The 57,671-nt window shown below is 53.4% G+C and carries 49 protein-coding genes and 3 tRNA genes (2 of these 52 cut by a window edge); 13 read left to right on the forward strand and 39 right to left on the reverse strand.

The features are described 5' to 3' along the window. The 4 genes in view from ACB496_RS13225 to ACB496_RS13240 are tightly spaced (at most 16 nt apart) and all read right to left on the reverse strand, a layout consistent with a single transcriptional unit that may run on beyond the window. Window positions 1-2,290: the 5' portion of a fimbria/pilus outer membrane usher protein gene (locus tag ACB496_RS13225; protein WP_102103999.1), read on the reverse strand. The gene continues 95 nt to the left of window position 1, outside the view; 2,290 of the gene's 2,385 nt are visible here — the first part of the coding sequence; its start codon is at window positions 2,288-2,290; its stop codon lies off the left edge, out of view. Continuing rightward, window positions 2,266-3,015 carry a molecular chaperone gene (locus ACB496_RS13230; RefSeq protein ID WP_107703348.1) on the reverse strand — a complete coding sequence of 250 codons (750 nt, stop codon included), beginning with the start codon at window positions 3,013-3,015 and terminating at the stop codon, window positions 2,266-2,268. Before ACB496_RS13230 ends, ACB496_RS13225 begins: the two co-directional genes overlap by 25 nt. A gap of 16 nt (window positions 3,016-3,031) precedes the next feature. Then, entirely contained in the window at window positions 3,032-3,580 is a 549-nt protein-coding gene (locus ACB496_RS13235; protein WP_371972825.1) for a spore coat U domain-containing protein, read from the reverse strand. A gap of 14 nt (window positions 3,581-3,594) precedes the next feature. Next, window positions 3,595-4,164, reverse strand: a complete 570-nt coding sequence (locus tag ACB496_RS13240; protein ID WP_100779749.1) for a spore coat U domain-containing protein — start codon at window positions 4,162-4,164, stop codon at window positions 3,595-3,597. 433 nt (window positions 4,165-4,597) lie between these two features. Between ACB496_RS13240 and ACB496_RS13245 the strand changes: the two genes are divergently transcribed. The 4 genes from ACB496_RS13245 to ACB496_RS13260 all read left to right on the forward strand — a co-directional run bounded on the left by ACB496_RS13245 (window position 4,598) and on the right by ACB496_RS13260 (window position 12,794). Continuing rightward, window positions 4,598-5,857: a dicarboxylate/amino acid:cation symporter gene (locus ACB496_RS13245; RefSeq protein ID WP_129036081.1), complete on the forward strand. Its 1,260-nt coding sequence runs from the start codon at window positions 4,598-4,600 to the stop codon at window positions 5,855-5,857. Window positions 5,858-6,218: 361 nt separating this feature from the next. Next, window positions 6,219-8,291: a type VI secretion system Vgr family protein gene (locus ACB496_RS13250; protein WP_371972826.1), complete on the forward strand. Its 2,073-nt coding sequence runs from the start codon at window positions 6,219-6,221 to the stop codon at window positions 8,289-8,291. 71 nt (window positions 8,292-8,362) lie between these two features. Beyond that, window positions 8,363-12,301: an RHS repeat-associated core domain-containing protein gene (locus tag ACB496_RS13255; RefSeq protein ID WP_371972827.1), complete on the forward strand. Its 3,939-nt coding sequence runs from the start codon at window positions 8,363-8,365 to the stop codon at window positions 12,299-12,301. Between the two features lie 16 nt (window positions 12,302-12,317). Continuing rightward, on the forward strand, window positions 12,318-12,794 hold the full coding sequence (locus tag ACB496_RS13260) for a hypothetical protein (RefSeq protein ID WP_371972828.1): 477 nt from the start codon (window positions 12,318-12,320) through the stop codon (window positions 12,792-12,794). Window positions 12,795-13,142: 348 nt separating this feature from the next. On the opposite strand, the gene cheW is transcribed toward ACB496_RS13260, so the two are convergent. The 6 genes from cheW to flhD all read right to left on the reverse strand — a co-directional run bounded on the left by cheW (window position 13,143) and on the right by flhD (window position 18,579). Next, entirely contained in the window at window positions 13,143-13,646 is a 504-nt protein-coding gene (cheW, locus tag ACB496_RS13265; protein ID WP_095282421.1) for a chemotaxis protein CheW, read from the reverse strand. A gap of 20 nt (window positions 13,647-13,666) precedes the next feature. Further along, window positions 13,667-15,706: a chemotaxis protein CheA gene (cheA, locus tag ACB496_RS13270; protein ID WP_248858669.1), complete on the reverse strand. Its 2,040-nt coding sequence runs from the start codon at window positions 15,704-15,706 to the stop codon at window positions 13,667-13,669. 4 nt (window positions 15,707-15,710) lie between these two features. Then, complete coding sequence (gene motB, locus ACB496_RS13275; protein ID WP_102104001.1) at window positions 15,711-16,640, reverse strand: flagellar motor protein MotB; 930 nt, start codon at window positions 16,638-16,640, stop codon at window positions 15,711-15,713. Next, a complete protein-coding gene (gene motA, locus ACB496_RS13280) occupies window positions 16,637-17,524 on the reverse strand; it encodes a flagellar motor stator protein MotA (protein ID WP_100779745.1) in 888 nt (295 codons plus the stop codon). The genes motB and motA overlap by 4 nt, the downstream gene beginning before the upstream one ends. A gap of 123 nt (window positions 17,525-17,647) precedes the next feature. Further along, the gene (gene flhC / locus ACB496_RS13285; protein WP_100780858.1) at window positions 17,648-18,226 is read right to left on the reverse strand and encodes a flagellar transcriptional regulator FlhC; all 579 of its coding nucleotides are present in this window, start codon (window positions 18,224-18,226) and stop codon (window positions 17,648-17,650) included. Between the two features lie 2 nt (window positions 18,227-18,228). Continuing rightward, complete coding sequence (gene flhD, locus ACB496_RS13290) at window positions 18,229-18,579, reverse strand: flagellar transcriptional regulator FlhD (protein ID WP_181826511.1); 351 nt, start codon at window positions 18,577-18,579, stop codon at window positions 18,229-18,231. A gap of 794 nt (window positions 18,580-19,373) precedes the next feature. Between flhD and uspC the strand changes: the two genes are divergently transcribed. Beyond that, complete coding sequence (uspC, locus tag ACB496_RS13295) at window positions 19,374-19,799, forward strand: universal stress protein UspC (RefSeq protein ID WP_100779743.1); 426 nt, start codon at window positions 19,374-19,376, stop codon at window positions 19,797-19,799. Window positions 19,800-19,818: 19 nt separating this feature from the next. Here uspC and otsA read toward each other — a convergent pair whose 3' ends face one another. From otsA to ACB496_RS13325, 6 genes are all read right to left on the reverse strand, one after another. After that, the gene (gene otsA / locus ACB496_RS13300; RefSeq protein ID WP_102104142.1) at window positions 19,819-21,243 is read right to left on the reverse strand and encodes an alpha,alpha-trehalose-phosphate synthase; all 1,425 of its coding nucleotides are present in this window, start codon (window positions 21,241-21,243) and stop codon (window positions 19,819-19,821) included. Then, complete coding sequence (otsB, locus tag ACB496_RS13305; RefSeq protein ID WP_102104002.1) at window positions 21,218-22,024, reverse strand: trehalose-phosphatase; 807 nt, start codon at window positions 22,022-22,024, stop codon at window positions 21,218-21,220. The genes otsA and otsB overlap by 26 nt, the downstream gene beginning before the upstream one ends. 164 nt (window positions 22,025-22,188) lie before the next feature. After that, window positions 22,189-23,172, reverse strand: coding sequence for an L-arabinose ABC transporter permease AraH (gene araH, locus ACB496_RS13310; RefSeq protein ID WP_181826512.1), 984 nt, complete (start codon window positions 23,170-23,172; stop codon window positions 22,189-22,191). An 11-nt stretch (window positions 23,173-23,183) separates the two neighbouring features. Then, entirely contained in the window at window positions 23,184-24,698 is a 1,515-nt protein-coding gene (gene araG, locus ACB496_RS13315) for an L-arabinose ABC transporter ATP-binding protein AraG (RefSeq protein WP_100779740.1), read from the reverse strand. A gap of 66 nt (window positions 24,699-24,764) precedes the next feature. Continuing rightward, window positions 24,765-25,754, reverse strand: a complete 990-nt coding sequence (araF, locus tag ACB496_RS13320; protein WP_371972829.1) for an arabinose ABC transporter substrate-binding protein AraF — start codon at window positions 25,752-25,754, stop codon at window positions 24,765-24,767. A 316-nt stretch (window positions 25,755-26,070) separates the two neighbouring features. Then, a complete protein-coding gene (locus ACB496_RS13325; protein ID WP_371972830.1) occupies window positions 26,071-26,628 on the reverse strand; it encodes a DJ-1 family glyoxalase III in 558 nt (185 codons plus the stop codon). A 213-nt stretch (window positions 26,629-26,841) separates the two neighbouring features. Here ACB496_RS13325 and ACB496_RS13330 point away from each other — a divergent pair, with 213 nt between their 5' ends. Next, entirely contained in the window at window positions 26,842-27,345 is a 504-nt protein-coding gene (locus tag ACB496_RS13330; RefSeq protein ID WP_371972831.1) for a non-heme ferritin-like protein, read from the forward strand. 148 nt (window positions 27,346-27,493) lie between these two features. Next, window positions 27,494-28,837, forward strand: a complete 1,344-nt coding sequence (locus ACB496_RS13335) for an anaerobic C4-dicarboxylate transporter (protein WP_102104005.1) — start codon at window positions 27,494-27,496, stop codon at window positions 28,835-28,837. A 71-nt stretch (window positions 28,838-28,908) separates the two neighbouring features. Here the strand turns inward: ACB496_RS13335 and ACB496_RS13340 are convergent, their stop codons facing one another. Both ACB496_RS13340 and azuC read right to left on the reverse strand, forming a co-directional pair. Continuing rightward, a complete protein-coding gene (locus ACB496_RS13340; RefSeq protein ID WP_015959482.1) occupies window positions 28,909-29,160 on the reverse strand; it encodes a DUF2766 family protein in 252 nt (83 codons plus the stop codon). A 108-nt stretch (window positions 29,161-29,268) separates the two neighbouring features. After that, on the reverse strand, window positions 29,269-29,352 hold the full coding sequence (azuC, locus tag ACB496_RS13345) for a stress response protein AzuC (RefSeq protein WP_014832437.1): 84 nt from the start codon (window positions 29,350-29,352) through the stop codon (window positions 29,269-29,271). A 213-nt stretch (window positions 29,353-29,565) separates the two neighbouring features. Here azuC and ACB496_RS13350 point away from each other — a divergent pair, with 213 nt between their 5' ends. After that, a complete protein-coding gene (locus ACB496_RS13350) occupies window positions 29,566-30,984 on the forward strand; it encodes an MFS transporter (protein ID WP_371975236.1) in 1,419 nt (472 codons plus the stop codon). A 39-nt stretch (window positions 30,985-31,023) separates the two neighbouring features. On the opposite strand, the gene ACB496_RS13355 is transcribed toward ACB496_RS13350, so the two are convergent. Beyond that, window positions 31,024-31,662 carry an RpiB/LacA/LacB family sugar-phosphate isomerase gene (locus tag ACB496_RS13355; RefSeq protein WP_100779736.1) on the reverse strand — a complete coding sequence of 213 codons (639 nt, stop codon included), beginning with the start codon at window positions 31,660-31,662 and terminating at the stop codon, window positions 31,024-31,026. A gap of 479 nt (window positions 31,663-32,141) precedes the next feature. Between ACB496_RS13355 and yecR the strand changes: the two genes are divergently transcribed. Further along, window positions 32,142-32,477, forward strand: a complete 336-nt coding sequence (gene yecR, locus ACB496_RS13360) for a YecR family lipoprotein (RefSeq protein WP_100779735.1) — start codon at window positions 32,142-32,144, stop codon at window positions 32,475-32,477. Between the two features lie 206 nt (window positions 32,478-32,683). Continuing rightward, window positions 32,684-33,181 carry a non-heme ferritin gene (ftnA, locus tag ACB496_RS13365; protein WP_100779734.1) on the forward strand — a complete coding sequence of 166 codons (498 nt, stop codon included), beginning with the start codon at window positions 32,684-32,686 and terminating at the stop codon, window positions 33,179-33,181. Window positions 33,182-33,211: 30 nt separating this feature from the next. On the opposite strand, the gene ACB496_RS13370 is transcribed toward ftnA, so the two are convergent. Next, entirely contained in the window at window positions 33,212-33,451 is a 240-nt protein-coding gene (locus ACB496_RS13370) for a YecH family metal-binding protein (RefSeq protein WP_371972832.1), read from the reverse strand. A 182-nt stretch (window positions 33,452-33,633) separates the two neighbouring features. On the opposite strand from ACB496_RS13370, the gene tyrP reads away from it, so the two are divergent. Then, a complete protein-coding gene (tyrP, locus tag ACB496_RS13375) occupies window positions 33,634-34,845 on the forward strand; it encodes a tyrosine transporter TyrP (protein WP_371972833.1) in 1,212 nt (403 codons plus the stop codon). A 58-nt stretch (window positions 34,846-34,903) separates the two neighbouring features. Here tyrP and ACB496_RS13380 read toward each other — a convergent pair whose 3' ends face one another. The 7 genes from ACB496_RS13380 to uvrY all read right to left on the reverse strand — a co-directional run bounded on the left by ACB496_RS13380 (window position 34,904) and on the right by uvrY (window position 39,705). Next, the gene (locus ACB496_RS13380; RefSeq protein WP_100779731.1) at window positions 34,904-35,572 is read right to left on the reverse strand and encodes a YecA family protein; all 669 of its coding nucleotides are present in this window, start codon (window positions 35,570-35,572) and stop codon (window positions 34,904-34,906) included. A 592-nt stretch (window positions 35,573-36,164) separates the two neighbouring features. Continuing rightward, window positions 36,165-36,251: transfer RNA gene (locus ACB496_RS13385), tRNA-Leu, on the reverse strand. Window positions 36,252-36,263: 12 nt separating this feature from the next. After that, window positions 36,264-36,337: transfer RNA gene (locus ACB496_RS13390), tRNA-Cys, on the reverse strand. Window positions 36,338-36,388: 51 nt separating this feature from the next. Further along, window positions 36,389-36,464, reverse strand: a tRNA-Gly gene (locus ACB496_RS13395). A gap of 150 nt (window positions 36,465-36,614) precedes the next feature. After that, complete coding sequence (pgsA, locus tag ACB496_RS13400) at window positions 36,615-37,163, reverse strand: CDP-diacylglycerol--glycerol-3-phosphate 3-phosphatidyltransferase (RefSeq protein WP_100779730.1); 549 nt, start codon at window positions 37,161-37,163, stop codon at window positions 36,615-36,617. A gap of 56 nt (window positions 37,164-37,219) precedes the next feature. Next, on the reverse strand, window positions 37,220-39,052 hold the full coding sequence (gene uvrC, locus ACB496_RS13405; RefSeq protein ID WP_100779729.1) for an excinuclease ABC subunit UvrC: 1,833 nt from the start codon (window positions 39,050-39,052) through the stop codon (window positions 37,220-37,222). After that, on the reverse strand, window positions 39,049-39,705 hold the full coding sequence (uvrY, locus tag ACB496_RS13410) for a UvrY/SirA/GacA family response regulator transcription factor (RefSeq protein WP_100779728.1): 657 nt from the start codon (window positions 39,703-39,705) through the stop codon (window positions 39,049-39,051). Before uvrY ends, uvrC begins: the two co-directional genes overlap by 4 nt. Window positions 39,706-40,173: 468 nt before the next feature. Between uvrY and ACB496_RS13415 the strand changes: the two genes are divergently transcribed. Then, window positions 40,174-40,398, forward strand: a complete 225-nt coding sequence (locus tag ACB496_RS13415; protein ID WP_100779727.1) for a DUF2594 family protein — start codon at window positions 40,174-40,176, stop codon at window positions 40,396-40,398. A 69-nt stretch (window positions 40,399-40,467) separates the two neighbouring features. On the opposite strand, the gene sdiA is transcribed toward ACB496_RS13415, so the two are convergent. The 8 genes from sdiA to ACB496_RS13455 all read right to left on the reverse strand — a co-directional run bounded on the left by sdiA (window position 40,468) and on the right by ACB496_RS13455 (window position 47,543). Further along, entirely contained in the window at window positions 40,468-41,190 is a 723-nt protein-coding gene (sdiA, locus tag ACB496_RS13420) for a transcriptional regulator SdiA (protein ID WP_100780854.1), read from the reverse strand. 224 nt (window positions 41,191-41,414) lie between these two features. Then, window positions 41,415-42,167, reverse strand: a complete 753-nt coding sequence (gene tcyN / locus ACB496_RS13425; RefSeq protein ID WP_371972834.1) for an L-cystine ABC transporter ATP-binding protein TcyN — start codon at window positions 42,165-42,167, stop codon at window positions 41,415-41,417. Beyond that, window positions 42,164-42,832, reverse strand: coding sequence for a cystine ABC transporter permease (gene tcyL / locus ACB496_RS13430; RefSeq protein ID WP_123427539.1), 669 nt, complete (start codon window positions 42,830-42,832; stop codon window positions 42,164-42,166). Before tcyL ends, tcyN begins: the two co-directional genes overlap by 4 nt. A 20-nt stretch (window positions 42,833-42,852) precedes the next feature. Beyond that, window positions 42,853-43,839, reverse strand: coding sequence for a D-cysteine desulfhydrase (gene dcyD / locus ACB496_RS13435; protein ID WP_371972835.1), 987 nt, complete (start codon window positions 43,837-43,839; stop codon window positions 42,853-42,855). Between the two features lie 105 nt (window positions 43,840-43,944). Continuing rightward, the gene (tcyJ, locus tag ACB496_RS13440; protein WP_100779723.1) at window positions 43,945-44,745 is read right to left on the reverse strand and encodes a cystine ABC transporter substrate-binding protein; all 801 of its coding nucleotides are present in this window, start codon (window positions 44,743-44,745) and stop codon (window positions 43,945-43,947) included. Window positions 44,746-44,830: 85 nt separating this feature from the next. Next, complete coding sequence (fliZ, locus tag ACB496_RS13445) at window positions 44,831-45,382, reverse strand: flagella biosynthesis regulatory protein FliZ (protein WP_100779722.1); 552 nt, start codon at window positions 45,380-45,382, stop codon at window positions 44,831-44,833. A 53-nt stretch (window positions 45,383-45,435) separates the two neighbouring features. After that, entirely contained in the window at window positions 45,436-46,155 is a 720-nt protein-coding gene (fliA, locus tag ACB496_RS13450) for an RNA polymerase sigma factor FliA (protein ID WP_100779721.1), read from the reverse strand. 212 nt (window positions 46,156-46,367) lie between these two features. Further along, window positions 46,368-47,543, reverse strand: coding sequence for a DegT/DnrJ/EryC1/StrS family aminotransferase (locus tag ACB496_RS13455; RefSeq protein WP_371972836.1), 1,176 nt, complete (start codon window positions 47,541-47,543; stop codon window positions 46,368-46,370). Between the two features lie 319 nt (window positions 47,544-47,862). Here ACB496_RS13455 and ACB496_RS13460 point away from each other — a divergent pair, with 319 nt between their 5' ends. Continuing rightward, window positions 47,863-51,417 carry a glycosyltransferase gene (locus ACB496_RS13460; protein WP_371972837.1) on the forward strand — a complete coding sequence of 1,185 codons (3,555 nt, stop codon included), beginning with the start codon at window positions 47,863-47,865 and terminating at the stop codon, window positions 51,415-51,417. A 38-nt stretch (window positions 51,418-51,455) separates the two neighbouring features. On the opposite strand, the gene ACB496_RS13465 is transcribed toward ACB496_RS13460, so the two are convergent. From ACB496_RS13465 to ACB496_RS13480, 4 genes are all read right to left on the reverse strand, one after another. Then, the gene (locus tag ACB496_RS13465; RefSeq protein ID WP_371972838.1) at window positions 51,456-55,097 is read right to left on the reverse strand and encodes a glycosyltransferase; all 3,642 of its coding nucleotides are present in this window, start codon (window positions 55,095-55,097) and stop codon (window positions 51,456-51,458) included. Between the two features lie 173 nt (window positions 55,098-55,270). Further along, window positions 55,271-56,173, reverse strand: a complete 903-nt coding sequence (locus tag ACB496_RS13470) for a flagellin (RefSeq protein WP_102104017.1) — start codon at window positions 56,171-56,173, stop codon at window positions 55,271-55,273. 183 nt (window positions 56,174-56,356) lie between these two features. Then, window positions 56,357-57,262 (reverse strand): flagellin, encoded by a 906-nt coding sequence (locus ACB496_RS13475; RefSeq protein WP_102104018.1) that lies wholly within the window; start codon window positions 57,260-57,262, stop codon window positions 56,357-56,359. A gap of 182 nt (window positions 57,263-57,444) precedes the next feature. Further along, window positions 57,445-57,671, reverse strand: the 3' end of a protein-coding gene (locus ACB496_RS13480) for a flagellin (RefSeq protein WP_102104019.1). The gene runs 679 nt beyond the window's last position; the window shows 227 of its 906 coding nt (coding positions 680-906); the start codon falls outside the window, past its right edge — the gene reads right to left on this strand; its stop codon occupies window positions 57,445-57,447.

A 57,671-nucleotide genomic window follows, 5' to 3' on the forward strand; every position in this document is an offset into this window, starting at 1 on the left:
CCGGCAAAATCACTTCCAGCGGGTTCACATCGGTCAGATTTTCCAGCCAGGCGATGCCGTCATAACCGACCACCGCCGTGCTGCGCGAGGCGCGCCGCACCTGGCTGCCAACCGGAATCGCCAGCCCCTGCGGATCGTGCAAAATGACGCTCGCCACCCGCTCCTGCTCCATCGGGAAATCCACCAGAAAACCGCTATGACGGCGAATCGCCACCCGGCGTTCTGTCTCCTTAAGCCGCGTATCGGCGGGCAGATTCAGGGTATTGATGCTGTAACTCGCCGGGTAGTAGGCCGACACGCCACTCACCAGCAAATAGCCATTGCGGTTGGTTTTACCGACCGGCTGGTTTTCATAATTGACCGGTACATCCGGGTGACCATCGGTGCTGATCACCACAAAGGCATCGTTGATTTTGTTGGCCGCAAACAGCTCGTTGTCCATCAGCACGATGGACCCCATCGCCTCGCCCCACCAGGTCATCATGTCCTGTTCGCCGTAACCGCCGCCCTGCACTTCGATATTGTTGTTGCGCCAGCCCAGCGTCCCTTGCTGGTAGTTGCGTGATTTTGACTGATTGGCCCACGCCATGTTCCAGCTCAGCCCGCCGTCGGAGGGCATAGAGTGGTTGTAGTTTATGCGCTGGGTGCTGCCGGAATCCGGCGTGTTTTCGAGGGTGACGGCGGCGCTGTCGCGTTCGCCAATCGGAATTTGCAGGGACATTGCCACCGTCCAGTCGCCGCGCTGTTGATCGCGGCTGGCGGCGAGATAGATGCTGCTGCTCCCCCACAGGTTGCGACTCCACGACAGGTTCAGCAGTTCGGTTTTCTGGCTATCAAAACTCTCGACGCCAATCCACGCCGCGCCGATATTGCCGTACTCCCCGAGATTAAAGGTCAGGGAATATTGATCCGTGTTGCGACTGAGGCTGGCGATCGGCTGGTCGTGTTCATCATAGATTGTCGGCTGATCGTAGAGCGCCAGGTTGCCGTAGCCGCGATCGCGTCGGGAGTGCTGCGTCGCCAGACTGAACGCGCTGGTACTGTACTGATAGCCCCAGTTGATCTGCCCGCCATCGTCTCCGCGCATCCGGCTGTGGGTATACGAAGAATTCACCACGCCGTAGCGCCCGAGTTTCACCACGGTTCCTGCGCCGCCCAGCGCCAGCTCCTCGGCGGCCTCGCCATGCCCTTCCAGCGTCAGCCAGTCGGTTAAGCCGTAGCGATAGGAGCCGCTGCCCGCCGCCGGGCCGTAGTCAAAATTCTCAATACCGTAGTTGCGGCGCAGGCTGCCGAGCGTCACCGCCCCGTCGCTCAGCCCCTGTTTGAGCAGATCGCTGGTGACATAAAACGGCATCGTGGTGCTGACCTGACGCCCGAGCGCATCGGTGGTGATCAGCACGGCGTCCCCTGCACCATTGATGTAGGGCAGATTGGTCAGAGTGAACGGGCCAGGCTGGAGCTGCGTGGAGCCGGAACGGTAGCCGTTGATAAACAGATCCACGGAGGTTGGCACCGCCGCTTCACCGGAAAACTCCGGCAGCGGCCAGGTGACGAGGTCCGGGCGCAGGGAGAAGTCGCGTCCGTAGCTGATCCCGCCCATGCGCACGCTGCTGCTCCAGCTCAGGGCATCGCTGATCACATCTCCGACCGTCCAGGTTGTGGCGTCGTCTTCGTTGGTGATCATCACCGTGGTGTCGTAACGTACGTACCCTTCCTGCTGGCCCGTGTCACCGGCAAAACTTTTGCGGGTATACCCCGTTGAGGAGAGCGAGCCGTTTTCATTGAAATAGCGGAACTCATGCCAGAGCGACGCCTGGCCGCCAATATGCTCCGTGTGGTTGGTGTAGAGATCGTAATTGAGCAGCGCCCCTTTGCCGTACTGCGGTTTGCTTTGGGTCGGCTGGCCGCTAAAAGGGGTAACGCGGGCCGATATCCAGTCGCGGGGGACGTTAAGCAGCAGGCGCTGGGCAGCGCTGTCATATTCAACGCGCACCTTTGAGAGACGGGAGAGATCGACCTCACCGTTGGGCACCTGCTCCGGCGGTAAACCCGCGCGCAGCAGATCCGCACTGGAGATAAAAAAGGTCCCGTTGCGCTGCGTGACGGGGACCACCAGTCCAGTGTCATAGTGGTTGATCACCACCGAGAGCTGAAACACTGCTTCGCTATTTATCGCCTGCGCATCTGGCGGGGGCGGTAAACTGTCATCGCCAGATTCGGCCCAGGCGCTGGTCGAGACACAAAGCAGGATAATCATCGCCGGTTTCAGTGGACGGGCGCCGACTGCCATTGCGTATTCCCGGCATTAATTTGCGCACTCATCTGGCTTGCCTGATGCACGCCCGCCGGAAGCGGCCAGCTGCGGGTGCTGTCCGGGAGAACATAGCCGAGCAGACCGTCAGCGATGGTGCGTTTATCCAGCACCACCTGGCTTAAACGGACGTGAACGTCCCCCTGATTACGCACCTGTAGCGCGGGTTTTCCTCCTTCCTGAATAATCTTCCAGCTCAGATTTTGCGTATCGGCCAGCGCGTGATGCGCCCCCTCTTTTATTGTTGGGATGCCTTGTCCGTAAACGAACAGCGGAATGGAGTAGCGCATCTGGATTTTCAGGCCAATTTCAGGCTGAGATTTGTCAGCGGGCTGGGGGATTTCATCGACGATAATGCGGTAGGCTTGCTCAACGCCCATCGGAACGTTGCCCTGTTTGATCAGGCGAATCAGCTGCTTGCCGTCTTTGCCGATAGTGACAATCGGCGGGCTGGCAACCACATCCTGCTGAGCGGTGTAGCGCTCAAATCCGTTCTCCTGTTTCCAGCGCATAATTCGCACCTGCATGGTGGTGGCGCTGTTCCCCTGGTTCTGGATCCACAGCTCGGTGGCTTTGGTGTCGGCCGAAAGCCAGGGGTCAATCGGCCAGAGCAAAATCGTCGCCGCCGCATTGGCCCGTCCCGACATCATGGCCAGCATCGCCCACATCCCCAGTACGCCATAGCGAATCATTGGTGCCTTCATTGCCCTTCTCCCTGTTTCACCATGACAACGTCACGGTGAGTTGATCTGAATAGGTTCCGGCAGGGCTAAACCCTGTCAAAAGCGCCACACCAAACAGCGGCAGCGCAATATTGTTGCTATTGGTATAGGTCACCGGCACCGCCTGATTGACCCCGATCTCACTGTTTGCCGCCAGCGAACTGCTGCTGTACAGCCGGTAGGCCACCATTTCCGTGCCGCTGGCGCGCTGCATTCGGCGTACGGAAGAATAATGTTGCCCCCCGTCGATACTCATACTCAGCGCAACATTCGGTGTGCAGGCGATCGACAAGGATCCGTTCGGCACAAAACTGGTGCTAACTTGCCCGGTGGCGACGCCCGATCGCGTACCGAAGTTGAGCGTACCGAGCACCCCACCGGTGCCTGTCGTCACCGAGCAGCCGGGCGTTATCGTCGCCGACACCTGAAACGACTGCGAGGTGACCGCGTGCGCCGTTCCCGCCGTCACTAACCCGGCGCAGAGAGCCAAAAAAAGGCGCAGTTTTCCCTCTGCGATATTTCGCAGACGTGCGATGACTTCGGTCATTTCCGGCGCTTGAACTAGTAGGTCACACTAACGTTAATAGTGTCCGTATAGGTTCCCGGTACCACGGTGACGCTGTTTCCGCCCCCGGTGATGCGGCCATACAGGGTGTAACTGTCGACGCCGCCTGCGGTGGAAGCCACCGGGAGCGGTGCGTTGTTGGCAATGATGTTATTAAATCCGCTGTCGCTAAACAGGCTATAGGCCACACCCTGCGCGGTGTTGGCGGTATTCACCAGATAACGTGCGGGCGTGCCCGGCGTACCGACGACGGTGCCTGGCGCGGTGGAGTTGGTGTTTCCGGTGATCGCCACCGTATAACTGGCGGTCGTACACTGAATGGTGAAGGTATTCCCGCCGCTGGCCCCCGCAAGCTGGGTAGTCAGTGTTGAGAAGGTTGCGGGATGCGTCCCGAAGTCGAGGCTACCGAAATTAATACCGTTTTGCGTCGGAGAGCCGTTGATCAGGCAACCGTTGGTTAGCGTCAGGGTAGCGCCGATGGTTCCGCTACTGGTCACCGCTATCGCCTGATGTGCCGCTAACGCCAGCATGCCGCCCGTACAGATCAGAAGGAGTTTACTTTTCATTTACAGCCCTCCAGGAAGTGTGCCCTTCGTTTTTTCGTATTTTATTGAGAGTACTCAATCCGTTAGCAGCACTTAACCTTCCCAATGAGCACTCATTGTGAATTTAGTTTATGGATCGGGGTTCAACCACCTGCTCCGCTTCGCCTCATGCCTTTGCGGTATTGACACTTTATTTTCATATAAAACAGACAGTTATTACTTTCCGGGCAGGTTTAAAAGTCGGCATCAGGAGGATATATTCATAATACTGTGATTTAAGTCACAATATATCGGTCACATATAGATAACAAAATCAATAAAACTTAAAAAATAGTTGTATCTGTATCCGCTTTACTTCAATTTATGCGATGAATGTATTTGTGCGCTGAAATTAAAAAATTATATGACTCAGCGCACTGATGAAACTTAAGCGCATAACAGAGGGTCTTTTTTCGTGGCAAGTGCAAACAAACTCACGCTGTTCATCGTGATTTTCATGCTAGCGGGTATTCTTTCAGGGGCAGCCATTCACGAGTACGCGTCTGCCGACGCGATCGCGACCTGGGCAGACAACATCACACTCCTCACCGATATTTTCCTCCGACTGATCAAAATGGTTATCGCGCCGCTGGTGTTTAGTACGCTGACGGTGGGCATCATGAAGCTTGGCGAAACCTCCACCATTGGCCGCGTGGGCGGTAAAGCGATGGTGTGGTTTATCAGCTCCTCCGTGCTGTCGATTCTGGTCGGCTTGTTTATTGTCACTCTCGAACAGCCGGGTACGGGCCTGAACCTGACGATCCCCGCCGGTTCTGTCGACACCGGGCTGGCAGTGAGCGGGATGTCACTGAAGGGCTTCCTGTCGCACACCATTCCGACCAGTATTGTCGGGGCGATGGCGAATAACGAAATTCTGCAAATCGTCGTTTTCTCGATGTTCTTTGGCATCGGCGGCGCGTCTCTGGGCGAGAAGTTCAATGCCCCCCTCGTCGCTGCGCTGGATGTGGTGTCTCACATCATGCTGAAAGTCACGGGCTATGTGATGTACGTTGCGCCGCTGGCGATTTTCGCGGCCATCTCGTCCGTCATCGCCACTCAGGGGCTGGGGATTTTGCTCAACTACGCTTCCTTTATCGGCGGATATTACGTGGCGATTATGCTCACCTGCCTGGTGCTGCTGGCGGTGGGATACATGGTGCTGAAAAAAGAGGTTTTCCGCCTGGTCAGCATGCTGAAAGATCCAGTGCTGGTCGCGTTTACCACCAGCAGCTCCGAAGCGGCCTACCCGAAAACCCTTGAGCAGCTCACCCGCTTCGGCTGTTCACGCAATATTGTCTCCTTCGTTCTGCCGATTGGTTACTCCTTTAACCTGGTCGGCTCGATGGTGTACTGCTCCTTTGCGTCGATGTTTATCGCGCAGGCTTACAATATTCATCTGAGTTTCGCCGAAGTCACCGTTCTGATGCTGACGCTGATGCTGGCTTCCAAGGGTATCGCAGGCGTGCCACGTTCCGCGCTGGTGGTATTAGCCGCGACCATCCCAAGCTTCAACATTCCTGTCGCAGGGATCTTGCTGCTGATGGGGATCGACCATTTCCTCGATATGGGTCGTTCAGCAATTAATGTGCTGGGCAACGGGATTGCAACGGCAATGCTGGCGCAAAACGAAGGGCTGCTGGAAGAAGAGCCGGAACTCATTGAGCAAGAAGCGTAAGAGGTAATAAAGCCGGGTGGACGGTCACTCTGCCCGGTTATTCATTGATTCATATTTATCGACTGAATTAATTTAAAAAGTTTTTCTTTTCCACATCAGCGAATCATTTATTCATGCAGTGAATTTTTCATTCAAATTTATACATACAGAAAATAGTAAAAACTATATATATCAAAAACTATAATAAAATAATTAATTCCAATAAATTACTGACGGTTATCAAGCAAGCAAAAATCTTAAACATGTACCCCATAGCTCTTCATCTATTTTATTTTGTCCGATGCTGAACTACCTTTAGTTTTTTCTCTCTGCCACACTGTTTTTTTAGATACTTTTCTTTACACCAGGGAAGGGAAATGGAATGTCATTAAATGGACTGCGATTTACACTTGAAGTCGACGGGCTGGCGGCAAACACGTTTACCGTAGTCAGGTTCGGACTAAATCAACATTATTCCTCGCCCTTTGCTCTGGATGTAGACGTAGCAAGCAACTCCTTCGGACAAACCGCAGAACAGCTGCTTGAAAAGAACGCCACCCTGACTATCTGGCAAGGGGCAGAAGCGCGGCGCTGCGTCACCGGTGTTGTTGTCACCTTTGGGATGAAAGAAAACAACGGTTGGCAGATGCAGTACCATCTGCGTATTCACCCCCCCCTCTGGCGCAGTGCGCTACGTCAGAATTTCCGCAGTTTCCAGCAGCAAGATATTCAGACTATTTCCGCCCTTCTTCTGAATGAAAACGGTATTACTGACTGGAAACCTGTATTTTATGAAGATCATCCAACGCGAGAATTTTGCGTACAGTACGGCGAAACTGACCTGGCTTTTCTGGCTCGACTGTGGTCAGAAGAGGGTATTTTCTTTTTCGACAAGATGGCAATGGATGGCACGGCACAAACCCTGACATTGTGCGATGGCGTTGCCGGGTTACCTAATGCAGGCGAATTTCCATTTAATCCTAATACCTCGACAGAGGTATCCACACAATGTATCAGCACATTCAGCTACCAGGCTCAGATTCGCCCCTCGTCTGTAGAGACTCTCGACTACACCTTTAAAGTACCGCAATGGTCCGGACAATATAGGCATTCCGGAGAGACGCTTAACGGACAGCACACGCAGTACGAAATTTTTGATTACCCAGGCCGCTTCAAGGATGAGCAACACGGGCAGGATTTCGCCCGGTATCAAATTGAAGGTCGGCGTAACAACGCCGAAACAGCGTCCTGTATCAGTAATTCCCCCTCCTTGTGGCCTGGAGTCACGTTTACCCTTACCGGGCATCCCACACAAACGTTAAACCGACAATGGCAAGTGGTGCAAAGCATGCTGAGCGGAGAACAACCGCAGGCGCTTCACGGCAGTCAAGGTCAAGGGACTACTCTGAATAACCAATTTACTGTCATCCCTGCGGACAAAACCTGGCGCTCTCATCCTTTATTAAAACCAAAAGTAGATGGGCCGCAAAGTGCAGTCGTCACCGGGCCAGCAGGTGAAGAAATTTTCTGTGATGAACATGGCCGTATCCGATTGAAATTTCATTGGGACCGTTATCATGGCACCACCGAAGACAGCTCTTGTTGGGTGCGCGTTTCCCAGTCGTGGGCAGGTGCAGGGTTTGGCCATCTTGCTATTCCACGCGTTGGCCAGGAAGTGATCGTTGATTTTCTTAATGGCGACCCGGATCAGCCGATTGTCATGGGGCGTACCTACCACGAGGACAACCGATCTCCGGGAAGCCTGCCGGGGACAAAAACACAGATGACGCTTCGCTCGAAGACCTACATGGGCGGCGGTTTTAATGAACTTAAATTCGACGATGCGACAGGTCAGGAGCAGGTGTATATCCATGCGCAGAAAAACATGGATACCGAGGTGCTGAACAATCGCACCACCGATGTGAAGGTGAACCACATGGAAACCATCGGTGCCAACCAGATGATTACTGTGAAGCAAAACCAGATCCAGACCGTCATGCAAAATCAGAAGGAAACCGTGGGGCAAAACCAGAGCCTTACCGTCGGCCTGAATCAGGCTGAAACTGTCGGTGTGGCTCGTGCGTTAACGGTTGGCGTGGCATATCAGACTACGGTCGGAGGTGTCATGAACACCTCAGTGGCACTGACGCAATCATCACAAGTTGGGATACAGAAATCCCTGTTAGTCGGTAAGGGTTATGACGTCAGTGTGGGTGAAAACGTCACTTTTACAGTAGGGAAAAATAAAACTGAAAGCACCGGTAAAGTGGCTGTCTACTCCGCCGGGGATCATCTGGAGTTGTGTTGCGGCATGGCTCGCCTGGTTCTGACGAAAGACGGAAAAATATTTCTTAACGGTACTTCCATCAACCTACAGGGCGCGGCGGCAATCAGTGGGGATGCGCTATTGATCAACTGGAACTGCGGCGTAACCGAACCACCACCTAACGCTTAAAAGCCAGCACCTATCGACCCAATAATAAGTACGAAATTAATCAGATATTTATTTATCAAAAGGATTTGATCATGAGCGGAAAACCGGCTGCCCGTCAGGGGGATATGACCGCCACTGGCGGCCCGATTGTGCAGGGCAGTCTCGGGGTGATGATTGGCGCCCCGACCGGTGTCGCCTGCTCGGTCTGTCCCGGCGGCGTGACCTCCGGCAGCCCCGTTAATCCGCTGCTCGGGGCCAAAGTCCTCCCCGGTGAAACGGATGTGGCCCTGCCGGGGCCGCTGCCGTTTGTCCTCTCGCGCACCTACAGCAGTTACCGCACAAAAACCCCGGCCCCGCCCGGCATTTTCGGTCCCGGCTGGCACGCGCCCTCCGATATCCGCCTGCAGCTGCGCGATAACGGGCTCATCCTCAACGACAACGGCGGGCGCAGCATCCACTTTGACCCGCTCCTGCCCGGCGAAGTGGCGTTCAGCCGCACCGAGTCCTTCTGGCTGGCGCGCGGCGGGGTTCTGAACCTGAACGAGGCCCATCCCCTGCACCGTCTCTGGCAGGCCCTGCCGGAAGCGGTCCGCCTGAGTGAGCACCTTTATCTGGCAACCAGCAGCGTGCAGGGGCCGTGGTGGCGGCTCGGCTGGCCGGAACGGGTCCCGGCTGCAGATGAAGTTCTGCCCGCACCGCTGCCGCCTTACCGTATTTTAACCGGACTGACGGACCATTCTGGCCGCACGCTGGCCTTCCACCGCGCTGCATCGGGGGAGTTTACCGGCGCCGTCACCGGGGTGACCGACGGCGCAGGCCGCCGCTTCCGGCTGGTGCTGGTCCCTGCCGGGACCGGGGCCCGCCTGTCTGAAGTCTGGCTCACGCACGACCCGCAGTACCCGGATGACCTCCCGTCCGCCCCCCTGGTGCGTTACGACTATTCCCCGCGCGGTGAACTGACCGCGGTATATGACCGCAGCGGCACCCGGGTGCGCGCTTTCACGTACGATGAACAGTATCCGGGGCGGATGGTGGCCCACCGGTATGCAGGCAGGCCGCAGACGACCTACCGCTACGATGCCACCGGTCGCGTCACGGAGCAGCATAACCCCGGCGGCCTGAGCTACCGCTATCAGTACGAAAAAGGGTACACGGTCATCACCGACAGCCTGAACCGTCGCGAGGTGCTGCACACCGAAGGTGAAGGCGGCCTGAAGCGGGTGGTGAAAAAGGTGCTGCACGACGGCAGCCTCATCCTGAGTGAGTTCGACAATGCCGGCCGCCTGGTGGCGCAGACCGATGCGGCGGGCCGCAGGACGGAATACCGCCTGCACCCCGGCTCCGGTCTGCTGGCCGCCCTGGTCGCGCCGGACGGCAGGCTCACGGAATTTTACTACAACAGCCGGCACCAGCTGACCGCCACCGTCTACCCGGACGGGCTGAAAAGCCGGCAGGAGTACGACGCCGCCGGCAGGCTGACCGCCAGTGTCTCGCGCCAGGGCGACGTCACCCGCCATGAATATGCTGACCCGCACAGCGAATACCCGTCTGCCACCGAAGACCCCACCGGGAGTCGGAAACAGATGACCTGGAGCCGCTACGGCCAGCTTCTGACGTACACCGACTGCTCCGGGTATCAGACCCGCCATGAGTATGACCGCTCTGGCCAGCTGACGGCCGTTCACCGGGAAGAAGGCCTGAGCCAGTACCGGGCGTATGATGCCCGCGGCAGGCTGGCGACGGTGACCGGCGCCGCCGGGCACCCGACCCGCTATGAGTACAACCTGGCGGGCGACCTGACGGCGGTGGTCTCCCCCGACGGTGAGCGCAGTGAAACCGGCTTTGACGCCCGGGGGAATGTCATTCTCACCACCCGGGGCAGCCTGACCCGCCGGATGGCGTATGACGCCGCGGGCCGCCCGACCACGCTGGTTAACGAGAACGGCAGCCAGACCACCTTCACGTACGATGTCCTGGACCGGCTGACGGAAGAAACGGGCTTTGACGGGCGCACAAAACGTTACCGCTATGACCCGGCGGGCCGGCTCATCCACAGCGAGGAGGAGGGTCTGGCCACGCACTGGCAGTACGACGATGCCGGCCGCCTGCTCAGCCGGACCCTCAACGGTGAACCGGCAGAGCAGTGGCACTATGACGCACGCGGCTGGCTGACGGGCATCAGCCATCTGAGCGAAGGCCACCGGGTGGCCGTTTCATATGACTATACCCCCGAAGGTCGTCTCACGGCTGAGTGCCAGACGGTGCGCTGTCCGGCAACGAATACCCTGCTGTGGGAGCACACCACCCGGCACGACTACCGCGCCGGTCTCGAATACCGCCTCACCCCCGACCAGCTCCCGCCGGTGGAGTGGCTGACCTGGGGTTCCGGCTGGCTGGCGGGTATGAAACTCGGCGACACCCCGCTTATTGACTACACCCGCGACCGCCTGCACCGGGAAACACAGCGCCGTTTCGGCGGCTATACGCAGGCCACCGCCTACACGCCTGACGGCCAGGTACAGAGTCATCATCTGAACCACACCGCGCTTGACCGGGACTACACCTGGAATGCGGACGGGCAGCTTATCCGGATGCGCGGACAGCACGGGCAGCGCGATTACGGGTACGAAAACGGACGCCTGCTCAGCACCGCGTACCACGACCGGACACAGTGGACCCCGACCGACCCGGCCGGTAACCGGACGGTCGCGCACGATACCGTTCCGGCGCGGCCGGACGTCTGGCCGGATAACCGCATCACGGAGGATGGCGACGGTTTTTACCATTACGATGCCCACGGCCGGCTGACGGAAAAGGACGAGCGCCGTCTCCAGCGGGACGGCAGCATCACCCGTCACTTTGCGTACGATAATCAGCACCGGCTGACGCAGTACCGCAGGATACAGAACGGCAGGCTGCTGACGGAAAGCCGCTACGCGTATGACCCGCGCGGGCGCCGCATCCGCAAACAGGTCTGGCAGGGTGAGACGTACGACAGCGGGTGGCGGGTCCCGGCAGCGCCTGCTGAATCCGTGTGGTACGGCTGGGACGGTGACCGGCTGACCACAGTGCAGACGGACAGCTCCCGCATCCAGACGGTGTATCAGCCCGGTACCTTCACACCGTTACTGCGCATTGAAACCGCCACCTGCGCGCTGACACCCGCCCGCCGCACGCTGGCGGAAAAACTGCAGCAGGATGCGGGGATGGTGTTTGTACCGGAACTTATCGTCCTGCTGGACACGCTCGAGGAAGAGCTGAAGACCGGCCGGCTCAGTGACCACAGCCGTGAGTGGCTGGCACAGTGCGGCCTGACACCGGCGCAGATGAAGGACCAGATGGAGCCGGACACCACGCCTGCGCGGAAACTGCACCTGTACCACTGCGACCACCGGGGGCTGCCGCTGGCATTAGTTGACGCGGACGGCCGCATTGCCTGGCAGGCAGAGTATGATGAATGGGGAAACCTGCTGCGGGAAGAAAACCCGGATAATCTGCAGCAGCTTATTCGTCTGCCGGGGCAGCAGCACGATAAAGAGACGGGGCTGTACTATAACCGCCATCGTTATTATGACCCGCAGCAGGGCCGGTATATTACCCAGGACCCGATAGGGCTGGCGGGTGGGGTAAATGTTTATAGCTACCCTTTGAATCCAGTGACGGGAGTGGATCCTCTGGGATTGTTTGCTATTCCACTTCCGCCAATACCTATTCCAGGGTTACCGAATCCTTCAAGTGATCTAAATGATAAAGCAGCGAAAGGACTTACGACGTGGTTTAATAAGACATTCAGTGATGTAGACGAAGAAGAATGTCCACCATGCAATCCACCAGCAGGTGAAATGTTTAACAAGGTTACTCATTACGAAAAACATGGCAGGGCTCCTGATCCTCTAGAAGGAAGCCATGGTTGCATGGCAAAGACAGGAAGTCCGGTTCATTGGCATTATGATGTTAATAGGCAGATACCAAAAACATGCGAGTGTAAGCATGCTAAGCATGTATTTGGAGGATGTGGTGTTGCACCATAAAAAGGAAGACAATAATATGACATATGATTTTGAAAATTATAACTTCCATGACAATGCAATTCATGGAGTGTTTCTACCTGGTTATCAGAGAAATGAAGAGTCTATCCTTTCCTTTGATATAGATCATATATTAGAGTGGGGTGAGTGTTGTGAAAATAAAATTGAGTCATTCTCTGTTTCGCAAGCATTACTCTCATTTCACAACGTCACAGATTTGAATGCAATAATATCCTGGTCGGATAGCAATTACACATCTTCAGAGGATGGGGTTTATATTATTGATATACAAAGGGAGATTGTCAATACAACGCTTCGTCTACCGCAGTATTTTAAATGGAAGATAATGACTAATAGTAAAAACTATGCATTCTCTTTTGGAGCATCATCTATGTCGTTAAAATTACTGGGTAATATTCACGTAATCGACAGACAACATTTACTAAGTGACGAGCGAGAGTTCTTCTCAACATTCAATGCATTAAACAAAAAATAAAAAAAGTCAGCTGTAAAAAATTACTTCTTGCTGAGAAAGTCGAGCACAATAGAACCTATTACCTGGAAATGATCTCTCAGAAACTCAGTGCTACAAAAGAACCGGGTATACTGGTTTAAGTTTCATGGCAATGACAATATTGCCAGTATATTTTCAATATACATATTTCCTCACCACGCATACATTCTCGCACTGAACACGAATAGTATTGAATACTAAAGGTTCACTACAGCCTTGCCAATTGGCGAAGAAGCAACAAGGGGACCTACAGTCCCCTTTTGTCTTTACAAGCTGAGAAGTTTAGCCGTTACCCATTCATAGAATGAACGATAGACTCCCTCAGCAACATCACGCCACGTGGCTCGCCGCGATATCCAGCAGGGCCATCTCGTCGCTGTTCAGCAGTTTCTCGATGTTCACCAAAATCAGCATACGGTCGCCCAGCGCGCCCAGACCGGTCAAGTATTCGGTGGACAGGGTCACCGCGAATTCCGGTGCCGGGCGGATCTGGTCGGCGGTCAGCGACAGCACGTCAGAAACGCCATCGACCACGATACCCACTACGCGCTGGCCCAGGTTCAGGACGATTACCACGGTGTTATCGTTATACTCCACGTCACCCTGGCTAAACTTCACGCGCAGATCGACGATAGGGACAATAACACCACGCAGGTTGGTCACACCTTTGATAAAGGAAGGTGTGTTGGCAATGCGAGTCACCTGATCGTAGCCGCGAATCTCCTGCACTTTAAGAATATCGATGCCGTACTCTTCATCGCCTAAAGTGAAAACCAGGAATTCCTGCCCTGATGGCTCGCCGGCCAGTTTCGTTACATTACTCATACCGGTCATGTTTATACCTTCTTAACTAATCAGGCGGCTGTGTACGCCACACGTTGTTCACGATTTAAACCCTGAAGCGCCGACACATCGACGATCAGTGCGACGCTGCCATCGCCAAGGATGGTGGCAGCTGAAATTCCTGGCACTTTGCGGTAGTTGCTTTCGAGGTTTTTCACCACCACCTGGTGCTGACCAATCAGCTGATCGACCAGCAGCGCATAGCGGCGCCCCGCGCTTTGCAGAATAACCACGATGCCCTGAGTCGCTTCGGTCTTCGCGCCGTCGACTTCAAACACTTTCCACAGTTCCACCAGTGGCAGATACTCGCCACGCACTTCCAGCACGCGCTCGCCACCGGCCAGCGGATGCAGATCTTCATCACGCGGCTGCAGGGACTCCATCACCGCATTCAGCGGAAGAATAAATACTTCGTCGGCGACCTTCACGGACATCCCGTCGAGGATCGCCAGCGTCAGTGGCAGCAGGATACGGATAGTGGTACCTGAACCTTGCTTAGACTTGATCTCAACGTGGCCGCCCATCTCCTGGATGTTACGTTTCACCACGTCCATACCCACGCCACGGCCCGACACATCAGTCACCTGCTCGGCAGTCGAGAAGCCCGGGGCGAAGATCAGCATGCCGACTTCTTCATCGGTCATGTTCTCGTTCACCTGCATGCCCTGCGAAAGAGCTTTCGCCAGAATACGCTCGCGGTTCAGGCCTGCGCCGTCATCGGTGACTTCAATGCAGATGTTGCCGCCCTGATGTTCTGCGGACAGAATCAGGTTACCGACCGGGGATTTCCCTGCCGCAATACGGTTTTCCGGGGATTCAATGCCGTGATCGAGGCTGTTACGCACCAGGTGCGTTAACGGATCGATAATGCGCTCAATCAGGCTCTTATCCAGCTCGGTTGAACTCCCCAGCTGGGTCAGTTCAATCTGTTTGTTGAGCTTGCTCGCCAGGTCGCGGACCAGACGCGGGAAGCGGCTGAAGACGTACTCCATCGGCATCATACGGATGGACATCACCGATTCCTGCAGATCTCGGGCGTTACGTTGTAACTGACCCATGCTGGTAATCAGATCGCCGTGGGTCACCGGGTCCAGTTCGTTCGAACGTTGCGCCAGCATGGACTGGGTGATCACCAGTTCGCCCACCAGGTTAATCAGCTGATCGACCTTCTCTACCGCCACGCGGATACTGGTGGATTCACTGCTGCGGGCCGCCGGTTTTTCACGTTCAGCGCGGTTCGGTGCAGCCGATTCGCCGGGAACGGCTTTCAGCACGGGCGTCGGGGCAACCACCGCTGGCACGCTCACGTCAGGCGCAGACACCACTTCCGCGACCTCAACAGGGGCTTCTGCAGCCGCCGTTTCAGTTTCAAAGGTGATCTGGTCGGCTTCGATCACGAAGCACAGCACCGCGACGATATCATCCTGACCGATGCCACCATCAATGGTAGCTGCCAGACTATCGGGGCCTTTAACGATGTTGCTCAGGGTCGCTAGGTTACCCAGCTCTTCTTCCAGCAGATTCACTTCACTCTCTTTCAGACGAGAGAGCACCACGCGCAGCTTTGCTTCGGCTGCAGGCGGGGTCGCGTCTTCTGACGCCAGTGCATCAACCACGCTTAATTTTGCCGCGCTGACCGCAGGTGCAGCGACTTCGCCCTTCGCTTCCAGAGCTAACTGGCGCAGAGCGTTGCAGATGTATTCAAAGCTTGCAGCATCTGGCTCTTGCGAGCTTTTATAGGCGTCGAGCTGTTCCTGCATAATATCTTTGGTTTCCAAAAACAGGTTAATAATGTCGGTGTTGAGCTGCATCTCACCGCGACGAGCTTCATCCAGCAGGTTCTCCATTAAATGGGTAGTTTCCTGCAAAATGGTAAAACCAAATGTTCCGGCGCCACCTTTAATGGAATGTGCCGCACGGAAAATGGCATTGAGCTGTTCTGAATCCGGTGCCTCAGGCACTAAATCCAGCAGATGCTGCTCCATGTCCGCCAACAACTCGTCGGCTTCATCAAAAAACGTCTGGTAAAAATCGCTAATATCCATGCTCACGCTATCACCTCGGATTGGCTGGTGGCGATGTTGGAACGGCAGCCGAAGGCACTGCCCCTGGCTGTTTTAAATCATCCAGTGACTCATTCTGGCTTTCGGCGTTTTCGTGCAGAATGGTCTGCTCCGCCTGCTGATTGAGCACTAAAAGACTGATACGACGGTTAATGGCATCGTCCGGGCCGCGGTCGGTCACCCGCATGGTGGCGGCCATTCCGACGACGCGCAGGACTTTGCCTTCATCAAGCCCACCCACCACCAGCTCGCGACGCGAGGCGTTGGCACGATCGGCAGAAAGCTCCCAGTTGCTGTATCCCTTTTCGCCGTTGGCATACGGGAAATCATCCGTATGGCCAGAGAGACTGATGCGGTTCGGAATACCGTTCAGCACCGGCGCAATACCGCGCAAAATATCGCGCATATAAGGCTCAACTTCCGCGCTGCCGGTTTTGAACATTGGGCGGTTCTGGCTATCAATAATCTGGATGCGTAACCCTTCCTGCACCAGATCGATTTTCAAATGTGGACGCAGCGCGCGCAGTTTCGGGTCAGCCTCGATGAGCTGGTCGAGGTCGCCACGCAGTTTTTTCAACCGCGCCTGCTCCATGCGCTTTTTCAGCTCGTCGATATTCGGCTCTTTCTTCACTTCACCCTTTTGCTGGGTGTAATCATCACCCCCACCAGGGATTGGGCTGTCGCTGTTCGCAATTCGCTGCCCGCCCGTCACCGCCGTCGCCAGCGGCGTTCTGAAATATTCCGCGATCTGAATCAGCTCTTTCGGGCTGGAGATGGAAATCAGCCACATCACCAGGAAAAACGCCATCATTGCGGTCATAAAGTCCGCGTAAGCGATTTTCCACGAGCCATGGGAGCCGCCCCCATGGCCTTTGTGTTTGCGCTTTTTAACTATGACGATGGGATGGGACTGATTTTTCATGCGTCCTCAGTCGTCGTCTGTTGGTTAGGGTTCTTCACAGCGCGGACGTGTTCTTCAAGCTCGACAAACGATGGACGCTCGCTGGAGTACAGGGTTTTACGCCCGAATTCTACCGCGATTGGCGGTGCGTAGCCGTTCAGGTTTGATAACAAGGTGATCTTCACGCACTGCATCATCTTGGTAGTTTCCGCACTCTTCTGGCGTAGCACGCTTGCCAGCGGCGAGATAAAACCGTAGGCGAGAAGAATACCGAGGAATGTCCCAACCATTGCGTGGGCAATCAGTGCCCCCAGCTCTGCAGCCGGGCGATCGGCGGAGGCCAGTGCGTGTACCACGCCCATCACCGCCGCGACGATACCGAATGCCGGCAGTGAATCCCCCACCAGCGCCAGGGCGTTAGCCGGCACTTCGGATTCGCTTTCGTGAGTTTCGATCTCTTCGTCCATCAGCGCTTCGATCTCGAAGGTGTTCATGTTGCCGCTGATGATGAGTCGAAGATAATCGACGATAAAATCCAGCATCATCGCGTCAGCGAGAATACGTGGATAACTGGCGAAAATTTCGCTCTCTTTCGGGTTCTCAATATCACGTTCCAACGAGAACATGCCCTGTTGACGCGACTTTGCCATCAGACGATAGAGCAGCGCCAGCAGGTCCATATACATGCTTTTGGTGTATTTTGAACGACGAAACAGTAATGGGAGCGCTTTGAGCGTTCCTTTAATCGATTTACCGTTGTTGCCAACGATAAAAGCACCTACCCCTGCGCCGCCGATAATAATCAGTTCAGCCGGTTGATAGAGTGCTCCCAGGTGCCCGCCGGTCATCATATAACCGCCGAAAACTGTACCGATAACAACCAGGTAACCTAATAAGATAAGCACGACATCATCCTTCCGCTAGAGACCATGACAGGATGTTGAGTTCGAAGGCGTTACCGGAATGCGGGGTAAAAAAAAGCAGCGGTAATTTCTTACCGCTGCTGGAATCTTTCCCACACGTTCGGGTTAAACAGCTTGTTCGATCTGTTCATCCAGCAGTTGTGGATTAATATCGGCAGCTTCCGGGGAAAGTTTACGTCTTTTTACCGCACGGGACGGCGGCTGGCATAAACTGCAGGCGAAGCTACCTACTGGCTGATGAGCATGGGTGATAAAGTTGCCGTCGCAGCAGTTACAGCGCGACAATTGCAGCAATCCACTCTCAACGAAGCGCACCAGCGTCCATGCGCGGGTCAGCGCCAGAAGTGGCCCCTCTTCCGGCTGCGGACATTGTTCAAGGTAGAGTTTATAGGCTTTGATGACAGCATCTACGCCACTGCACAAGCCAGTTTTCAAGAGAAACTGCCAGGCATTGCAAAACATCGATGCGTGGATGTTTTGCTCCCAGGTCATAAACCAGTCCGTTGAAAAGGGCAGCATCCCTTTCGGAGGCGGGCTACCGCGTAATTCTTTATACAGTTTGATAAGTCGACCGCGGCTCAGCTGAGTCTCGCTTTCCAGCATTTGTAAGCGAGCACCCAACGTGATCAGTTCCATTGCCAACTGAATGTCGCGAGCTTCCTGAACAATGCTTTTTTCGCTCATCATTAAGCCCTTTTCTTGCGGGCCACGTCGTCAGGCTGGCTGATTTCGGTGAGAAGGCGGGTTGAAAGCAAAATCCCGGTGTGGATCTGTTGCAGATCGTCAACGCGTGAATCCTGAGTCAGACGCGTAATGGTCTGATGACTGTCGAAGCGGAACTGACATACCAGCTGATTGGTTTCCGCCAGTTTGACCATCTGAGGGAGAGTTAATCCACCGAGCGTTGTTGCCATTTCTTCGCTGATACCCAGGCGGAACATGGCGGACGGTTTGTCCTGACTAATCAAACGCTGTGCAAGTAATAAGTATGACAAATTGATGTCATAGACATGTTTAAGCATCTCGGATGTATGCATTTTTCCCATCCAGAATAACCAACTATAATTTTTTATGCGGTAAGACCGCACCCCGTGATGTCGCCGAGAAAACCCCGGTAAAAAAAAGAAAAGGCGAAAATGCATAGTCGAATTAAGGTTAAACTGGATAAAACGCGCGGTTTTTAAATGGTGATCCCTGACCATAGCGTCTTATCATTACTTACAAATAACTAAGATTTTTCCTAATTCGAGGCAACTCTACTCGTCCGTTTTCCCACATACAATGCAGCCCCGCCCAAATTTTAAAAAAAATGTGATCTGCGTCACAAAAATTGAGCGATAAACAGGGATTAATCCATCAGCGTGACTTGTAAGTTGGTTGATTTTTACCCAAATGAGGCTCTTTTCTATTCTGAATGGACGAATACTCATGCAGTGGCTTATCCGACCAGCTCACCCCTCGCCAGAGAGCATTATCCTTAATGATCTTTTGCTTAACATATTAAGCCATAGTCAGTAACACATCATTAATTTCTTTTAAAATCATGAAGTTATAAAATTAAAAAATGTAACAAATTTCCGTTCGTGACGATAACTTGCTGGTCAAAAACGGCGGATATCTGATGACGGGTTCAATATTAAAAGGGGGATGTTTTGGTTAAGTAACGCTTTTACGTTGATAAGCTCGGTTATGACACTTTTCGTTTTATAAGAATAATTAATGAATAATTATGATAAGCGTCACACCAATGTCGTATTGCCCTCTTGCGAAGCGGTACGAATCGCGCTAATGGTGATGAATCCTCTGTCTCTGGACATCAAAGGAGTGAGCGATGAGTTACTCACACATTCTGGTATGCGTTGCTGTTACCCCGGAAAGCCATCAACTGCTGGCGCGAGCGGTCTCGATCGCCCGCCCGCTCAATGCGCGGATTAGTCTGGTTACGCTGGCGGCCGAGCCGGAAATGTATAACCAGCTGGCGGCACCGATGCTGGAAGATATTCGTGGGCTGTTGCAGGAAGAGACGCAGCAGTTTTTGCAGGAGCTGGAGGATAAAGCCCAGTATCCTATCGCGCGGACCTTTATCGCCACCGGCGAACTGAGCGAACATATTCTGGATATTTGCCGCAAAGAGCAGGCCGATTTGGTGATCTGCGGTAACCATAACCACAGCTTCTTCTCACGCGCCGCCTGCTCCGCCAAAGCGATTGTCAGCTCAAGCCAGGTGGACGTGCTGCTGGTTCCCCTCGGCAACTGATGCCGCCGAGGGGGACTCATTAAGCCAGTTTAGGGAAGGTTGCGACCTTTTTTTGCAGATTGCTCTCCCGGCTACGGGGAGTGATCCGCTCAAGATCGCGAATAAAATGCTCCTGCCAGTGATTAATATCGTTCTCGCGAATCACTTTCATCATCTCCGCATGGCGCGAGATACGCTCAGTCAGCGGCATGGTCAGCGCCCTGTCGAGGGCATTGGCCACATCATCGCTGTCGTAAGGATTGACGATCAGCGCCGAAGTCAGCTCATTCGCCGCCCCCGCAAACTGTGAAAGCACCAGCACGCCAGGGTCTTTCGGGTCCTGCGCGGCGACATACTCTTTTGCCACCAGGTTCATCCCGTCGCGCAGAGGCGTTACCAGCCCCACTTCCGCATAGCGGAATACCTTCATCAGAATTTTGCGCTCAAAATGCTGGTTGAGATAATAAAGCGGTGTCCAGCCCAGCTGCCCGTAGCGACCGTTGATGCGCCCGGCCTCGGTTTCCAGTTGATGCCGGATATCCTGATAGGCCTGCACCTCACCACGTGAGGTCGGGGCAATCTGCGTATAGCGGATTTTACCGTGATGCTGCGGGAATTTTTCGAGCAGTCTCTCATAGGCCTGGAAGCGTTCCGGCAGCCCTTTCGAGTAATCCAGACGCTCCACGGAGAAGATGTTTTTGACGTTTTTCAGCTCGCTTTTGAGCTGCGCCAGTTTCGGCGGCAGCGGGCCAGAGGCGTCAGCAGCGATTTCATCAGGTTCAATACCGATTGGATAGACTTCGGTCTCGAAAGTCTTGCCCCACGCGGTATGAGACTTGCCGCTGCGGGTGGTCACGCGCGTTTTACCGGAGACGCTATCGAGAAACGCCACGCGGTCGTTTTCCGTCTGGAAGCCAAGCAGATCGTAATCGCACAGCCCTTCCAGCAGCTCTTCATGCGGCGGCAACGCGGTGAAAATCTCCGGCGTCGGGAACGGGATGTGCAGGAAGAAGCCGATCCGGTTATTTACCCCACGTTTGCGCAGCTCGCTGGCGAACGGAATCAGGTGATAATCGTGGATCCATAAAATATCGTCTTCCTCGATTAACGGCAGCAGTTTATCCGCCAGCAGCGCATTGACACGTGTGTACCCTTCCCACGAATCGCGCTCGAATTTAACCAGGTCCAGACGATAGTGAAACGCCGGCCACAGCACGGCATTCGAGAACTGCGAGTAATACTCTTCGTAGTCCTTTTCACCCAGATTAAACGATGCCCACGTGATGTTGCCCCGTGTCACCTTTTTTAGCGGCTGGTCTTCATTACCAACGTCACCGCTCCAGCCAAACCACAAACCGCCAGCTGTTTTTAAGGCACCCAAAATCCCTACCGCCAGACCACCCGCGCTGGATTTTTTATCGTCCGGTGGCGCAATTCGGTTAGAGACTACGACTAAGCGACCCATCATGTTTTCTCCTGTTGTTATGCGCTATTTTTTCTTCTTGTTGCTGGTTAGCGACTTCGGTGACCCATTGCCAGACGCTGGCGACATTCGCCAGTCGCCATTCGGCGCAGGTTTCACCCTGTCCGACTTTAATTGATACCCCTCCGGCCTGATTGACGGCGCTAAAACCGCTTTCGTCCGTCAGGTCGTCGCCGATAAACACCGGCGTTCTGCCCGCAAAAGGCGCCTCGGTCATGAAGGCCTTGATCGCCTCTCCTTTATTAATGCCCCTCGGTTTTATCTCCACCACACATTTGCCCGGCTGCAGCGCAAGCTGAGGGTGTGCCGCGACGATGGAGGTTGCCAGCGCCGTGATGGCAGCTTCGTGCTGCGGCCCCTGACGATAGTGCAGCGCAAAGGCCATCCCTTTCGCTTCCAGCTCCGTTCCCGGCAGATGCTCTAGCGCCGCGGTCAGTTGTACCGTGAGCGACTGAATCAGTGAATCGGGAAGAGAGACGATATGCGCGTTGCCATGGATGTCGCGGCGCTCCGCTCCGTGCACACCGGCAAGCGGAAAGCGGTAAGGCCTGGCAAGCTGATCCAGCTCGGCCATTGAGCGCCCTGATATCAATGCCAGTGCCCCATGATTGATGCTGGAGAGCTGATGTAACACCCGGAGAATATCGGCAGGTATCACCACCTGATCGGGGTGCGGTTTGATGTCGGCGAGAGTCCCGTCGAGATCGAAAAAGAATGCGAATTCTCCGGTCAGTGCAGGCGGTACGTTTAACGAGTCTGCCACCCTTATCCTCCTTACGGTTTTCGAGATGTCAGACATTTAACATCTCAGTAGCCATGTAAGTATAGACAGTGTGACGCTGCTCGCCATTTAGCAAACCGCCTGCCAGCATTGCTGGCAGGCGGCAGGGAGGTAGGACTAGACTTAAAAGTTGCGCCAGATTTTGCTCAGACGGTGCGCTTCGCTTTTTGCTTGTAACGGTCGAAGATCACTGCTGCCAGCAGGATTAGGCCACGTACGACGTACTGCGAGAACGGGGAAATATTCAGCAGGTTCATGGCGTTCTCAACGGTGCCGAGGATAAGAATACCGGCCACCACATATGAGATTTTTCCGATGCCGCCTTTTAGCGAAACCCCACCCAATACGCAGGCAGAAATCACAATCAGCTCATAGCCAATCGAGGTCATCGGCTGGCCGCTGGTCATACGCGAAGCCAGAATAATCCCCGCCGCCGCCGACACCAGACCGGAGAGCACAAAGATAATAATCTTGGTACGCACCACCGGGACACCGGCCAGGCGTGCAGCCTCTTCATTCCCGCCGATCGCCAGCGTATTGCGGCCAAAGGTGGTTCTGTTGAGCAGGAAGCCAAATATAATCAGACAGCCCACCGTCAGCCAGATTGGCGCAGGCAGACCCAGCCAGTTGGCGTAGCCGAGGGTAAAGAAGCGCTCGTCTTCAATCCCCACCGCTTTCCCGTCAGAGATAATATAGGCCAGGCCGCGCACAATTTGCATGGTGGCAAGCGTGGTGATCAGGGCATTAATCTTCAGGCGGGCAATGACAAAACCATTCACCAGCCCGCTGAGCACACCCAGCATCAGCCCGGCAAAAACCCCTATCCACAGGCTTTCCGTCAGGTTGATCACCACTGCCGCCGTCACACCTGCACAGGCGATGACCGACGCAACGGAGAGGTCAAAGTCGCCGGACGCCAGACAGAACAACATTCCGCAGGCGACCATACCGGACATGGAGATCGCCAGCCCCAGCCCTTTCATATTGACGAAACTGGCGAAATTCGGCACGAAGATCGCACAGCCCAGGAACAGGACGGCAAAGACCACCAGCATCCCGTATTGATCCCAGATGCGCCCCAGGCTAAAAGCCGATTTCGGTGCGCGAGAGGTAGTTACAGAGGACATCATTCACTCCTTGCTCAGGCGACAGCCTGGCTGACTTTAGGCATGGCGAGGCTCAACGCCTGTTGTTCATTCGCCTGTTCATGTAGCAATTCACCGGCGATATCCCCTTCGCGCATCACGATGATGCGGTCGGCAACGCCCAGCACTTCGGGCAGATCGCTGGAGGCGAACAACACCGCCACGCCGCGTTTTGCCAGCTCATAGATGACGTTATAGATTTCGTGCTTGGCCCCGACGTCGATGCCGCGCGTCGGTTCATCCAGCAAAATGACTTTCATCTCTTCCGACAGCCAGCGGCCCAGAATGGCCTTTTGCTGGTTCCCGCCGGAAAGATTCATGATGAGTTGTTCAGCACCGGGGGTTTTAATATTCAGGGAGCGAATATGGTAATCGGCGTTAATGTTTTCCCAGCTGTCGTTGATCAGGCATCCGGCACGAATGAATTTTCGGCGTGCCGAAATGTTAATGTTGTCGCGCACAGAGTGGACCGGAATAATCCCGTCGGCTTTACGATCTTCCGGACATAGCATCATCCCCGCGCGGATCGCATGAGCCGGTTTCTGGATATCCACCGGCTGACCGTCGATATACACCTGGCCTGCGGTGATCCGCGTGCCGCCGAACAACCCTTTCATCAGCTCGCTGCGCCCTGCTCCCACCAGCCCGAAAAGACCGACGATTTCGCCGCTGCGCACCGACAGGGAGATTGGCGTACGCACGCCTGGCGCTTTGACGCTCTCCAGACGCAAACGCTCGGCAGCGTATTCTCGAGGTTGCCAGTGATAGATATCCCCCAGCTCACGTCCGACCATCGCCTGCACCAGCTGGTCATGATTGACCTGCTGCATATCGGTGAAGGTGCGCACGTAGCGCCCATCTTTGAACACGGTGATGGCGTCGCTAAGGGCAAAAATCTCTTCCATACGGTGCGAAACATACAAAATGATGCGCCCTTCTTTGCGCAGCTCGCGGATCACCCGGAACAGGTTGTCGATCTCACGTGCCGAGAGCGAACTTGTCGGCTCATCAAAGGCGATAATTTTTGCGTTACGCGCGAGCGCCTTGGCAATTTCCACCATCTGCCACTGGCCAATCGACAGATATTTCAGCGGCGTTTGCGGGTCGATATCCAGCCCGAGATGCTGCAGCTGCAGTCCGGCTTCATAATTGAGGAGCGAACGATTGACGATCCCGCTCTTGTGAGGCAGTTGCCCCAGATAGATGTTTTCCGCCACCGTCATTTCAGGTACCAGATGCAGCTCCTGATAAATGATAGCGACGCCAGCATTCAGCGCTGCCGTGGTATCGGCAAACACCATCTCTTCGCCGCGAATCGCCAGCGTGCCGGTCGTCGGGGCGTAGTTTCCGCTGAGGATTTTTAGCAGCGTGGATTTCCCTGCGCCATTCTCCCCCATCAGGGCGTGGACCTGACCGGGATAGCAGTCGAAACTGATATCGGTCAGCGCGTTTACACCGGGGAACGTTTTCCCGATGCCGCGAAAAGAGAGATACGGGTCAGACTGTTGCATAACGTCTCCGTGATTCGAGTAGTGTACGTCTGGCCCCTCCGCATCGAGGGGCGCAATCACAACAAATTACTTACCGCCCAGCCCTTTTTTCGCCAGTTCCTCTTTGAAGTTGTCGCGGGTGATCAGCACCACATCCGTCACCTCGGTGAACTTCGGAGGCTCAGCGTCTTTCGTCACCCAGTTGTAGAGCATTTCGCTGGATTTATAGCCATGCACATCCGGGCTTGGTAGCAGCGAGCCGTAGAAGCCGGTCGCCTGCGCTTTAGACAGCTCGCTCACCGCATCCACGCCATTAATGCCGACGCCGATGACATCCGTCGCTTTAAAGCCCTGACCTTCTGTCGCGCGCACGCCGCCCAGTACGGTGTTATCGTTCATGCCGACCACCAGCCAGTGTTTAACTTCAGGGTGCTGCACCAGCATGGAGTTTGCGGCGTCGAAGGCGCCTGGAATATCATTCGATTTCGTCGGGACTTTATAGATCTGTTTTTCCGGGAACCCGGCCGCTTTCAGCGCGTCCATCGAACCGGACGTGCGGCGACGCGCGGTATCCAGTTCATCCGCGGTGATCGCCATAACGGCAGTCTCTTTCACGTCCCAGCCGCGTTTTTGCATCTCTTTATAGAGTTCCTGGCCCTGACGCTCACCGATTTTGGTGGCCGCCATCATCACCAGCGGAACGGTATCCATCGGTTTGCCTTTGGCGTTGACGAACTGATCGTCAACCGCAATCACCTTCATGCCGTAACCCCGCGCTTTTGCCACAATGGCCGAACCGAGTTTCGGATCTGGCGTACAAATGACAAAACCTTTCGCGCCGCTGGCCGCCAGGCTGTCGATGGCGTTCAACGTTTTTTCACCATCGGGTACGGCAATTTTGATGACATCAAAGCCGAGATCTTTCCCGGCTTTATCCGCAAATTTCCACTCGGTCTGGAACCAGGGTTCTTCAGGCTGTTTCACCAGAAAACCGAGCTTTAAATTCTCTGCCATAGCGGATTGTGACATAACGGCAGCCAGGCCGATGGCCGCCAGCGTTTTAGTAAATTTGTGCATGGTTAACTCCAGCATTAGCATTCTTTTATGTAGGGTATAGTGTCGTGCTTTTTATTTAATCGGACGTAAAACAAGGTATTAGCGCTCACCCTTGAATAAGTGAGGGTGCTGGAGATAGTTTTAGCGGGAAATTAATCATCCATAAGAGAGCGGCATCACACCGCAGAATTACAGTAATTGCGTACATATATTCAGCGATAAATGACATAAAAAAGGCAGGTATTGTCGGACAAATTGGAGGGGATTAAGCAGAATTATCCATAAGGTCAGCTAAGACGTCCCTGTAATACGGACGCCGTAGCGTCCGCTTAAGAATTTACCAGGCGTAGTAAATATGATCCGCGTGATCGCGAACCGGTGCTTCGTCCTCCAGTAAACGGGCGGCCAGGGTCAGAGCAAAATCAAACGCGTGGCCGAGGCCTTTGCCGCTGAGGAGATTCTGATCCTCTACCACTGGCGCATCGACGTATTCCCCGTCGTTTACCGTTTCCCATAAATCGCCTGAGCAGACATAGCGGCGTCCTTTCAGCAGGCCGTTGCCGCCCAGCACGCGCGCCGCGGCAGAGCAGATTGGGCAGATCAATTTGCCCGCGTCGTCATGTGCCTTAACAAAACGAACCACTTCCTGGCTGGCAGCCAGATTGACGCTGCCCTGCGGCCCGCCCGGCAGTACCACTGCGTCGTACAGCGTATCGGCGCGCTCGGTGAGCGTGCTGTCTGCCACCATCGGGATGTTGTGATAACTCACCACCGCGCGCGACTCCGCGCAGGCCAGCGTTTCGACGTCAATATGCATACGGCGCAAGATATCAATCGTGATAATTGCTTCCGCTTCTTCAAATCCTGGTGCCAACAATACCGCCACTCTGGCCATTTTGATCCTCATAAATGAAATAGATAAAACATCGTTTCATTTTACAAGAAGTCATCCGTCAAACCTGTGCGTGGATCACAGTTCATTCTTTTTACAAATTACGGGCATTATTCCTAATTGCATGACGGGAAATGAAAAGTGGGTCACATAACGACGGTACTGAACGGCTTTATTCTGTTGTTAATCATCCCTCCTCTAAATAAGGATATTATAATGACAACTTCAGGAATGATTCAGAAACTCAACACTCAGATGAACCTCGAGTTCAACGCCTCCAATCTCTATTTGCAGTTGAGCGACTGGTGTTCAGAGCACAGCCTCAACGGAACCGCCACCTTTCTACGCACCCAGGCGCAATGCAATATCACCCACATGATGCGGGTCTTTGACTATATGAAACAGGCCGGGGCTAACCCGATTGTCAAAGCGCGTGTGAACTCCGATGACGCCTGTTCATCGCTGGAAGAGATATTCCAGAAAACCCTCGACGAGTACGAGCAGCGCTGTACCATGCTGAAAACGCTCGCCGGAGAAGCCAAAGCGCTGAATGATGACACCACGCTCGATTTCTTGCGTGATATGAGAGAAGAACAGCAGCAGGATGGGCTATTGCTGAAAACCATTCTGGATGAGGTGCGCAGCGCGAAGCGTGCCGGGCTGTGCATGACGCAGACTGACCAGCATCTGCTTAATCTGGTGAACTGTCAGCGCCACTGATGCCCGGCTAGTTATCCACAATTGTTAAATAATAGTTACCAAGTAACTGCTTTTATTGAAATTTAACAAATCAGATCTGGCTCCCAGCCAATAACCTTACAAAGTGAAATGATTTATTTCATTTCACTTTGATTGACGAGGGAGCTTCATGATCACCATCGAGTTTATTGTCATTATCCTCTGCCTGCTGGTAGGAACGCGGTTCGGCGGGATGGGCCTTGGGCTGATAAGCGGTATCGGTCTTTTCATTTTAAGCTTTGTGTTTGGCCTCCAGCCCGGTAAACCGCCGGTGGACGTCATGCTGACGATCCTTGCCGTGATCGGCTGCGCGGCTACCCTGCAGACCGCGGGTGGCCTGAATGTCATGATGCAGTTTGCCGAGCGCCTGCTGAGAAAACATCCGCAGCACATCACCCTCCTCGCTCCCTTTACCACCTGGATGCTGACGTTTCTCTGCGGGACCGGCCATGTGGTGTACACCATGTTTCCGATTATCGCCGATATCGCGCTGAAAAAAGGTATTCGCCCGGAACGCCCAATGGCCGTTGCTTCTGTTGCCTCGCAGATGGCGATTACAGCGTCCCCGGTCTCTGTTGCCGTGGTATCGCTGGTGTCAATTATTGGCGCCCAGCACGGTATCGGTCAGGCGTGGGGGATCCTCGAGATTCTGGCCGTCTCCGTACCCGCTTCGCTGTTTGGGGTGATGATTGCCGCGCTCTGGAGCCTGCGTCGCGGAAAAGATCTGGCTGACGATGCGGAATTCCAGGAAAAACTCAGCGACCCGAAACAGCGCGAATTTATCTATGGCAGCACCGAAACGCTGATGAACCAGCGCTTTCCGAAACAGGCGTACTGGTCGACGTGGATCTTCTTCGCCGGTATTGCTGTCGTGGTGCTGCTGGGGGCGTTGCCCGAACTGCGCCCTGCCTTTGAAATCAAAGGCAAAATGACAGCGCTTTCCATGAATCTCGTCATCCAGATGATGATGCTGATTGCCGGTGCCGTGATGCTGATTGCCTGTAAGGTTAACGCCTCTGCCATTTCGAACGGCGCGGTGTTTAAGGCCGGGATGGTGGCGATTTTCTCGGTCTTCGGCGTTGCGTGGATGAGTGATACCTTCTTCCAGGCGCACCTCGACGAACTGAAAATGGCGCTTGAAGGGGTAGTAAAAAGCCATCCCTGGACTTACGCCATCGTGCTGTTCCTGGTCTCCAAACTGGTAAACAGCCAGGCCGCAGCACTGACCGCCGTCGCACCGATGGGCCTGATGCTGGGCATTGAGCCAAAAATGCTGATTGCTTTCTTCCCGGCCTCCTACGGTTACTTCGTGCTGCCCACCTACCCGAGCGACCTGGCCTGTATCGGTTTCGACCGCTCCGGTACCACCCGAATTGGCAAATTCATCATCAACCACAGCTTTATTCTGCCGGGGCTTATCGGCGTCAGCTGTGCCTGTGCCGCCAGCTATCTGCTGGTGCAGACCTTCTTCTGAACGTCAAAAGGGCGACATGGCTGTCGCCCTTTCGCATAAACTTGTTTCTAAATTCAAAACATCGGTTTATTTTAGTGTGACTCACCCTGCGGTGTGAACTTGAGTTCGATAAGCGCGATGGCTTTTTGAATGGCGCGAAGCGTAACGGGGTCCGCCGCAGCAGGATGGCTGGTGAAATCGATGTTTTTCAGTTGGGTGGACATTTTTTCACGCACTTCAATCGGTGCGATAATGTCTAACACATCCAGGATTTGTTTGATGACCAACTGGCATGCGACGACGTCAGATACCAGTTCCTGATCGGCGCTCAGATTTTGAGACATAGGAAGCTCCTTACATAAAGAGCGCCATAGTAGCAAAACGATAGCCCTTTCATCTTCCCTCTCGTCGAGCGCAGGCATAAAAAAACCTGCCGAAGCAGGTTTTTTTCATCAGAACATTGCGCCTGGCGGTACGTCTTTAAACGTATTGCAGTAGTTAGCCCACATGCTTTTCAGGATTTTGCGCAGTTTCATTTGATGCTCCGGTAATGTGTTATGCAGGTGTTATTGTCTATGCGCGTATAATATGACCAGCGTCACAAAAATCAATGATTATGTGACGCAAATCACGGTTACAAAATCAGCAATGCTGCGGGATTGTTACAAAAATCCATGACAAATCCGCAGCTTAGAAACCGATAAGTTCCAGTAAATTTTTATAAATTTTTTTGATATGGCAGGGTAATGATGACTGACAACATCACCGGAAAGGAGAGCCGCGGGCTGTCGCCAGCGGCACTGCTGGTTGCCGGGGCGTTCTTTATGGAGTTTCTCGACGGAACCGTGATTGCCACCGCGCTTCCCGATATGGCGAAAAGCTTTGGCGTACAGGCCGTGGATTTGAATATCGGCATCAGCGCCTATCTGATCACGCTGGCAGTCTTGATCCCCGCCAGCGGCTGGATCGCCGACCGCTTTGGCGCACGCAAAGTGTTTGCCGTGGCGCTGGCGATCTTCACCCTCGCCTCCGTCTTTTGCGGGCTATCCACCACGGTGGATCAGTTTGTCGCCATGCGCGTGCTGCAGGGCATGGGCGGTGCCCTGATGGTCCCGGTCGGGCGGCTGGCGGTCTTGCGTACGACGCCTAAACATCAGCTGATCACCGCTATCGCCACCCTCACCTGGCCCGCGCTGGTGGCACCCATTATCGGACCACCCCTCGGCGGCTTTATTACCAGCTACGCCGACTGGCGCTGGATCTTCTTTATTAATGTGCCCCTCGGGATCGTGGCGATTATTCTGGCACTGCGGATTATTCCCGATCTGCACGACGATGAACGTCGTCCCTTCGATACGCCGGGCTTTATCACCACCACGATTGCGATGGTGAGCCTGGTGTATGCCATGGAGTCGATGGGGGCGCAGCATTCACAAGGCTTACTGACCCTGGGGCTTTTGGTTGTGGGGGCGGTCACGCTTATCTACGCCCTGCGCCATTTTCAGCGCGCCCAGTGGCCGATGATTCGCCTCGACGCCATGCAGGTTCCGACGTTTCGAGTAACGATGTACGGCGGCTCACTGTTTCGCGCCTCCATAAGCGCGGTTCCTTTCCTGCTCCCCCTGATGTTCCAGGTAGGCTTTGGAATGGATGCTTTTCACTCTGGTCTGCTGGTGCTGGCAGTATTTGTCGGTAACCTGACGATTAAACCTGCCACCACGCCTCTGATACGTCGCCTGGGTTTCCGAAAACTGCTGCTGATAAATGGAGCGCTAAACGTATTGTCCCTGCTGGCCTGCGCGTTTATCTCACCGCAGACGCCGGTCTGGCTGATTATGTTGATCCTTTATCTGGGCGGGGTGTTCCGTTCGATTCAGTTTACGGCGGTCAGTACGCTGGCCTTTGCGGATGTACCATCGGCACAAATGAGCTACGCCAATACGCTGTTTTCCACGGCGACGCAGCTGGCGGTCGGGCTTGGGATCACTCTCGGGGCGATTGGAATCCGGATTGGCGAGAAAATGGGCGATTTGCTGAACATGGCAAGCGTGCCGGGGATCAGCTTCCGGCTGGCCTTTGTCGCTATCGCGCTGATTTGCCTGGTGGGGATGGTGGATACTCTGCGGCTGACGAAAGATGCGGGGAGCGCGGTGTCGAACAAGGCATAAAAAAAGCCAGCATGGCTGGCTTTTTATTCAGGTAGTAGTTTAGCCTACGATACCGCGAACAAATGCTTCGATCTCTTTGTCCTGGCAGTTTTCGAAGAAGCACTGCTGGAAGCGCTGACCGGAAACGGCGGTTTTGACCAGCTCAGGATCGATTGCGCGCAGGGTATCCAGATAGTTCTCTTTCACCACGGCCGCTTTAACCTGGTTCAGAATACCGGCGTTACGCACCTGTGGCTCTTTACGCTCTGGCGGATACCCTTCGCCTTTGCGGCCAGTAAACGCTTTTTCGAAGATAAAGCGCACGTTCAGCTCAGCACCCCAGCCGAAGCCTTTGGCGAATGGCAGAGAGAGCGCGTTACCGTTGTTGATCTGCGCAAACAGGAACGCATCTGCCGGGTCGATACAGTAACCACAAATCACGCCCGGGTGGATGTTCAGCGACATCAGCGCGCCCTGGCCTGTCCCGCAACCGGTGACCACAAAGTCCACAGCCTTAGAATTTAACAGGATGCTGGCCATGATACCCAGGTGGATGTAAGTCAGGTGGTGATCGTTCTCGTCACTCATCCCGACGTTGTAGACCGGGAAACCTTTCTCATCAACGACGGTTTTCAATTCGTTGAGGATAGTGGCGTTTTTGCCAGCCTGGCTGTTTTCCATCATCAGTGCAATTTTCATTCTTCATCTCCTGAATACGTTGCGGGTGTTGCCGCCAAAGATAGCGAATCCAGACAACCTTACTATCTAACAAACACACTTTCAAATTAACTGAAAAAATGTTTTAAAAAACGAAAGCCGCTTCACATAATCAGGCAATGGAGAAGAAATGAGATACGGTTGCTCAACGTTAAGAAATACCTGCTCACCAATCCAGCCGTTGGCTAGACTGCTTTTGAAAGACAGTAAAAACCTTTGGGGAACACCCGTCCTGTGAGGAACTGCCGGTCGCCTCGCCTCCCTTTTGCGGATACTTTCCCGGGCCAGCGCCGTTTTTGCCCCGTGCCGCCAGCAGCACTGGCGTTTTGCATAATCTTCGACAGGCTCTCCCACCAAATCATGTCGTTGAAAAGAGAGAGGGAAATTCGTCCGGCTATTCGCGGCATTGACCGTTCTGGCAGGCGTTAAAATAGCGTGTTTACATTGAATCAGAGCGAAATATGAAGAGATTATTCGTTGCCGGTTTATTTCTGCTCCTCGCGGGCTGCACGGTCACCCGTCAGGCGCAGGTGAGCAACGCCGATGCACCAGGCGGCGTCGTGCGGCTGGATTATGGTCAGGCGATTTTCCAGAATGCCCGTTACGATGACTATGTCACCAACGGGACGGCCACGCGCGAGTGCCAGAGCATGGGCTTCGCGACCGCCTCTTTCTATGGTCAGCCGATAAAAACCTGCAGCCTTTTCAGCGGGTCGGTTTGCCTCAACCAGACCGTCACTATCCAGTACAAATGCATGGGGTATGCGGTAAATCCCGCAGCCACGCAAACCTGGTAATAATAATAGTGCTGCCAGTTTATCACTGGCAGTCTATTTAATACGAAGCGAAACCATTCTCATTAATATATAAACAACTGCCAATGCGTTTTATTCCCATTCGTATTTTGAATAATTAATCTTTTATTTTACCTTTTGCAAATAATTAAATAACAAATTATAGTGACGCCCTGACTGACTAATAAATAATTCCATGGAGCTGCACTATGCTGAAAACTGAAATGATCGATAAGCTCAACGAACAAATGAACCTCGAGCTTTTTTCATCCCTGCTTTATCAACAAATGAGTGCCTGGTGCAGCTACCACAGCTTTGAAGGCGCGGCCGCCTTCCTGCGTCGCCACGCCCAGGAAGAGATGACGCACATGCAGCGTCTTTTCGATTATCTCGCTGACACCGGCAGCCTGCCACGCATTAATCCAGTGGCGTCTCCGTTCGCTGAGTATGCGTCACTGGACGAACTGTTCCGCGCCACTTACGAACACGAACAGCTGATCACCCAGAAAATTAACGAGCTGACTCATGCGGCGATGATTGGCCAGGATTATCCGACCTTTAATTTCCTGCAGTGGTATGTTGCAGAACAACACGAAGAAGAGAAACTGTTTAAATCCGTACTCGATAAATTATCGCTGGCGGGTAAATCAGGCGAAGGTTTGTACTTTATTGATAAAGAGCTGTCGACTCTCGACACGCAGAAATAAAGTTTCGGGAGCCTTCTGGCTCCCCTTTTTTTAATGGCGACAGATTTTACTTACGTGCGTTGAAAACCCCTCGTCTGCGGGAATAAATTTCCCCCGCGCCGCCAGAAAAGCCACCAGCTCCGCCGCCGTCATATTCTCTGCCGAGCAAGTATGAAAGCGCACATTATTGCCAAAGCGGGAATCAATTGTCTGAACCAGGCTTTGCTCCGTGTACTGCTCACCCGACTCAATCATCATATTGAGCACATCATGTCCGTGAATCGATGTCATAACCCCTCCAAATCAATGCTACAGACTAAACAGGTATGCGCCCTGCTGCCTTGCGCTGGCACAGGTTTGTAACTGTAAAAATATGATTACACCGGTTGTAACGGTGATTTGACGAGTAACGACTTTTGCCTTACTCTGCGCCGCAGATTAGGTTGCAATTAGCGGTTGTGGTAGAGGAAAGCGTGAAGAACAGAACTCTGGGAAGTATTTTTATCGTCGCTGGCACGACGATTGGCGCAGGAATGCTGGCGATGCCTTTGGCCGCTGCGGGCGTCGGATTTAGCGTCACGCTGGTGCTTCTGGCCTGCCTGTGGGCGCTGATGTGCTATACCGCATTACTGCTGCTTGAAGTCTATCAGCACGTTCCTGCCGATACGGGCCTTGGCTCGCTGGCCGCCCGCTATCTTGGCCGCTACGGTCAGTGGATTACGGGTTTTAGCATGATGTTCCTGATGTATGCCCTGACAGCGGCCTACATGAGCGGCGCAGGCGAGCTGATCGCGTCAAGCGTCAACGACTGGTTTGGATCTGCTATTTCTCCGGCGACCGGCGTGATCTTCTTTACGCTGATTGGCGGGGGCGTGGTGTGCGTGGGAACGTCACTGGTCGATCTGTTTAACCGCTTTCTCTTCAGCGCCAAGATTGTTTTCCTGGTTGTGATGCTGGCGCTGTTAGCTCCGCACGTTCACAAAGTGAATTTGCTCACCCTGCCCCTGCAACAGGGGCTGGCGCTTTCTGCCATTCCGGTGATTTTCACCTCGTTCGGCTTCCACGGCAGCGTGCCGAGTATCGTCAGCTATATGAATGGCGATATTCGTAAACTGCGCCGCGTGTTCATTATCGGCAGCGCGATCCCCCTCATTGCCTATATCTTCTGGCAACTGGTGACTCTGGGCAGCATTGATTCGTCTACGTTTATTGGCTTAATGGCCGATCATTCAGGTCTGAATGGATTCTTGCAGGCGTTGCGTGAAGTGGTGGCTTCCCCGCACGTTGAGCTGGCAGTGCATCTGTTTGCCGATCTGGCGCTGGCGACCTCTTTCCTCGGCGTCGCCCTCGGGCTATTCGACTATCTGGCGGATCTGTTCCAGCGCAAACGCTCCGTCAGCGGACGCATCCAGACGGGCCTGATTACCTTCCTTCCGCCGCTGGCCTTCGCGCTGTTCTATCCGCGTGGGTTTGTGATGGCGCTGGGCTACGCGGGTGTAGCGCTGGCTGTGCTGGCGCTGCTGCTCCCTTCCCTGCTGGCGTGGAAAAGCCGTCAGCAACACCCTGATTTGGGTTACCGTGTATGGGGCGGAAAACCGCTGTTAGGGCTGGTGTTTACCTGCGGGATTGTGGTGATTCTGGTGCAGTTTTCGATTGCTGCGGGGCTGTTGCCGGAGGTGGGGTAAACTGACGAGTTGCAGGCTCCCGGCGGTAATTAAAGGGCTCATTGCGAGCCCTTTTTTATTAATGCAAACAGCAGCTTTTAAATTTCTTCCCGCTTCCGCACGGGCACGGATCGTTGCGTCCTACTTTGGTCCCGTTGACGATCGGCTTTTTGGCCTCCGGCTGCTGTGGATTCGCCAGCCAGTAGTTATATAAACGAATCGCCGCCGGACGGATGCTGTCCACGCTCGCCTGATACTCTTCTTCCGTCATGGCTTCAACGCGATCGACGTTCTCTTCCGAACCATGCAGAGCGATCACCGCAAGATCGGGTTTCAGCTCTTCCGGCAAGGTAGACCAGTCGGTCAGTGCCATTCCGCGCATGTAGCCGTAACACCACTCTTCCACCACGGTATAGGTGGTCCCCTCGACATCGTTCTCGCCAAAAACTGGCTCGAACTGGTCGGGATAGTCGCTCAGGCGCTCGGCGATATCGTTCATATGCTTAAAGCAGAGATCGATAAAACGGTGCATTTCACGATCGTTTTTCCAGCGCGGTATATGTTTTTCACCGCCCCAGATCGCCACCAGCCAGGTGTCGGGTTCCACCACAAGAGGACCGGACAGCACTGCGGTTAGCATGCCGTCGAGTTCGGAAACGTCAAGCACAGACGCATCGTCATGACCGTGAGAGATTAATGTCTCTTCCAGCCACTCCATTTCGTTTTCATTTAATGGGCCTTCAGTCATTACTGATACTCCTGAAAAAAAGAAAAGGAGCTTACCACACTTCGGGCGAGGACTCTTTAAATGCCGGTGCCTGGCAGGCAGAACACTGAGCCAGTAAGTGCGTTATACACATGGTGAGATGCAGGGTTTGAGCACAACATGCCAGACTCTGACCCCGAAATGCTGCGGTGAAATTATCCGGTCCCCCTATAAAATTGCCGATGAATATTATGCCTGCGCATTAAAGAATGAAGGACGGATGATTGAAGCAGAGAGTATTTGTTTAGAGGTTATAAATTACAAATGCTAAACCATTATTTAACCATGACTTAAATATACGTTTTTGCGGGGTTCTAACCAGAGAAGGTCCTTTGTTTCTTCACTGTATTCTTCATGCTCAAACCTTCCCCTCTCTTTAAGTACTTTTTTGCCCGGAGTCGTACACGGATTTATTTCTCATGCTGTATATCTCCGGGCATATTTCGGCTTACCAGCCAGAATGAAAATAGGGGCAAGTAAGAAGCGTGAAGATGGCGAGGGACAAAAACAAAAAAACCACCCGAGGGTGGTTTCACGACACTGCTTATTGCTTTGATTATTCTTGGCTTTCCCATGGTACCCGGAGCGAGACTTGAACTCGCACAGCGCGAACGCCGAGGGATTTTAAATCCCTTGTGTCTACCGATTCCACCATCCGGGCTCGGGAAGAAATTGGAGGCGCGTTCCGGAGTCGAACCGGACTAGACGGATTTGCAATCCGCTACATAACCGCTTTGCTAACGCGCCGTAAATCTGTTGTCTTTCGACCAGCACCCGCAACTGCCGATGCTTTTAATTTGGAGCGGGAAACGAGACTCGAACTCGCGACCCCGACCTTGGCAAGGTCGTGCTCTACCAACTGAGCTATTCCCGCATGTCACCAAGTCATTTGTAATCACTTGATTTCATTATCGTCCGGCTGACTGTGCCGCCGTTCGATGCGTTGCATTCTACTTATATGACGATGTGAGTCAACGTTATTTTTGCATCCCAGGATCGTTTGCTGAAAATTGCGCCGAAACGATCACTGTTCAAGCAAATCGCCGCGTGCAGCGTTCAGGTACTGCAGCATTGACCACAGCGTCAGCACCGCTGCAACCCACAGCAGGCCGATACCCGCCCACTCGACCCACGCGTTTGGACGCCACAGCATCCACACCAGCGACGCCATCTGCGCGGTAGTTTTCACTTTACCAATCCAGGAGACCGCCACGCTGCTGCGTTTACCCAGCTCAGCCATCCACTCGCGCAGGGCGGAGATGATGATCTCACGGGCGATCATGGTCGCCGCAGGTAACGTCACCCACCAGGTGTGGTAATGCTCTGCCACAAGCACCATCGCAATGGCAACCATCACCTTATCGGCAACCGGATCGAGGAACGCACCGAAACGCGTGCTTTGATTCCAGCGACGGGCCAAATAGCCGTCAAACCAGTCCGTCACCGCAGCCACCAGGAAGATCAGCGCACATGCGAAAGGAGCCCACGTGAAAGGCATGTAAAAAGCCAACACAAAGAAGGGGATAAGGACGACGCGAAAAAGCGTGAGCAACGTAGGGATGTTAAATCGCATAGTGACGGTAACTGTCTGTTGTCAGTAAAATTTAGCTCTATGTTGCTACAGAGCCCTCAATGTTTCAACGAGTAGTAGATCTTTTCTGCCAGCCCTTGCGAAATACCCGGCACTTTTGCAATTTCCTCCACGCTGGCGTTGAGTAATCCTTGCAATCCGCCCATGTACTTCAACAACATCTGTCGACGTTTTGGCCCGACGCCCTCGATTGTCTCAAGCGTACTGGTGTTTTTCACCTTAGCGCGTTTTTTACGGTGTCCGCCGATGGCATGATCGTGCGACTCATCACGAATATGCTGGATCACATGCAGCGCAGGGGAATCCGGCGGCAGACTGAAGCCCTCACCTTCCGGTTCGAAGAAGAGTGTTTCCAGACCGGCCTTACGATCGGTCCCTTTTGCCACACCAAGCAGTAAAGGATGATGTTTATCCCACGGCACATCGAGCTCAGCGAAAACGGCTTTCGCCTGGCCCAACTGCCCTTTCCCGCCGTCGATCAAAATGACATCCGGGATTTTGGCCTCTTCAATGGCTTTACCGTAACGGCGGCGGAGCACCTGATTCATCGCTGCATAGTCATCGCCCGGCGTAATCCCGGTGATGTTGTAGCGACGATATTCCGCGCGCACCGGCCCGTTGGCATCAAACACCACACAGGAGGCGACGGTTTGCTCACCCATTGTATGGCTGATGTCGAAACACTCCATCCGCTTCACTTCCGGCAGTTTCAGCAGCGTAGCCAACGCCGCCAGGCGCTGGTGAACGGTCGATTGCTGAGAAAGCTTCGTCGTCAGCGCCGTCGCGGCGTTGGTCCGCGCCAGCTTCAGATAGCGCGCGCGATCGCCGCGCGGTTTGGTCTGAACGTTAACGCGCCGCCCTGCCAGCTCGGAAAGGGAGTCCGCCAGCAAAGTTTTATCATCAAGATTAAAATCGAGCAGGATCTCCGATGGCAACGTGCGCATCTGGCTGCCCTGCAAATAGAACTGACCGACGAAGGTTTCAACCACTTCACCCAGCTCAGTACCGCCCGGCACTTTCGGGAAATAGCTGCGGCTGCCCAGAACTTTGCCCTGACGTATAAACAGAACATGGACGCAGGCCAGCCCGGCATCAAAGGAAACACCAATGACGTCCAAATCGTCGCCGGTATTCGACACAAACTGTTTTTCCGTGACGCGCCGCACCGCCTGAATTTGATCGCGGATACGTGCGGCCTCTTCAAACGCCAGCGCCTGGCTGGCTTTTTCCATTCGTGCAATCAGCTGCGTTAAGACCTGATCGTCTTTACCCGCCAGGAACAGACGCACATAGTCAACCTGTTGCGCGTACTCCTCTTCGCTGACCAGTCCTGCCACGCATGGGCCGAGACAGCGGCCAATCTGGTATTGCAGACAGGGGCGGGAGCGGTTGCGGTAGACGCTGTTTTCGCACTGGCGAACCGGAAAAATTTTCTGCAGCAACGCCAGGGTTTCACGCACGGCGTACCCGTTAGGGAAAGGACCGAAATACTCCCCTTTCGCATGTTTCGCCCCGCGATGCATGGCCAGACGCGGATGGGTGTCGCTGCTGAGGAAAATGAATGGGTATGACTTATCATCGCGCAGCAATACGTTATAGCGCGGCTGATAGAGCTTAATGTAGTTATGTTCGAGCAGCAGCGCTTCCGTTTCAGTGTGCGTCACGGTGACGTCGATCTGCTGAATCAGCGCCACCAGCGCTTCCGTCTTACGGGAGGCCAGGTTTGTGCGGAAATAACTGGAAAGACGTTTTTTAAGGTCTTTGGCTTTGCCAACATAGATAACCGTACCGCCAGCGTCATACATTCGATATACGCCAGGCTGGCTGGTTACGGTTTTCAGGAAAGATTTTGAATCGAACACATTACTCACTGACTTGTTAGGGTCTCTGCATTACACAGACCATGACGAATGGCCAGGTGAGTGAGTTCGACATCGCCGTGAATGTTCAGTTTACTGAACATACGGTAGCGGTAGCTGTTCACCGTTTTCGGACTGAGATTCAGCTGCTCAGAAATCTCATTCACCTTTTGGCCTTTGGTGATCATCAGCATAATCTGCAATTCACGCTCAGACAAACTGGCAAATGGCGATCCGGTTTTTTCCGGTTCAATCTGACTTAACGCCATCTGTTGAGCGATATCCGACGCGATATAGCGCTGGCCGGCGAACACTGAACGAATAGCATTAACCACTTCCTGTGGTGCAGCGCCTTTGGTGAGATAGCCTGCGGCCCCGGCCTGCATCACTTTCGCGGGCAGCGGGTTCTCCGTGTGGACGGTCAGCATGATGACTTTGGTGTCCACGTAAGCACGCGCGATTTTACGCGTGGCTTCAAGGCCGCCAATACCAGGCATGTTCATGTCCATCAGGACTACATCGGCTGAGTGGGTACGGCACCATTTCACGGCGTCTTCGCCGCAGCAAACTTCACCGGCGACTTTAATACCCTTTATATCTTCAAGTATGCGTCGTATCCCTGCGCGCACGAGTTCGTGGTCATCAACAAGTAGAACGTTGATCAAAGGAATGTCTCCAGAAATAGGGATAACGCTACTGACTACTAATTTGGGTTATATTAACGGTTTTCTGCCCAAGTTTAAAACGCTAAAAAGCATGTCATTCGATTTCGTTCTCGTTTTTGGAAATTAGCCTGTACAGCAAGTGGAAAGAGAATCGGATTTAAAAAGTCAAATACCGTTATTTTTAAGCCGCTGTATTCAAAAAGTTACGAAAAGATCACCCCTCTGCGCCAGGAAAGTACGGCTCTTATATTTTTGTAACAATAATTAACAGCAAGAGAACGGGCTATAAACAATTTAGGCTGGTTAAAACATTATAGTGATTACACTTAAAACGTGTTTACTTAAATAAACAAAGCGCACAATTGAACAAAAAATAACCACTGCTTTTTTTCCTCTCTCTTGTGGTATACTCCGCCGCCATAACTTTCATCGTCGCGCTCTAGCGCCGTTTTGTAATGAGGAATAACAATGAGCACACCTGAATTCGCCACCGCCGAAAATAACCAAGAACTGGCGCAGGAAGTATCCTGTCTGAAAGCACTGCTGGCACTTATGCTGCAGGCGATGGGCCAGGCTGACGCGGGCCGTGTGATCATTAAGATGGAAAAGCAGATCGCCCAGATGGAAGATCAGGGCCAGGCAGATGTATTTGCCGATACGGTTAAGCAAATTAAACAGGCTTACCGCCAGTAAAAAAAGAACGGCTGAACGCATTGCATTCAGCCGTTTTCGTGTCTGGCACGCAGAACAACTAATGTGTGGTCAGATGAATCCCGTTGCCGCCGCGTAGCAGGCAATCTGCGTCTTATTCGGCGCATTGAATTTCTTCTGCATATTCTTCTGATGGAAGTTCACCGTATTCTCTGAGATCGACAATATAATTGCGATTTCAGCCGACGTTTTGCCCTCAGCTGTCCACTTCAGAATTTCCTTCTCGCGCTTGCTGAATTTCATCTCTGGCGGCATCACCATGTCATGCTCAAAGCGCAGCAACGACGTCAATGCCATTTGCACTAACATTTGCAGACGCAGCTCTATTTCATCGCTGTCCATCATTTTGCCAAACTGACTGGCGCGAGAAACGGAGAGAAAACCGAGCGCGTGATTAGGCAGCATCAGACACTGCGTAATTCCCTTGCGAATACCGTGGTCGCGCGCGCCGTCCCATAGCGGCTGTGCCTCAGAAAATAACGCATCCGTCCAGGGAAGGTGTCCCTGAATGAAATTCTCCCGCTTTAATACCGGGTCAATGGCGAAATAATTTTCTGACTGATATTGCGACATCCATTCAGCCGGATAGCTGGAATGAACCGTAATTTTAGGGCGCGTAAACGGAACCGGATGGCGAACACAGAGTGAGTAATAATCGAATTCAAGATCCTGTGTTTGTTGCTGAAGTTCCTGATAAACCTCGTCCGCCGTCCCCATTTGCTGGAATCGCAGGAAGCAATTCCGTCGCCAGGTGAAAAAGTCTGTATCCCTCATACTTACTGAATGAAGCCCCTGAAAAAGATAATCATTATTATGGTGAATATAACCTAACACATAAATCTTATTTATATGTATAAAATATCGACCCAAGTGAGAATAACTTTCATGTTCCTCACTTTCAGTGTCGATAAATAGAATATAAGCTTCTATAAACGGGCAAATCTGGAGAATAATTTGCTCCAGAACATCCTTCTGGAGCAAATCAGTCAGGAGAATCTCTATCGTGTCAGGAACTTTTCCAGGAACTGACGGGTGCGAGGTTGTTGGGGATGCGTAAACAATTCTTTTGCGGGGCCCTGTTCGACAACGCGACCCTGGTCCATGAAAATCGCCCTGTCAGCCACATCTCTGGCAAAACTCATCTCGTGGGTGACGATCACCAACGTGCGTTTCTCCTGCGCCAGCTGGCGAATGGTGTTCAGCACCTCGCCCACCAGCTCTGGATCCAGCGCAGAAGTCGGTTCATCAAAGAGGATCACGTCCGGGCGCATCGCCAGCGCACGGGCAATGGCCACACGCTGCTGCTGCCCGCCCGACAGACGGCGTGGATAACTGGTCTCCTTTCCGGAAAGCCCGACTTTCGCCAGCAGCTCCCGCCCACGGGCAATGGCCTCTTCTTTCGGTTCACCTTTTACGATGACCGGCCCCTCAATAATGTTCTCGAGTACCGTGCGATGCGGAAACAGATTAAAGCTCTGGAATACAAAGCCCACATGCTGGCGAAGACGGCGAATCAGCCCTTTTTGCGGCCCGAGAGACTTACCGGTATCGATAGTAATATCACCGACCCGAATAGTGCCCCCTTCCGGGTGCTCCAGCAAATTTATGCTGCGCAGCAGCGTGGTTTTACCCGAGCCGCTCGGCCCGATAATCGCGACCACTTCGCCCTCTTGCACCTCCAGGTCGATACCGTGCAGTACGGTCTGTCCGTGGAATTTTTTGACCAGGTTTTTGACGTCGATAGCACTCATTTCGGATCTCGCTCCTGGCGGTTAAGCTGATTTTCAAAATAGTTTTGCAGTGCGGAAAGCACCGTCGCCATGATCCAGTAAATCAGCGACGCCGCCAGATACATGGTGAAAACTTCCAGCGTGCGCGAGGTGATAAGCTGCGCCTGACGGAACAGCTCCGGCACCTGGATTGTCGCCGCAAGGGACGTGTCTTTGACCAGGCTAATAAAGCTGTTGCTGAGCGGGGGAAGCGCCACGCGCGCAGCCTGCGGCAGGATCGCGCGACGCAGTGTCTGCCACGGCGTCATCCCGATACTGGCCGCCGCTTCCCATTGGCCCTTATCGATGGAGGAGATCGCCGCGCGCAGCGTTTCAGAGGTGTACGCCGCGGTATTCAGCGACAAACCAATCATCGCCGCCGGGATCGGGTCCAGCTCAATGCCGAACTGCGGCAGACCGTAGTAGATCATGAAAAGCTGGGCGATCAGCGGCGTACCGCGAAACACGGAGATGTAAAAACGTGCCAGCCAGCGTACCGGCAGGATCGGCGACATGCGCATCAACGCGAGGATAAAGCCCAGCACCAGCCCAAAGAACATCCCTCCGAGACTAAGCTGCAGCGTAAACACCGCCCCTTTCAGCAGGTACGGCAATGAATCAATAACCAGTTGAATACTTTCTTGCATTATTATTTTCGACCCGTGATTCAAACGTGAGGATGATAAGCAAACAGCGCGGGCGCTCCGCCGGTATGGACAAACAGAATCGGCCCTTCATCCTTAAAGCGCTTCTGGGTAATGCCGTCGATAAGCCCGGCCATCGCTTTACCCGTGTAAACCGGATCTAACAGGATGCCTTCCAGACGCGCCAGCAGTTTTATCGCTTCCAGCCCTTCTTCGTTTGGCGTGCCATAGCCTGGCGCAAAATAGTCATCCCACAGCAAAATATCGGCTTTCGCCTGCACGTCGAGCTGCTGCGCAACCGCCTGCTGTAGGCTGACGACTTTAGGCTTCTGATCCGCGATGCTGCGGGAGACGGTCACCCCGATAAGTTCAACATCCGGCATGAGCTGCTCCAGCCCGACCGCCAGCCCGGCATGCGTCCCGGCGCTACCGGATGCCACCACCACAGAGGAGAGGCTCACCGCCCCTTCGCACTGCTGGGCAATTTCCAGCGCGCTTTCCACATAGCCCAGCGCACCCAGGGCATTCGACCCGCCGACCGGGATCACATACGGACGAAAACCCTGCGCTTCGACGCGGGTTGCCAGTACTTCCAGCTGAGCCGCCGGATCCGTTAAGGCATCGCACATTTCGATCTGCACGTTGAACAGATCCAGCAGCAGGCGGTTGCCGTTCGTGAGATAGTTTTCCGCCCGCGTTCCGATGGGATTTTCCAGCAACGCCACGCAGTTCAGCCCCAGTTTCGCCGCCACTGCCGCCGTCTGGCGCACGTGGTTAGACTGAATGGCACCGGCGGTGATCAGTGTATCCGCTCCCTCACGCAGCGCATCCGCCGCGAGAAACTCCAGCTTACGCAGCTTGTTCCCGCCCATCGCCATAGGGGTCACGTCGTCACGTTTAATAAAGATATCGCGCCCTAAATAGTCAGAAAAACGCGGTAAGTACTCCAGTGGCGTTGGCGCGCCGATAAACTCGAGGCGCGGAAAACGCGTTAAATTTTGCAGTGACATGGATCCTCCGGTAACGCTGTTTTTGTTTATTATTTTTATTATGCACGCTGAAGTGCCAGAAATGAAAAAGGCGCTTTTAAAAGCGCCTTTTTTTCAGGGAAAGACTTATTTGGTGACGTCTGCCCCGAACCACTTCTCGGAGAGCGCCTTGAGGCTGCCGTCTTTCTGCATCTCGGCAATGGCACCGTCAACAGCTTTCACCAGGTCCTCGTTACCTTTGCGGATCGCCACACCGGCTTCCTGACGCGAGAACGCGTCACCGGCTACGGCCAGGGTATCGTTGGTTTTCTTCACCAGATCCAGCGCGGCCAGACGGTCAACCAGAATGGCATCGATACGGCCAACGCGCAGATCCTGATATTTGGTCGGGTCATCATCATAGGTGCGAATATCCACGCCCTGTACGTTCTGGCGCAGCCACTCTTCATAGTTGGTGCCCAGACCGACGCCCACTTTTTTACCTTTCAGATCGGCGGCCGATTTAATCGTGCCTTCGTTGCCTTTCTTCACCAGCGCCTGAATACCGGAGACGGTGTACGGCGTAGAGAAATCATACTTCTTCTTACGCTCATCAGAGATGGTGACCTGGTTGATGACCACATCGATACGTTTAGAGTCCAGCGACGCCAGCATACCGTCCCATTTGGTCGGCTTCAGAGACGCTTTCACGCCCAGATGCTTCGCCAGCTCTTCAGCAAACTCAACTTCAAAACCGGTCAGTTTGCCATCATCACCCTGGAAGCTGAACGGCGGATACGTCCCTTCCAGTCCCACCAGCAGCGTGCCGCGCTCTTTCACTTTATTCAGCAGATTTTCAGCGGCGAACGTTTTCACGCTCATCCCTGCGACCAGCGCCACAGCCATGACGCCCATCAGTGCCTGACGACCCAGAAGTGCTAATTTCATAGTTACCCCGATATAGTGGTTTTTTGAGTAGTGTAGGGATTTCGTTTATAACGTCAAACACGAGTCCGCTACATCTTATTCAATTTTAATATATATCAGAAGTTGTCCCGGCGTAGACTTTCTGCTTAATCACACCTGGCATTTGCGCTTTATATTGCGCGTACTTACGCAGGGCGATGCGGTAGTTGTTGGTGCTGGTAGCCGGCAGCCACGGCTCCAGATTTTCATCCAGATAGCCGGTTTTCAGCAGATCGCGGGAGATGTTTTGCACCGTCAGATGCTGGCCCAGACGACGCAGACGAACAACGTATTCGCGCACGGTTCCGTGGCTCATCTCGGTTTGCTCAAACAGGAATTGTTTAAAGCCGATGATGTCAAAAAAGTCGCTTTGCTCTTTGCAATGCAGATCGCCACAGAACCGACATAGGGCCACCCACTCCTGCTGCTCTTCCTGCCACGCGGATTCATCCATCAGGGTGTCGAGGCGTGATATCGCGATCTTATTCACGATTTCACCGCGACGTACCAGCGTGATACGGTCAAGTAACTTATTGCAATGGGCGCAATGCGTCTGACTGTGTTTAAAGTCTTTTAGGTAGCGGCTTAAAGGCCGTCTTTTAGATTGCTGCACCGTCATGATAACTCCTGGTTGTCAATACGTTGTGCGGCACTTTTCGGGCGATACATCGCCTATAACTTACCCAGTTTGGTTCGTAAGCGTTTAATGGCCTGGCTATGCAATTGGCTCACCCGAGACTCCCCCACTTCCAGAACCGCGCCGATCTCCTTCAGATTCAGCTCTTCCTGGTAATAAAGGGTTAACACCAGCTGTTCGCGTTCCGGTAAAGCTTCAATAGCTTCCATTACGCGATGGCGTAAATTACTTTCCAGTAAATGGTGTAACGGGTTTTCATTCTGATTTTCATCAGTCACCAGCTCGATGCTATCGCCATGCTCTTCACGCCACTCATCATAAGAGAAGAGCTGGCTGTTATTGGTATCAAGCAACATCTGGCGATAATCAGCCACAGCAATGCCAAGCCGCTCCGCCACTTCGGTTTCCGTCGCGTTGCGTCCCAGTTCCTGCTCAAGCTGTCCGATAGCATGTGCCACTTCGCGGGCATTGCGGCGAACACTTCGCGGCACCCAGTCACGGCTGCGCAGTTCGTCCAGCATCGCACCACGAATACGCTGTACTGCGTAAGTCGTAAATGCCGTTCCTTGCAGAGCGTCGTATCGGTCTACTGCATTCAGTAACCCGATTCCGCCCGCCTGTAGCAGGTCGTCCAGTTCCACACTCGCCGGCAATCGCACCTGGAGGCGCAATGCTTCGTGACGCACCAGCGGGACATAACGCTGCCACAGCGAGTGTTTATCCATTACACCTTCAGCGGTATAGAGTGAATTCACGATAAACAGCCCTGCGTTAATTGAGTTATCGGCATTATTATCCGATTCTGGAGGGGTTTTAATCGGATGAATAGTGGGTGAAATGAGGGGTTATTTAGACAAATGGGTTTATTCACTTTGCCGCGTCATATTCCGCTTTTGAGCCAGGCCGCGCCCTGGACGAAGGCTAGTGCAAAATATGACGCGTATAATTTAGTCAACCGCCTGAATTGTTAAGCATTAATTGCTAATTCACCCAGGTTAACATTTTTTTCGTTTACATCGTCAGAACATTTAGACCGACTTATACGTTGCAGTGCCGCAATAATTCTCCCCTGCTCTTCGTCAGTGAGATCGGGGAAGATCGGCAAGCACAGGATTTTTTCCGCAATTTGATTTGCCACCGGCAATTCGTCAGGTCCTGCCGACGGTAAATGACGGTACATTGAGAAAGAACTTATTAGAGGATAAAAATAGCGTCTCGCATAAATATCTTCTTCCTTAAGCATTTCATAGAGTTCGTCACGAGTGAGTGGAAATGCTTCTTCCACCAGCAGCGGGAAGTACGCGTAGTTCCACTCATACTCCCCGGTAAATTCATAGCAGGACAGACCGGGTGCCGATGGCAACTCACGCATATAGCGCTGATAAATTTGCTCTCTTGCCAGCAGGGCGCGGTCAATATGCTTTAACTGAAGCAGACCAAAGGCGGCATTCACTTCGCTCATTTTGGCGTTAATGCCCGGTGCAACCACTTTGGTTTCACCTGCAAACCCAAAGTTTTTAAGATAATCAATGCGTTGTTTTGTTTTCAAATCGTGGGAGATGATCGCCCCGCCTTCAAAGGTGTTAAACACTTTCGTCGCATGGAAACTCAGCACGGATAAATCGCCGTTATTCAGAACACTTCCGTCACTATTTTTAACACCAAAAGCATGCGCTGCGTCATAAATGACTCTAAGGCCATAAATATCCGCGATTTGCTGAATTTTATCGACCTCACAGGGAATACCGTAACAATGAACCGGTAAAATTGCCGTGGTCTGAGGTGTGATCAGCGCCTCTATTTTATCCGGGTCAATGTTAAATGTTAAAGGATCGATATCGGCGAAAACGGGCGTGAGCCCATTCCATAATAGTGTGTGCGACGTTGCCACGAAGGAATAGGGTGTGGTTATCACCTCGCCCGTCACGCGTAATGCCTGCAGCGCAGTCAATAAAGCCAGCGTACCATTGGAAAACAAACTGACATACTTAACGCCGAGATAACTCGCCAGGGATGTCTCCAGCTCCTGGTGGAAACTCCCTCCATTTGTGAGCGTTCTGCTGGACCACATTTTTTCCAGGTAGGGTACGAACTCCTCCAGGGGAGGCAGCAGAGGACTTGTCACAAATATTTTGTTGTTCATTTCTGGCGTCGCATATAAGTCATGAAATGAATATCTTATAAGGCAGCAACAGGAACGATCGTTCGAACACACGCCAATTTGTATTCTAATTACCCGTCCAAAAGGTCCAATAGGGTAAAAAGACTCCAAAACGCCCTGCTGTTTCCGTCATGGAGAGCGGTACAGCATCGCTAAAATGAGCAAAACTCCCAGTGCGGGAACTCATCATCGCTGACAATCCTGACTCATCTCAACATTTTGGCCTCTCAGGGAAGTACGGCCCCCGCATTAGAAACGCGCATATCTCATCGAAGAAATGATAATCACAACGAGAAATAATATGTCTCAGCATGAATTAGTCAGCATTCTTATCCCGGCTTACAAAGCCGATTTTTTCGAACAGGCTCTGCAAAGCGCCATTGAACAAGACTGGCCGAACATTGAAATTATCGTCTGTGATGACAGTGATAATGACGCTATCCGAGTGACGTGCGCGAAAGCATCGCCACACCTAAAGAAGCCCATTATTTATCATAAAAATGCCGATCGCTTACTGGAGATGGGAAACGTTCTTCACTGCTTGAGTCATGCAAAAGGGAAATACGTCAAATTTTTGTATGACGATGATCTTATTGCTCCAAACTGTATCTCGCGCTTAGTGAAAGCACTGGAGGATAATAAGAACTGTGTATTAGCCTCTTCACGCCGTACGCGTATTGATGAGTCTGGAAATATCTTACCTGACATTGTTGCAACGGCATTCCCTTTCAGTGGTGATACGCTCCTCAACGGAAATGACCTCATCTCTTTCCTCTGCGATTACCAGGTTAATTTTATTGGTGAGCCGAGTGTTTTCCTCTGTTATCGCGACGATCTTCTGGCCTTAGGTGACCAGTTATTTAATATCGATCATGAAGAGATGCCCTATTTTGCCGATGTCGCATTGATGATCAAACTATTGCGCAAAGGCGATCTTGCCTTTATCAGCGAACCGCTTTCCTCATTCAGAATTTCGGCGGGCCAAACCAGCCAGATGGCAAAATCACAGCAGGAACAGGTCGCCAGAACGTATTCCTTGATGCCGCAGCTCATTAAAAAACTGGGGTGGTACAAGGGGTCGAAAGAGGAGAATCAGCACGTTTTGATTGCCGCGACATCCTCGCCTGAAGAGTGGCATCAGGTGAATCTTGTGCAGGCACTACGCCAGGCGATGCATAACCGCGCGCTGGATTACCAGAGCACGCAAATTGCTCAGTGGCTTGAGAGCAGAACGTTACTTCCGCAGCACAGAGAACTGGCCTCCACGTACCAGGCATCACGAGCGGTTAGCCAATCACTTTGTATCTTGATCCGTGACACGGGACGAGCCGATGCTCTTGATCGGACCCTGGAAAGCGTGGCAGCCTGGCAGGGTTTTGGGCTGACAGTTCACCCTGTTGTGGTCGGCAATATGGTTTCTCAAAGCCGCTTCCCGGCGACCGCCATAGACGCCACCGTGTTTAACACCGTTGCCCGTATCAATGATTATCTCGACACCAGCCCACACGACTGGGTTATGGTGCTTGACGCAGGCGAACAGCTGCTGGCCAGCGGATTGTTATCCTTCGATTTGGCCCTTGAGGGGGCTTCAGGCTGTGATGCTGTTTATTGCGATGAAGTGAATTTCGACGGCAGCCGAATCACCAGTACCACCCTGCGCCCGGACTTTAACCTCGATTTGCTGCTCAGCAACCCCTCTGAAATGGCGCGCCACTGGATCTTTAAACGCACCACGCTACTCTCCCTCGGTGGCTTTAATAAGACGTACCGTCAGGCATGGCAATTTGACTATATCGTGCGCCTGATCGAGCAAAAAGGGATTCAGTTTGCAGGACATATTCCTGAACCTTTGGTCGTGGCTCATAGCCAGCTCAACGTCGCTATTGAGGAAGAAAAAAATATACTGCGTCATCATCTTATTCAACGCGGTTATTCTCAGGGGGAGGTAGAATCCCCGCGACCAGGCATTTACGCATTACGTTATCATCACGACCAGCAGCCGCTGGTCTCTATTATTATCCCAACCAAAGATCAATTACCGGTGCTGGTTCACTGCGTCACTACGCTTTTGGAAAAAACGCGATATCCGAATTATGAAGTGCTGATCGTCGATAACAACAGCGAGACGCCCGAAGCGCTTGAATGGCTCAACGGTATTTCCACTATTGATCCACAACGTATTCGTGTTTTACGTTACCCGCATCCGTTTAACTACTCCGCAATCAACAACATGGCCGCTCGTGAGGCGCGTGGGGAGTATCTGGTATTGCTGAATAACGACACCGGGGTAATTGAGAATAACTGGCTGGACCATCTGCTCAATCATGGATTACGCCCAGAAGTGGGCATTACCGGCGCTAAATTGTTATATCCAACCGGGAATATTCAGCATGCGGGCGTGGTAATGGGGTTGCGCGGCCCGGCGGACCATCCGTTTATTGACAGCAGCAGCGAAAAATCCGGTTATATGAACCGTCTGCACTGCGATCAAAACTACAACGTGGTGACAGCCGCCTGCCTTCTGGTGCGAAAATCGGTTTACGAGCAGGTCGGTGGACTGGACGAGGATCAGTTCCGCGTCTCCTACAACGATGTTGATTTCTGTCTGAAGGTGCGTGAAGCGGGCTATCTGACCGTCTGGACACCCTACTCCATCGTGATGCATGAGGGCAGTGTCAGCCAGAAATCCGTGGACAAAGCGACTCAGGAGAAAAAGCGTCAGCGATTTACGGGTGAGCAAGATGCCATGTATCAGAAATGGCTACCGGTGATTGCCAACGATCCGGCTTACAACCCTAATTTATCCCTGAATAACGCCGGTTTTCAGCTGCAGGTCGATGCGCCGGGAACCTGGAAACCCTTGCACTGGAATCCACTGCCGACACTCCTTGCGATCACCGCCGAGCGGACGCATCACCACCAGCGACACTTCCTCGATCGGCTGACGTCACTCCACGATCAAGCCATCGCCGAGACGTTGCTCCCCTTCGTTCCGCCTTCTATCGGTGAAATGGCGCGCATCTCCCCTGCAAGTCTGATCTTGCAGGAAACGATCACACCCGCAGCGCAGGAATGGCTGGCGCGCCTGCGTAAAGCGACATCTCAGTTCACCGTCTTTACGCTGGATAATTATCTGCCTGCCCTACCGGCAAAATCCCTTCTGCGTGACACGTTGCCTGCGGAAATCACGGCGGCCCTGCAGGCAACTCTGCGTCATACGGATCGCCTGATTGTCAGTTCAGCAATGCTGGCAGAAACCTGTGCATCGTGGCATCACGACGTTCGTTTCATCGAGCCTCGTGTATCGTCTGCACAGTGGGGGAATCTGGTGATTGAACGCAGACATGGTCACAAGCCACGCGTTGGCTGGGTATGCGATGGCGAAAATAGTGCGGATCTTGAAATCATTCATAAAGTCATCGTGCAATTATCCGACCGGGTGGAATGGGTTCTGATGGGATACTGCCCGCCGTCGCTGAGATCTCATGTTTCTGAATATCACGCAGCCGTGAATGTGGAACACTACCCGCAAAAGCTGGCGTCCTTGAATCTTGATCTGGTTCTTGAACCGCTTGCAGATAATCAGTACAACCGCCATCGCAGCGTCATTCGTTTGCTGGAGTTCGGCGCATGCGGTTATCCGGTCATTTGCAGTGATAATGTCAGTATGCGTAATGAGTATCTTGTCACTCGCGTGAAAAACACCACGAATGCCTGGCTTGAGGCGATCTCAGCCTACCTGGAGGACCCGCAGGCATGCGAGAATGCCGGAGATGGGTTAAGGGATCAGGTTCAACGCAAGGGAATGTTGCGGCGAGATGATTTGGAAACGTTCTTGGGTGACTGGCTACCCTGACGCTTAAACAAAAGGCACCCTTACGGGTGCCTTTTTTGTTACTTCTGATCTCTCAACCAGGCTTCACGCCAGTCATCAAGCCCCTGACCACGCAGATACCAGTCTCGATGAATAGCTTCACGCAGTGCATCCCCCTGGGAGGCCAGGTACTGCGCATCATTGATGTGCGCCCGAATCGCGCTCATCCAGTTTTTAAAGCGGTTTTCTACCAGCGTCACGGGCAGACCGCAGCGATACGGCACTAAATCAGTGGCAATAATCGGTACGCCGCAGGTGCCAATCTCCAGAAGCCTCAGGTTGCTCTTACACTCATTGAAGTGGTTCACTTCAAGGGGCACCAGTGCCAAATCCAGATTCAGGCTCGCCAGTTTTTCTGGATACATTTCGAATGGCACGCCTGGGTGGAACTCACAGCGGACATGTTTAGGTTTCATGCCCATAAACACCCACTCGACCTCATTCTCCAGCGCTTTAATGATCGGCAACAGGATCTCCAGATCGCCCGCATGCGAACTTCCTCCCGCCCAACCTACGCGGATCTTCTTGCCAGTGCCGCGCTGACTTTGCAAATGTCCCCACTGGTCTGGCGCCAGACGGTTTTGCGCAATACGAATATCAGAGTGGAACCGGCTATACGCTTCTGCCAGCGGTTCCGTCGACACCACAACCCAGTCGGCATTGTCCATAATTTTACGCAGGCTCTTAACCATGTGCTGCGGGAACTTGCTGTTATTGCCATTTTTCATTGGCAGGTTCAGGAGGTAATCATCATATTCAACGACGATTTTCGCACCAGAGAGACTGCGCATCTGCTGCATCACATCCGGGAAACGACTTCCCGTAGGAAGCTCGAGCAGCACCACATCCGGCTGGAGTTGCGCCACTTCCATTAGCCCAGGTACGGAATTTATCAGCCCTCCTTCGAGCAGCGTATGACGTTCCATGGCCTTGAACGGTTGTAACACGCGATGGTGTCCATTGCCCTGCCAGTTAATATGATGCGCGAGCACCACAGGTAATGGACGACCCGGCAGCGGTTCGTGGAAACGCGCCGTGCTCTCACTCAGGGTGAAAGGTGCTCCTGATTTTTGCAGCAGCGGATGGTACGACGGATCGGCCAGTAATCGTTGACCCCACTCCTGATTGAGCCTTGCGTAATCGCCTCCTAACGGGCGCTCCTGAACGTGGAACTTCTGGCTGAGTAAACGGGTGGCCCCACCCATATGTTTGACTCGGGCATAAGGTGTCCAGACATTAAGATATCCCAGAGACTGCGCGCGTAAACAGAGATCCACGTCCGCAAAATAGAGCGGGAATTTCTCCTCTGTGAAGCCATTGAGCGCGAAGAACACCTCTTTTCTCACCATCATGCAGGAGGCGCTCACGGCACTCAGGTTGTGCGGCGTTTTGAGGTAGTTTTCAAAACCAGCGCTCTCGCCTTCAGCGCCCTCAAAAGCGACCCCAACCCCCTGCTGAACACCGGCGAGATACCCCCCGTGCTGTATGCGACCATCCGCATATTCCAGACGCGCACCGACCATCGCGATTTCCGGGCGCAGGGCATGTTCAACCATGGCATCCAGCCAGTCGCTATCAATAATTTCACAGTCGTTATTGAGGAAAACCAGGATCTCGCCGCGTGCATACTGCGAAGCCAGATTGTTGATTTGTGCAAAGTTAAACGGCGCATCGTGACGCAGAATCCGAACTTGATCGAGACCCAGCCGTTCAAGCTGCTGGAGGAAATCGCACGCATCCGCGTCCACAGACTGATTGTCGACAATTAGCAGTTCATAATGCGCGTAGCGGGTTTTCTCCATCAGGCTTTCAATGCACCGACGCAGCAAGGCTACGTGGTCGCGCGTCGGGATGATTACCGAGATCAGTGGCTTCTCCACCCACTGATAGCGAATGCGCGCAACGGAAGTCTCCCCCTCCTCAACGGTGGCTGCAATGCCCAGACGCGCAAGATGCTCTGTGACAATCTGCTTGTGCTCAGCCATGACTCCCGCAGCGTTTTGCCACGTTTTAGGCAACCGATCCGTTGAAACCAGGACTTCAGCCACCCTGTCAATTGCACCCGGTCCCGCCGCTTCGACAAAGCGCCAGACAAGATCAACCAACGCCATCTCCTGAAAATGCCCCTGAATTCCGCCCACCTGCAGCGCGGCCTCGCGGTTGATAAGCCAGGTTTGCCCGGTATAAGGCGTTGCCCGCAGAAGATCGATATTGGTGCCCGGACGAAGCGTCAGGCGCGGCTCTTCATTGGGCGAGACCATCATCTCATCGCAATAGAGGGCTAACGCCGTCTGGTTTTTAACGCGATGGGCCGCGAAGTGCAGCAGCGCATCGTCAATCAGAGTAAAACCGGCGGGAATCACCAGCAGTGCGTCGGCGTCTCGCTCACTCAACAGTGAATTCAGGCCTTCCGCCTCATCAATGACATCCACACTCAAGGCCGGAAGAGATTGCGCTGACAGAGAGGCCATGGTTCGCTCGCAGGCCTGTGCATCCCCATCGCGTGAAATCACTACCACGCCGAGACGTGCAGCAGCCGGAACATCACCGGATATAGCCAAAAGCGCTTCCCGGCGGGCCGGGCTGATTTTCCGGTCTTCCAGCCAGCGGCTGATAGAGTATTTCAGTGACTGATGCGCGAGGAGTGCTTTTCTGTGCAAGGTCAGGGCATAAGATGATTTTTCATCTAATACGGGTGATTTTACAGCCAGGGGGTGCGCAAAAATGCGCCCCATCACCGCTTCAACGCCCCACTTTTGCGCACATTGCGCGCGGTTGTCTCGCGCCCAGCGTGCCGCTGACGGATAACCCGTTTGCAGCAGTGACAGCCATTCTTCACTGTCCGGGCAGTTGCGCAGTGACATACCGCTAAAATGGTTATGCTCATGCGCGGCCATGTTATCGGCGTTAAGGTAATCATCCACATAGCCATTAACGGCCAAGAAGAGCGGGATACCCAGTGCCAGCGTTTTGGTAGCCAAAGACTCGTTGCCAATAACCGCGTCATACTGCGATAACCACTCGGGTTCAACGAGGTTTAGCTGCTGTTTCTCATCCAGCCAGTGCAGCGTGATGCCCTTCTCCGCTGCCTTCTGCTGAAGTTCATACACCTCTGCAGTCATTTCAGGCGCCACGTACAAGGCCTGTTTTAATTCGGGCGGGCGCGTTGCGCTCGGGTAGTCAATAAAACGTGCGGGAACGAGCCAGGGCATTAGCGCCAGCTGATCTTCAAGGATCCCGGTCAGTTTGAGCTGTTCGCAGGTCAGTTCGGAGAGGCCCAAGGTCAGAGAGGCCAACTCATTCTCAAGCTGCACACCGTAGGGAATATAGAGATCGTTATAATCGCTGAAATGGCGGAAGACCAGCGGGCCGCTCAGACGCTGCGCCTGCAGCCCGGCCATCAGCTTCTGGCTAAAGAAGCCGCGCCAGATAATGATTCTGTCATAAGCCGGATCAATGTCACCCTCGTCTTCGGTAATGACACGAAAACGCCCTGTCGTGTTCAGCTCATCGAGCTTGCTCTTCATTGCCTTGCCGGCGGATTGTGTGCACAGATCAATTCGAGCGCCTTGTGACAACCAGAAATCGACCAGGTCGAGAACCTCAACGGTATAAGGGGTATAAGCGTCGAATTTATCAACACTGAGTAAGTAACTTTGCATCCTGGTTCCTTTTTATGCCTGCACGTCACAACGTTCAGAAGACAGAAATGAAAACAGGTTATTGTGCGTGACCGGAGGGAATGTGAGGCGAAAAACAGCTGGCAGAAAAGCGGCTATCTCTTTCGATTGCAAAAAAAAGGCATCCGAAGATGCCTTTGAATCGCGTCTGAAAATTAACGCAGCAGGGACAGCATGGTCTGCGGAACCTGGTTGGCCTGAGCCAGAACAGAAGAGCCAGCCTGTTGCAGGATCTGCGAACGAGACATGTTGGACACTTCCGTTGCGTAATCAGAATCCTGAATACGGCTACGCGCTGCAGACAGGTTGTTTACGGTGTTGTTCAGGTTGGTGATGGTGGACTCGAAACGGTTCTGAGACGCACCCAGCAGGCTACGCTGGTTATCAACAGATTTGATTGCCGCATCGATGTCTGCCAGCGGGCTACCATCGGTAGTACCACCAGAAGTGACGGTACCGCTCAGTACGTCGAAACCTTCAGCAGAAGTAGTACGGGCATTGCCGTTCACCATGCCGCCAGTTGCGCCAGTTGCGCCTGCGGTGCTGAACAGGTTGTAGCTGTCAGAGCTGCTCAGGGTGATAGCGATAGTTTCGTTATCTTTAGAGCCAACCTGGAAGCTGTAGCTGCTTGAACCGGTACCGGTGTTCAGCACTTTGATGCCGTTGAAGTCAGTCTGCTGAGTAACACGGTTAACTTCTTCCATACGCTGGTTAACTTCAGCCTGGATGGAGTCGATGTCAGATGCAGAGTTAGAGCTGTTCTGTGCCTGAACGGTCAGGTCACGGATACGCTGCAAGTTGTTGTTGATTTCGCCCAGCGCGCCTTCAGCGGTCTGCGCGAGGGAGATACCGTCGTTGGCGTTACGTGCAGCAACACCCAGGCCGTTGATGTTAGAGGTGAAACGGTTCGCGATTGCCTGACCAGCGGCATCGTCTTTTGCGCTGTTGATGCGCAGACCAGAAGACAGACGCTCGATTGCGGTACCCAGAGAAGACTGAGATTTGCTCAGGTTGTTCTGAGTCGTCAGCGACAGGGTGTTAGTATTAATCACAGCCATGGTAAGTATCCTTCAAAGTGAGTCATGGGTTTGGCATGCCGCCAGTGGCTTCATCGCCTACATAAACATTATCGACAACAGGTTTTTAAACTTTAGAGATTTTAAAAATATTTAATGCTTGTTGATTGATTCTAAAAGAAAAAAGCGCCGACAAGCGGCGCTTTTTTTGCATCAATAAGGGTATTAACGCAGCAGGGACAGCATGGTCTGCGGAACCTGGTTGGCCTGGGCCAGAACGGAAGAGCCAGCCTGTTGCAGGATCTGCGCACGAGACATGTTGGACACTTCCGTTGCGTAGTCAGAATCCTGAATACGGCTGCGCGCTGCAGACAAGTTGTTTACGGTGTTGTTCAGGTTGGTGATGGTGGACTCGAAACGGTTCTGAGATGCACCCAGCAGGCTGCGCTGGTTATCAACAGATTTGATTGCCGCATCGATGTCTGCCAGCGGGCTACCATCTACCGCACCGGAAGCGTCAACAGTGCCGCTCAGTACGTCAAAGCCTTCAGCTTTGGTGGTACGTGCAGTACCGTTAATTGTCTGACCAGAGGTATCAAAGGTTGCGCCAGTGGCGTTGTACAGGTTGAAGCTGTCAGAGCTGGTCAGGTTGATAGCGATAGTTTCGTTATCTTTAGAGCCTACCTGGAAGCTGTAGCTGCTAGAACCGGTACCGGTGTTCAGCACTTTGATGCCGTTGAAGTCGGTCTGCGTGGTAACGCGGTTAATTTCTTCCATACGCTGGTTAACTTCAGCCTGGATGGAGTCGATGTCAGATGCAGAGTTAGAGCTGTTCTGTGCCTGAACGGTCAGGTCACGGATACGCTGCAAGTTGTTGTTGATCTCGCCCAGCGCGCCTTCAGCGGTTTGTGCCAGAGAGATACCGTCGTTGGCGTTACGTGCAGCAACACCCAGACCGTTGATGTTAGAGGTGAAACGGTTAGCAATCGCCTGACCTGCAGCATCGTCTTTTGCGCTGTTGATGCGCAGACCAGAAGACAGACGCTCGATTGCAGTCCCTAAAGAAGACTGTGATTTGCTCAGGTTGTTTTGAGTCATCAGAGAAAGGGTGTTGGTATTAATCACAGCCATGGTAAGTATCCTTCAAAATTGAGTCATGTGCTTGGCATAGTGCCAACGGCTTCATCGCCTGTATAAAGATTATCGACACCACATTTTTAAACTTTAGGTTTTAAAACTATTTATTGTTTTTGATTTGATTCTAAAAGAAAAAAGCGCCGACAAGCGGCGCTTTTTTTGCATCAATAAGGGTATTAACGCAGCAGAGACAGCATGGTCTGCGGAACCTGGTTGGCCTGGGCCAGAACAGAAGAACCAGCCTGTTGCAGGATCTGCGAACGAGACATGTTGGACACTTCCGTTGCGTAATCAGAATCCTGAATACGGCTGCGCGCAGCAGACAGGTTGTTTACGGTGTTGTTCAGGTTGGTGATGGTGGACTCGAAACGGTTCTGAGACGCACCCAGCAGGCTGCGCTGGT

This window comes from Lelliottia nimipressuralis (assembly GCF_041464075.1).
Classification (GTDB): Bacteria; Pseudomonadota; Gammaproteobacteria; order Enterobacterales; family Enterobacteriaceae; genus Enterobacter; species Enterobacter nimipressuralis.

Excerpts from the sequence above, each read along its gene's own strand:
- ACB496_RS13350 (WP_371975236.1), top strand. The coding sequence starts at position 29,566 with ATGACTGACAACATCACCGGAAAGGAGAGCCGCGGGCTGTCGCCAGCG.
- ACB496_RS13355 (WP_100779736.1), bottom strand. The coding sequence starts at position 31,662 with ATGAAAATTGCACTGATGATGGAAAACAGCCAGGCTGGCAAAAACGCC.
- araH (WP_181826512.1), bottom strand. The coding sequence starts at position 23,172 with ATGATGTCCTCTGTAACTACCTCTCGCGCACCGAAATCGGCTTTTAGC.
- ACB496_RS13335 (WP_102104005.1), top strand. The coding sequence starts at position 27,494 with ATGATCACCATCGAGTTTATTGTCATTATCCTCTGCCTGCTGGTAGGA.
- tcyN (WP_371972834.1), bottom strand. The coding sequence starts at position 42,167 with ATGAGTGCTATCGACGTCAAAAACCTGGTCAAAAAATTCCACGGACAG.
- ACB496_RS13380 (WP_100779731.1), bottom strand. The coding sequence starts at position 35,572 with ATGACTGAAGGCCCATTAAATGAAAACGAAATGGAGTGGCTGGAAGAG.
- azuC (WP_014832437.1), bottom strand. The coding sequence starts at position 29,352 with ATGAAACTGCGCAAAATCCTGAAAAGCATGTGGGCTAACTACTGCAAT.
- araF (WP_371972829.1), bottom strand. The coding sequence starts at position 25,754 with ATGCACAAATTTACTAAAACGCTGGCGGCCATCGGCCTGGCTGCCGTT.
- ACB496_RS13470 (WP_102104017.1), bottom strand. The coding sequence starts at position 56,173 with ATGGCTGTGATTAATACTAACACCCTGTCGCTGACGACTCAGAACAAC.
- ACB496_RS13230 (WP_107703348.1), bottom strand. The coding sequence starts at position 3,015 with ATGAAGGCACCAATGATTCGCTATGGCGTACTGGGGATGTGGGCGATG.
- ACB496_RS13475 (WP_102104018.1), bottom strand. The coding sequence starts at position 57,262 with ATGGCTGTGATTAATACCAACACCCTTTCTCTGATGACTCAAAACAAC.
- flhC (WP_100780858.1), bottom strand. The coding sequence starts at position 18,226 with ATGAGCGAAAAAAGCATTGTTCAGGAAGCTCGCGACATTCAGTTGGCA.
- ACB496_RS13240 (WP_100779749.1), bottom strand. The coding sequence starts at position 4,164 with ATGAAAAGTAAACTCCTTCTGATCTGTACGGGCGGCATGCTGGCGTTA.
- ACB496_RS13340 (WP_015959482.1), bottom strand. The coding sequence starts at position 29,160 with ATGTCTCAAAATCTGAGCGCCGATCAGGAACTGGTATCTGACGTCGTC.
- ACB496_RS13260 (WP_371972828.1), top strand. The coding sequence starts at position 12,318 with ATGACATATGATTTTGAAAATTATAACTTCCATGACAATGCAATTCAT.
- pgsA (WP_100779730.1), bottom strand. The coding sequence starts at position 37,163 with ATGCGATTTAACATCCCTACGTTGCTCACGCTTTTTCGCGTCGTCCTT.
- motB (WP_102104001.1), bottom strand. The coding sequence starts at position 16,640 with ATGAAAAATCAGTCCCATCCCATCGTCATAGTTAAAAAGCGCAAACAC.
- ftnA (WP_100779734.1), top strand. The coding sequence starts at position 32,684 with ATGCTGAAAACTGAAATGATCGATAAGCTCAACGAACAAATGAACCTC.
- fliZ (WP_100779722.1), bottom strand. The coding sequence starts at position 45,382 with ATGACGGTGCAGCAATCTAAAAGACGGCCTTTAAGCCGCTACCTAAAA.
- flhD (WP_181826511.1), bottom strand. The coding sequence starts at position 18,579 with ATGCATACATCCGAGATGCTTAAACATGTCTATGACATCAATTTGTCA.
- ACB496_RS13370 (WP_371972832.1), bottom strand. The coding sequence starts at position 33,451 with ATGACATCGATTCACGGACATGATGTGCTCAATATGATGATTGAGTCG.
- ACB496_RS13455 (WP_371972836.1), bottom strand. The coding sequence starts at position 47,543 with ATGAACAACAAAATATTTGTGACAAGTCCTCTGCTGCCTCCCCTGGAG.
- ACB496_RS13460 (WP_371972837.1), top strand. The coding sequence starts at position 47,863 with ATGTCTCAGCATGAATTAGTCAGCATTCTTATCCCGGCTTACAAAGCC.
- araG (WP_100779740.1), bottom strand. The coding sequence starts at position 24,698 with ATGCAACAGTCTGACCCGTATCTCTCTTTTCGCGGCATCGGGAAAACG.
- tcyJ (WP_100779723.1), bottom strand. The coding sequence starts at position 44,745 with ATGAAATTAGCACTTCTGGGTCGTCAGGCACTGATGGGCGTCATGGCT.
- ACB496_RS13330 (WP_371972831.1), top strand. The coding sequence starts at position 26,842 with ATGACAACTTCAGGAATGATTCAGAAACTCAACACTCAGATGAACCTC.
- ACB496_RS13325 (WP_371972830.1), bottom strand. The coding sequence starts at position 26,628 with ATGGCCAGAGTGGCGGTATTGTTGGCACCAGGATTTGAAGAAGCGGAA.
- otsA (WP_102104142.1), bottom strand. The coding sequence starts at position 21,243 with ATGGGTCGCTTAGTCGTAGTCTCTAACCGAATTGCGCCACCGGACGAT.
- yecR (WP_100779735.1), top strand. The coding sequence starts at position 32,142 with ATGAAGAGATTATTCGTTGCCGGTTTATTTCTGCTCCTCGCGGGCTGC.
- ACB496_RS13235 (WP_371972825.1), bottom strand. The coding sequence starts at position 3,580 with ATGACCGAAGTCATCGCACGTCTGCGAAATATCGCAGAGGGAAAACTG.
- ACB496_RS13465 (WP_371972838.1), bottom strand. The coding sequence starts at position 55,097 with ATGCAAAGTTACTTACTCAGTGTTGATAAATTCGACGCTTATACCCCT.
- dcyD (WP_371972835.1), bottom strand. The coding sequence starts at position 43,839 with ATGTCACTGCAAAATTTAACGCGTTTTCCGCGCCTCGAGTTTATCGGC.
- sdiA (WP_100780854.1), bottom strand. The coding sequence starts at position 41,190 with ATGAGGGATACAGACTTTTTCACCTGGCGACGGAATTGCTTCCTGCGA.
- ACB496_RS13415 (WP_100779727.1), top strand. The coding sequence starts at position 40,174 with ATGAGCACACCTGAATTCGCCACCGCCGAAAATAACCAAGAACTGGCG.
- cheW (WP_095282421.1), bottom strand. The coding sequence starts at position 13,646 with ATGACCGGTATGAGTAATGTAACGAAACTGGCCGGCGAGCCATCAGGG.
- ACB496_RS13255 (WP_371972827.1), top strand. The coding sequence starts at position 8,363 with ATGAGCGGAAAACCGGCTGCCCGTCAGGGGGATATGACCGCCACTGGC.
- ACB496_RS13250 (WP_371972826.1), top strand. The coding sequence starts at position 6,219 with ATGTCATTAAATGGACTGCGATTTACACTTGAAGTCGACGGGCTGGCG.
- tcyL (WP_123427539.1), bottom strand. The coding sequence starts at position 42,832 with ATGCAAGAAAGTATTCAACTGGTTATTGATTCATTGCCGTACCTGCTG.
- uspC (WP_100779743.1), top strand. The coding sequence starts at position 19,374 with ATGAGTTACTCACACATTCTGGTATGCGTTGCTGTTACCCCGGAAAGC.